General features: G+C 38.1%; 52 protein-coding genes (2 of these 52 cut by a window edge). 24 read left to right on the top strand and 28 right to left on the bottom strand.

Translation table 11 applies throughout. The features are described 5' to 3' along the window. The 6 genes from KIM67_RS13255 to KIM67_RS13230 form a co-directional block, all read left to right on the top strand. Window positions 1-1,049, top strand: partial view of a leucine-rich repeat domain-containing protein gene (locus KIM67_RS13255; RefSeq protein WP_213832038.1) — the 3' portion only. It extends 451 nt beyond the left edge of the window; 1,049 of the gene's 1,500 nt are visible here — the last part of the coding sequence; its start codon lies beyond the left edge, outside the window; it ends in the stop codon at window positions 1,047-1,049. A 35-nt stretch (window positions 1,050-1,084) separates the two neighbouring features. Next, entirely contained in the window at window positions 1,085-2,386 is a 1,302-nt protein-coding gene (locus tag KIM67_RS13250) for a DUF5018 domain-containing protein (RefSeq protein ID WP_213832037.1), read from the top strand. Window positions 2,387-2,419: 33 nt separating this feature from the next. Next, window positions 2,420-4,144 carry a DUF5018 domain-containing protein gene (locus KIM67_RS13245; protein ID WP_213832036.1) on the top strand — a complete coding sequence of 575 codons (1,725 nt, stop codon included), beginning with the start codon at window positions 2,420-2,422 and terminating at the stop codon, window positions 4,142-4,144. Between the two features lie 52 nt (window positions 4,145-4,196). Next, window positions 4,197-5,771, top strand: a complete 1,575-nt coding sequence (locus tag KIM67_RS13240) for a leucine-rich repeat domain-containing protein (RefSeq protein ID WP_213832035.1) — start codon at window positions 4,197-4,199, stop codon at window positions 5,769-5,771. Window positions 5,772-5,925: 154 nt separating this feature from the next. Further along, a complete protein-coding gene (locus tag KIM67_RS13235) occupies window positions 5,926-7,020 on the top strand; it encodes a hypothetical protein (RefSeq protein ID WP_213832034.1) in 1,095 nt (364 codons plus the stop codon). A gap of 395 nt (window positions 7,021-7,415) precedes the next feature. Further along, complete coding sequence (locus tag KIM67_RS13230) at window positions 7,416-8,129, top strand: SDR family oxidoreductase (protein ID WP_213832033.1); 714 nt, start codon at window positions 7,416-7,418, stop codon at window positions 8,127-8,129. Here the strand turns inward: KIM67_RS13230 and KIM67_RS13225 are convergent. The 4 genes from KIM67_RS13225 to KIM67_RS13210 form a co-directional block, all read right to left on the bottom strand. Continuing rightward, window positions 8,124-10,850, bottom strand: coding sequence for a PD-(D/E)XK nuclease family protein (locus KIM67_RS13225; RefSeq protein WP_213832032.1), 2,727 nt, complete (start codon window positions 10,848-10,850; stop codon window positions 8,124-8,126). The two genes, KIM67_RS13230 and KIM67_RS13225, sit on opposite strands and share 6 nt — an antisense overlap. A 68-nt stretch (window positions 10,851-10,918) precedes the next feature. Continuing rightward, a complete protein-coding gene (locus KIM67_RS13220; RefSeq protein ID WP_213832031.1) occupies window positions 10,919-12,277 on the bottom strand; it encodes an OmpA family protein in 1,359 nt (452 codons plus the stop codon). Window positions 12,278-12,390: 113 nt separating this feature from the next. Further along, a complete protein-coding gene (gene kbl / locus KIM67_RS13215; protein ID WP_213832030.1) occupies window positions 12,391-13,584 on the bottom strand; it encodes a glycine C-acetyltransferase in 1,194 nt (397 codons plus the stop codon). Window positions 13,585-13,593: 9 nt separating this feature from the next. Then, window positions 13,594-16,716, bottom strand: a complete 3,123-nt coding sequence (locus tag KIM67_RS13210) for an exodeoxyribonuclease V subunit beta (protein ID WP_213832029.1) — start codon at window positions 16,714-16,716, stop codon at window positions 13,594-13,596. Window positions 16,717-16,831: 115 nt separating this feature from the next. On the opposite strand from KIM67_RS13210, the gene KIM67_RS13205 reads away from it, so the two are divergent. After that, window positions 16,832-17,440, top strand: coding sequence for a superoxide dismutase (locus KIM67_RS13205; protein WP_213832028.1), 609 nt, complete (start codon window positions 16,832-16,834; stop codon window positions 17,438-17,440). A 663-nt stretch (window positions 17,441-18,103) separates the two neighbouring features. On the opposite strand, the gene KIM67_RS13200 is transcribed toward KIM67_RS13205, so the two are convergent. The 4 genes from KIM67_RS13200 to purN form a co-directional block, all read right to left on the bottom strand. Beyond that, window positions 18,104-20,002 (bottom strand): amidophosphoribosyltransferase, encoded by a 1,899-nt coding sequence (locus tag KIM67_RS13200; RefSeq protein ID WP_213832027.1) that lies wholly within the window; start codon window positions 20,000-20,002, stop codon window positions 18,104-18,106. Between the two features lie 47 nt (window positions 20,003-20,049). Then, window positions 20,050-20,976, bottom strand: a complete 927-nt coding sequence (locus KIM67_RS13195; protein WP_213832026.1) for a PfkB family carbohydrate kinase — start codon at window positions 20,974-20,976, stop codon at window positions 20,050-20,052. A gap of 99 nt (window positions 20,977-21,075) precedes the next feature. After that, window positions 21,076-21,711: a viroplasmin family protein gene (locus KIM67_RS13190; RefSeq protein WP_213832025.1), complete on the bottom strand. Its 636-nt coding sequence runs from the start codon at window positions 21,709-21,711 to the stop codon at window positions 21,076-21,078. Continuing rightward, window positions 21,701-22,273, bottom strand: coding sequence for a phosphoribosylglycinamide formyltransferase (purN, locus tag KIM67_RS13185; protein WP_213832024.1), 573 nt, complete (start codon window positions 22,271-22,273; stop codon window positions 21,701-21,703). The genes KIM67_RS13190 and purN overlap by 11 nt, the downstream gene beginning before the upstream one ends. Before the next feature lie 160 nt (window positions 22,274-22,433). Here purN and KIM67_RS13180 point away from each other — a divergent pair, with 160 nt between their 5' ends. The 5 genes from KIM67_RS13180 to pyk all read left to right on the top strand — a co-directional run bounded on the left by KIM67_RS13180 (window position 22,434) and on the right by pyk (window position 26,788). Further along, window positions 22,434-22,667: an acyl carrier protein gene (locus KIM67_RS13180; protein ID WP_010519573.1), complete on the top strand. Its 234-nt coding sequence runs from the start codon at window positions 22,434-22,436 to the stop codon at window positions 22,665-22,667. Window positions 22,668-22,767: 100 nt separating this feature from the next. Beyond that, on the top strand, window positions 22,768-24,018 hold the full coding sequence (fabF, locus tag KIM67_RS13175; RefSeq protein ID WP_213832023.1) for a beta-ketoacyl-ACP synthase II: 1,251 nt from the start codon (window positions 22,768-22,770) through the stop codon (window positions 24,016-24,018). Between the two features lie 10 nt (window positions 24,019-24,028). Beyond that, window positions 24,029-24,772 (top strand): ribonuclease III, encoded by a 744-nt coding sequence (rnc, locus tag KIM67_RS13170; RefSeq protein WP_213832022.1) that lies wholly within the window; start codon window positions 24,029-24,031, stop codon window positions 24,770-24,772. A 106-nt stretch (window positions 24,773-24,878) separates the two neighbouring features. After that, the gene (locus KIM67_RS13165) at window positions 24,879-25,343 is read left to right on the top strand and encodes an IPExxxVDY family protein (RefSeq protein ID WP_213832021.1); all 465 of its coding nucleotides are present in this window, start codon (window positions 24,879-24,881) and stop codon (window positions 25,341-25,343) included. Window positions 25,344-25,345: 2 nt separating this feature from the next. Then, entirely contained in the window at window positions 25,346-26,788 is a 1,443-nt protein-coding gene (gene pyk / locus KIM67_RS13160) for a pyruvate kinase (protein WP_213832020.1), read from the top strand. A gap of 14 nt (window positions 26,789-26,802) precedes the next feature. Here pyk and KIM67_RS13155 read toward each other — a convergent pair whose 3' ends face one another. Next, the gene (locus KIM67_RS13155) at window positions 26,803-27,327 is read right to left on the bottom strand and encodes a PAS domain-containing protein (RefSeq protein ID WP_213832019.1); all 525 of its coding nucleotides are present in this window, start codon (window positions 27,325-27,327) and stop codon (window positions 26,803-26,805) included. Window positions 27,328-27,500: 173 nt separating this feature from the next. Here KIM67_RS13155 and KIM67_RS13150 point away from each other — a divergent pair, with 173 nt between their 5' ends. From KIM67_RS13150 to KIM67_RS13140, 3 genes are all read left to right on the top strand, one after another. Beyond that, on the top strand, window positions 27,501-28,349 hold the full coding sequence (locus tag KIM67_RS13150) for a helix-turn-helix domain-containing protein (RefSeq protein ID WP_213832018.1): 849 nt from the start codon (window positions 27,501-27,503) through the stop codon (window positions 28,347-28,349). 286 nt (window positions 28,350-28,635) lie between these two features. Then, complete coding sequence (locus tag KIM67_RS13145; protein WP_213832017.1) at window positions 28,636-29,184, top strand: carboxymuconolactone decarboxylase family protein; 549 nt, start codon at window positions 28,636-28,638, stop codon at window positions 29,182-29,184. Between the two features lie 33 nt (window positions 29,185-29,217). Then, a complete protein-coding gene (locus tag KIM67_RS13140; protein ID WP_213832016.1) occupies window positions 29,218-29,625 on the top strand; it encodes a plastocyanin/azurin family copper-binding protein in 408 nt (135 codons plus the stop codon). A 151-nt stretch (window positions 29,626-29,776) separates the two neighbouring features. On the opposite strand, the gene KIM67_RS13135 is transcribed toward KIM67_RS13140, so the two are convergent. Then, window positions 29,777-30,355: a TetR/AcrR family transcriptional regulator gene (locus KIM67_RS13135; RefSeq protein WP_213832015.1), complete on the bottom strand. Its 579-nt coding sequence runs from the start codon at window positions 30,353-30,355 to the stop codon at window positions 29,777-29,779. A gap of 189 nt (window positions 30,356-30,544) precedes the next feature. On the opposite strand from KIM67_RS13135, the gene KIM67_RS13130 reads away from it, so the two are divergent. Further along, on the top strand, window positions 30,545-30,997 hold the full coding sequence (locus KIM67_RS13130; protein WP_213832014.1) for a small multi-drug export protein: 453 nt from the start codon (window positions 30,545-30,547) through the stop codon (window positions 30,995-30,997). A 16-nt stretch (window positions 30,998-31,013) separates the two neighbouring features. Here KIM67_RS13130 and dinB read toward each other — a convergent pair whose 3' ends face one another. Beyond that, window positions 31,014-32,123: a DNA polymerase IV gene (gene dinB / locus KIM67_RS13125; protein WP_213832013.1), complete on the bottom strand. Its 1,110-nt coding sequence runs from the start codon at window positions 32,121-32,123 to the stop codon at window positions 31,014-31,016. A 27-nt stretch (window positions 32,124-32,150) separates the two neighbouring features. On the opposite strand from dinB, the gene KIM67_RS13120 reads away from it, so the two are divergent. Then, window positions 32,151-32,630 (top strand): CYTH domain-containing protein, encoded by a 480-nt coding sequence (locus tag KIM67_RS13120; protein ID WP_213832012.1) that lies wholly within the window; start codon window positions 32,151-32,153, stop codon window positions 32,628-32,630. 257 nt (window positions 32,631-32,887) lie between these two features. Next, a complete protein-coding gene (locus KIM67_RS13115; protein WP_213832011.1) occupies window positions 32,888-33,382 on the top strand; it encodes a hypothetical protein in 495 nt (164 codons plus the stop codon). A 335-nt stretch (window positions 33,383-33,717) separates the two neighbouring features. Here the strand turns inward: KIM67_RS13115 and KIM67_RS18815 are convergent, their stop codons facing one another. Both KIM67_RS18815 and KIM67_RS13105 read right to left on the bottom strand, forming a co-directional pair. Continuing rightward, window positions 33,718-33,876, bottom strand: a complete 159-nt coding sequence (locus tag KIM67_RS18815) for an integrase core domain-containing protein (RefSeq protein WP_371815752.1) — start codon at window positions 33,874-33,876, stop codon at window positions 33,718-33,720. 11 nt (window positions 33,877-33,887) lie between these two features. Next, entirely contained in the window at window positions 33,888-34,280 is a 393-nt protein-coding gene (locus KIM67_RS13105; protein ID WP_213832010.1) for a response regulator transcription factor, read from the bottom strand. A gap of 470 nt (window positions 34,281-34,750) precedes the next feature. Here KIM67_RS13105 and KIM67_RS13100 point away from each other — a divergent pair, with 470 nt between their 5' ends. The 6 genes from KIM67_RS13100 to KIM67_RS13075 all read left to right on the top strand — a co-directional run bounded on the left by KIM67_RS13100 (window position 34,751) and on the right by KIM67_RS13075 (window position 40,467). Further along, window positions 34,751-35,551, top strand: a complete 801-nt coding sequence (locus KIM67_RS13100; protein ID WP_213832009.1) for an endonuclease/exonuclease/phosphatase family protein — start codon at window positions 34,751-34,753, stop codon at window positions 35,549-35,551. Between the two features lie 94 nt (window positions 35,552-35,645). Further along, window positions 35,646-36,557: a sugar phosphate isomerase/epimerase gene (locus KIM67_RS13095; RefSeq protein WP_213832008.1), complete on the top strand. Its 912-nt coding sequence runs from the start codon at window positions 35,646-35,648 to the stop codon at window positions 36,555-36,557. A 127-nt stretch (window positions 36,558-36,684) separates the two neighbouring features. After that, a complete protein-coding gene (locus KIM67_RS13090) occupies window positions 36,685-37,605 on the top strand; it encodes an AraC family transcriptional regulator (RefSeq protein ID WP_213832007.1) in 921 nt (306 codons plus the stop codon). 171 nt (window positions 37,606-37,776) lie between these two features. Continuing rightward, window positions 37,777-38,670, top strand: coding sequence for an alpha/beta hydrolase (locus KIM67_RS13085; protein ID WP_213832006.1), 894 nt, complete (start codon window positions 37,777-37,779; stop codon window positions 38,668-38,670). Window positions 38,671-38,940: 270 nt separating this feature from the next. Further along, on the top strand, window positions 38,941-39,513 hold the full coding sequence (locus KIM67_RS13080; protein WP_213832005.1) for a hypothetical protein: 573 nt from the start codon (window positions 38,941-38,943) through the stop codon (window positions 39,511-39,513). Between the two features lie 204 nt (window positions 39,514-39,717). Beyond that, a complete protein-coding gene (locus KIM67_RS13075; RefSeq protein WP_213832004.1) occupies window positions 39,718-40,467 on the top strand; it encodes a YqjF family protein in 750 nt (249 codons plus the stop codon). A 293-nt stretch (window positions 40,468-40,760) separates the two neighbouring features. Here KIM67_RS13075 and KIM67_RS13070 read toward each other — a convergent pair whose 3' ends face one another. The 15 genes from KIM67_RS13070 to KIM67_RS13000 all read right to left on the bottom strand — a co-directional run. Beyond that, window positions 40,761-41,879 carry a permease gene (locus tag KIM67_RS13070; protein WP_213832003.1) on the bottom strand — a complete coding sequence of 373 codons (1,119 nt, stop codon included), beginning with the start codon at window positions 41,877-41,879 and terminating at the stop codon, window positions 40,761-40,763. A 4-nt stretch (window positions 41,880-41,883) separates the two neighbouring features. Continuing rightward, window positions 41,884-43,077 carry a histidinol-phosphate transaminase gene (locus tag KIM67_RS13065; protein WP_213832002.1) on the bottom strand — a complete coding sequence of 398 codons (1,194 nt, stop codon included), beginning with the start codon at window positions 43,075-43,077 and terminating at the stop codon, window positions 41,884-41,886. Window positions 43,078-43,318: 241 nt separating this feature from the next. Continuing rightward, window positions 43,319-44,974 carry a SulP family inorganic anion transporter gene (locus KIM67_RS13060; protein WP_213832001.1) on the bottom strand — a complete coding sequence of 552 codons (1,656 nt, stop codon included), beginning with the start codon at window positions 44,972-44,974 and terminating at the stop codon, window positions 43,319-43,321. A gap of 205 nt (window positions 44,975-45,179) precedes the next feature. After that, window positions 45,180-46,199, bottom strand: a complete 1,020-nt coding sequence (gene pheS / locus KIM67_RS13055; protein ID WP_213832000.1) for a phenylalanine--tRNA ligase subunit alpha — start codon at window positions 46,197-46,199, stop codon at window positions 45,180-45,182. After that, window positions 46,162-46,482, bottom strand: a complete 321-nt coding sequence (locus tag KIM67_RS13050) for a hypothetical protein (RefSeq protein WP_213831999.1) — start codon at window positions 46,480-46,482, stop codon at window positions 46,162-46,164. The genes pheS and KIM67_RS13050 overlap by 38 nt, the downstream gene beginning before the upstream one ends. Before the next feature lie 39 nt (window positions 46,483-46,521). After that, on the bottom strand, window positions 46,522-48,375 hold the full coding sequence (locus KIM67_RS13045) for a SulP family inorganic anion transporter (RefSeq protein ID WP_213831998.1): 1,854 nt from the start codon (window positions 48,373-48,375) through the stop codon (window positions 46,522-46,524). Window positions 48,376-48,490: 115 nt separating this feature from the next. Continuing rightward, window positions 48,491-49,117 carry a carbonic anhydrase family protein gene (locus KIM67_RS13040; RefSeq protein ID WP_213831997.1) on the bottom strand — a complete coding sequence of 209 codons (627 nt, stop codon included), beginning with the start codon at window positions 49,115-49,117 and terminating at the stop codon, window positions 48,491-48,493. Continuing rightward, window positions 49,101-50,708 (bottom strand): SulP family inorganic anion transporter, encoded by a 1,608-nt coding sequence (locus KIM67_RS13035; RefSeq protein ID WP_213831996.1) that lies wholly within the window; start codon window positions 50,706-50,708, stop codon window positions 49,101-49,103. Before KIM67_RS13035 ends, KIM67_RS13040 begins: the two co-directional genes overlap by 17 nt. A gap of 68 nt (window positions 50,709-50,776) precedes the next feature. Beyond that, window positions 50,777-51,085, bottom strand: a complete 309-nt coding sequence (locus KIM67_RS13030; protein WP_213831995.1) for a hypothetical protein — start codon at window positions 51,083-51,085, stop codon at window positions 50,777-50,779. 55 nt (window positions 51,086-51,140) lie between these two features. Continuing rightward, window positions 51,141-51,905 (bottom strand): SH3 domain-containing protein, encoded by a 765-nt coding sequence (locus KIM67_RS13025; protein ID WP_213831994.1) that lies wholly within the window; start codon window positions 51,903-51,905, stop codon window positions 51,141-51,143. Then, entirely contained in the window at window positions 51,902-53,683 is a 1,782-nt protein-coding gene (locus KIM67_RS13020) for a BatD family protein (protein WP_213831993.1), read from the bottom strand. Before KIM67_RS13020 ends, KIM67_RS13025 begins: the two co-directional genes overlap by 4 nt. Continuing rightward, window positions 53,683-54,564, bottom strand: a complete 882-nt coding sequence (locus KIM67_RS13015; RefSeq protein WP_213832054.1) for a tetratricopeptide repeat protein — start codon at window positions 54,562-54,564, stop codon at window positions 53,683-53,685. Before KIM67_RS13015 ends, KIM67_RS13020 begins: the two co-directional genes overlap by 1 nt. After that, a complete protein-coding gene (locus KIM67_RS13010; protein ID WP_213831992.1) occupies window positions 54,557-55,603 on the bottom strand; it encodes a VWA domain-containing protein in 1,047 nt (348 codons plus the stop codon). Before KIM67_RS13010 ends, KIM67_RS13015 begins: the two co-directional genes overlap by 8 nt. Window positions 55,604-55,609: 6 nt before the next feature. Next, window positions 55,610-56,608, bottom strand: a complete 999-nt coding sequence (locus KIM67_RS13005) for a VWA domain-containing protein (protein WP_163417379.1) — start codon at window positions 56,606-56,608, stop codon at window positions 55,610-55,612. Further along, window positions 56,609-57,671 carry the 3' portion of a BatD family protein gene (locus KIM67_RS13000; protein WP_213831991.1) on the bottom strand. 611 nt of this gene lie beyond the right edge of the window, so 1,063 of the gene's 1,674 nt are visible here — the last part of the coding sequence; its start codon lies off the right edge, out of view; the stop codon is at window positions 56,609-56,611.

Raw genomic sequence — 57,671 nt, 5'->3', positions numbered from 1 at the left:
TCGATGAAGAGGACAAGACCATCACAATCGTGATATCTTCCGAGACCGATGTAACAGCATTGAAGCCTACCATAACAATATCGGATAATGCCGAGGTGGATCCAGTGGAAAAGGTTGCGACGGACTTTACAAACGATGTAACCTATACCGTAACCGCCGAAGATGGTTCCAAGGTGGAATATACAGCTGCTACCGCACTGACGGAAAGAGAGGCCCTTATGGCATTCGGAAGGGTAAACCCTAATTTAGGGTGGAATTTTGACCCCTCTATAACCAGATGGACAGGTGTTGGATTCAATGATGAAGGAAAGGTACGATCGCTCAGTTTTCCTTATACTTCAAGAAATATAGCGGCCATTCCTCCAGAGATCAAATATCTCCCCAACCTGGAATCTATTTTTATAGTCAATGCCTCTTTGAGCAGTGTGCCCAAAGAGATAGGGGAGTTGAAAAACCTAAAATCCTTAACGATTGCCCAAACTAATATCGATGCGCTCCCAACCGAAATAGGAAACCTAAAAAACTTGACCGAGTTGAGTATTTCGGACAACAAAATAACGGAAATTCCGGTGAGCATTGGTAATCTGACCAATTTGGAAACACTCTTTTTTGGCGGAAACCTGATAACCACTTTCCCCAAAGAAATAGCACAATTAAAAAATCTCTCCTCACTGGGGTTTGGGAATTCCGACATAGAGACTTTCCCAGTAGAAATAACCCAAATGACAAGTTTGACCAGTTTGGGGATCACTAAAAGCAGTATCGAGAGCTTACCAACCGAAATAGGTAATCTTGTCAATTTGACCCGTTTGGACCTAAGGGAGAATAAGATAAAGACAATACCGGCTTCCGTAGGTAGCCTTACCAATCTGGAAGACTTGATTTTGCATTTTAACCAAATTGCGGAGCTGCCCAGAGAAATAGGTAATTTATCGAAACTGGAGACATTTCTTATTCAAGGTAACCCAGTCACCACAATCCCAAAGGAAATCTGTGCTTTGAACATCGAAGATTTCCAGAAAGATGCTAACCAAGTTTGTGAGCAGTGACATGCTCCAATAACAAAAAAAACATATACCTACATATGAAAAGAATCAGTATACTATTTTTAAGCCTGTTCGTACTGGCCGCTTGCAGCAAGGACAATGACAGTGACAACGCAACCGATAAGGATGCCGCAAAGGAAATCACGGCGTTCACTTTTTTGGCGAGCGATAACGAAGCCTTGTCGCAAGACGTAAAGGCCACCATCGACAAAGGTACCAAGACGGTAACGGCAGAAGTTCCAGTGGGCACCGATGTAAAGGCGCTAAAGCCTACCATTGCATTGTCCGAAAAGGCCACAGTGGACCCAAAAGACAAAACGTCTAGGGACTTTAGCGAAGAAGTCACCTACACCGTTACGGCGGAGGATGGCAGTACAAACAAGTACACAGTTACTGTAATTATAGGAAAATCCAGTGCCAAGGCTATCACTGGCTTCAAGTTTTTGGCAGCGGACAACGATGGGCTGTCGAACGACGTGGATGCGGTAGTGGACGAGGAAGCTAAAACAATAAGTGCAACGCTTCCTTTTGGTGTGAATCTATCCGCATTGGTGCCTGCGCTTACCCTATCAGAAGGCGCCAGTAGCGCTCCAGTAAACAAGACAGTCACCGATTTTACTAAAATGGTAACCTTTATGGTCACAGCAGAAGACCAAAGCAATGTGGGGTATACCGTGACTATAACCCTAGAAAAACCTACAGATAGGGAAGTGCTAGTAATGCTGTACAATGCCAATCCAGACAATACCCTTGGCTGGGATTTGGAAGAGGAAAATATTGCGAATTGGACAGGTGTTCAGTTAAGAAACGGGAGTGTATCGGAGCTAAATTTAATTTCCAAGAATATTGAGAATCTAACTAAGAATATTGGAAGCTTGGTAAATCTTGTGCAATTACAATTGAATGGAAACCCATTGAAAGTTGTACCTGCCGAAATCGGAAATTTAACAAAACTCAGGACTTTAGACTTACAAAGGACATCCTTAGAGAACGTTCCAACGTCAATAGGTGATTTAAAGAACCTTACACGTCTTGACTTAGGCTACAACTCCTTGATTGCAATCCCATCTGAAATAGGAGGACTAACAAAAATAGAGGAGTTATATCTATCAAATAATGATTTGGCGACAATTTCATCTGAACTAGGTAAACTTACTACCCTTAAAAAGTTATCCCTGTTTGATAATGATTTGGCGAGCCTCCCTAGATCAATGGGCAACCTTACAAACCTTGTGTCGCTTTTTATACAGAACAATCAAATAACGACCATACCAAAGGAAATCTGTGAGTTGAATATTCCAACATTTTCTACAGACCCAGACGTTACTTGCGAACAATAGAAAACCCCAAAATCATAAAACAAATACCCAAAGATGAAAAAGTTAAACATATTATTTTTAAGCCTGTTCGTACTGGCCGCTTGCAGCAAGGACGATGACAACGACACCGGTGGCGATGCGAAAAAGAGCGATGCCAATGAAATCACCGCCTTTACTTTTTTGGCGAGCGATAACGAAGCCTTATCGCAAGACGTAAAGGCCACCATCGACAAAGATGCCAAGACGGTAACGGCAGAGGTGCCCGTGGATACCGATGTAAGTGCGCTAACGCCAACGATAGAACTGTCCGAAAAGGCAACGGTGGACCCTAAGGACAAAACGGCCAGGGACTTCAGTGAAGCGGTGATGTATACCGTTACGGCCGAGGATGGGACCGAGGCCAAGTATACGGTCACGGTGATCAAGGGCAGGTCGAGTGCGAAGGCCATCACAGGTTTCAGGTTTTTGGCAGCGGACAACGATACACTGTCGGAAGATATCGATGCGACCATTGATGAAGGAGAGAAGACCGTTACTGCTGAAGCTCCTTCGGGCACGGATGTAAGTGCGTTGAGGCCCACCATCACATTTTCGGCACTGGCCAGTGTTACCCCTGAAAACAAGACGGCTGTGGATTTTAGCGATGCCGTGGCGTATACGGTTACGGCTTCGGACGGCAGCGCGCAAAAGTATACGGTCACGGTCAATGTTGAAGGGTCCAGTGCCAAGGCTATAACCTCCTTTACATTTTTGGCAGCGGACAACGATGCGCTGTCCACGGATGTTGGGGCGACGATAGATGAGGAAGAAAAGACGATCACTGCAGAGGTTCCCGCGGGCACCGATGTAAGGGTATTGCAACCTACCGTTGTGGTATCTGCCAATGCCACGGTAAATCCTGTAAGCAAAGAGACCGTGGATTTCAGTGAAGCTGTGGAATATGTGGTAACGGCCGCAGATGACAGTGAACAGAAGTATACGGTTACCGTAACGAAGGCGCTAACGGACAGGGAAATCCTTATTGCCCTGTACAATGCAAATCGTTTGAACACTACAAGCTGGGACATTGAAGAGGAAGATCTCTCTAAATGGGAAGGGATAACGGTCGTTAACGGTAGGGTCACTGAGATAAGTGTTGTCTTGAAACGAATAAGTGCTATTCCGGAATCGATTGCCGGGCTTACCGAACTGGAGAAACTGTCCCTTATAAATAATGGTATCCGTACACTTCCTGCAGGTATTGGAAAGTTGGCCAAACTAAAGGTTCTGGATTTAAGCCTAAACCAGATTTCCGAATTGCCCCAGGAAATGGAAAATCTAAAGGGTAGTCTCGAGAGTTTTTATTTTAACAACAACCGAATAGGAACATATCCCAATGTAATATCTGAGCTCACTAATTTAAAGATATTGTTCTTGGGAGCGAACAACCTTACCGAGCTTCCCCCAGGGATAGGGAACCTAACCAATCTTGAACAGCTTGATATTGATGAAAACAGTTTGAACGCCCTTCCTGCAGCAATAGGGAATCTATCCAATTTAGAGATACTCGATGCACATGATAATGCGTTGACGACCCTTCCTGCAACAATAGGAATGCTTAAGAAGCTTGAACAACTGGAGATTTTTTGGAATAATTTTTCAAGCTTTCCAGAGGAAATGGCCGGTCTAGAAAGTCTGGATAGGATTCGTATTGATCGTGATGATGAAGAACTGTTTTCGCAAGCTTTCATTGAACTTATAAGGCGAAACGAGGTAAATGTATTTCTATTGGACAATTAATCTTCAAAGTTCTTTGAGTAATAAATAACATAATTAGAATAATATCATCAAAATGAAAAGAATTAGTATACTATTTATAAGCCTGTTCGTACTGGTCTCATGTAGCAAGGACGACGATAACAATGGAACCGATAGAGAAACAGAAAAAAGTGATGCCAAGGAGATTACTTCTTTCAAATTTTTGGCGAGCGACAATGATGGATTAACGGAGGATGTTACCGCTACCATAGACAAAGATGCCAAAACCATTACGGCCACCGTTCCATTTGGTGTGAATGTAAAAGTATTAAAACCGACGATTACAATATCAGAAAAAGCGATAGTAAATCCAAAGGAAAAGGTGGTCACAGATTTTACCGATTCTGTAATATACAAGGTTACGGCCGAGGATGATAGCGAGGTTAGCTATACGGTCTCATTATCTAATGATTCCCCTACGGAAAGACAGATACTTGTTAAACTGTACAATGCCAATCCGGACAATACCCTGAGCTGGGATATAGAGGAGGATGACATTTCTAATTGGCAGGGTGTTTATGTTGAAAATGGAGTAGTAACAGGACTAAGTTTTGAAGAGAGTGGCTTGGTAGTTTTACCCAATGAAATAGGTAACCTTATCAACCTTACAAATCTGTATTTATCAAATAATCTGATAACAAACTTACCGTCAGAAATTGGAAAACTAATAAATTTAGAAACCCTTGATCTAGAACGAAATTCGTTAGAGAGCATTCCTTCAGAATTGGGAAATCTGGTAAAACTCAATACACTTTATTTGGGCTACAATTCCCTGATAAGTATTCCAGAAACGATAGGTAGCCTTTCCAATCTTGAAGACTTTGGTCTACAAAGTAATTCGATGACCAGTGTTCCTCCGGTAATAGGCAGTATGACCAATCTTAGAGCTCTTTCATTGTCTGGTCTTGACTTAAAAAGCTTACCAAATGAAATTGGAAATCTTGTTAACCTGGAAATACTTAATTTGGAATTCAACGCTATGACCAGCGTTCCTCCAGTTTTAAGTAAGCTCACCAAGCTCTTCCGACTTAATTTAAGAAGCAACGCCCTAACGGATTTAACTGGAATAGGTAGCCTTACCGCCAATCTTAGAGAGCTTTACTTATATGATAACCCGTTAACCAGTCTACCAGCAGAGATTGGGAATTTATCAAACCTTCGGCTGCTTTATTTGCACTTGTGTTCCCTAACAAGTATTCCGGCAGAACTCGGGGGCCTAACAAACCTTCAAGACCTTTGGTTGCATGATAACCCCCTGATGAACCTCCCTCCTGAAATAGGGAATCTCTCAAATCTTCGTAAGCTTTATTTGCACGATGCTTCTTTGACAAGTCTGCCAGTAGAACTCGGTAACCTTGCAAACCTTCAAGAACTTAGGTTGTACAATAATTCGTTGGTCAGTATTCCAAAGGAATTATCCAATCTTCAAAACCTTCAGACATTGTCTTTGTACAATAATTCGCTAACAAGTATACCTGTCGAACTGTCCAATCTTCAAAACCTTAAGATTTTGGCCCTGCAAAACAATTCTTTAACGAGTATCCCTAAGGAGGTTTGCGATATGGATTTAGAGACTTTCATAAAAGACGATTCTGCTATTTGCGAATAAAAATCATATTACCCATAACAATATCCAAATAGAAACTATTAAACTTTTTTCAATATATCAAATAAACGAAAGCATACTGTTTCTGGATTTTTTGTATCGACCTCTGCAGTAAAGATTGGTTGAAATTGAAATCCAAACAATTAAAACCAATATTATGATGTCAAATAACATACAGATTCTAGTGATTTTTTTTATCACCTTATTTAGCATGAATATTTCTGCGCAAGAAGAAAACACAGAGGGCAAATCAAAAAGTGAGATATATTTGGAAAAAAAAAGGAAAGCGAAAGAAGAAGCAAAGCGAAAAAGATGGGAAGAAGAGGGCCTTTTATATGAAAAGGACGGAGTTTCCTATCTTAAGTACAACTGGAGGGAAGATCTTCCGCAGCAGGAGATTACCAGCGAAATGCACCGAAAAAACATTGGTAAGATTCTGTTTTCCAATGAGAAAATCCAGTTTGGTAGCGAAAACCCTTCAAAAATAAAAACAAAACTCACTTCGGGAGACCATATCTATGGCAGAATGTACTTGCTGAGCTCCATTCCCAATGATACGGTCTATGTAAGCGATGACCCTAAAAATAGTCCCAGAGAGGTCACCAGAGGCAATAAGTACCGTTCGGCCATGGCAGAGTATTTATTGTATATTAATGGAGAGTTGTCCAACTGGAGAATACAGAACGTAACGTTTGATGATGAAAATTTGCACCATACTACAAGACAGGTATGGTTGGCCCCTAAACCTGAAGATGAACCAGTTTCTGACTATTGGTTTGAAGAATTGGATAAATTACCCGATGGGGAACATAAAATAAGAATAGAATACGTACCCTTTGGGAAATCTATAATAAGACCGCTTGCGGCCGGGGAGTTCACTTTGGTGAAAAGTGCGGACAACATGTTATCTACAGGGGCTACATTCTCTAGTCTAGAAGAAGGCAGGAGAGACGCTACTTTGGCAAGCAAGGCCTTGGAGATTATGAAGAAGACCTATAAGGAAAAGAGATGGGACGGTACCGTAAAAAAGGTAAAGTTTAGAACGGATTGGGTGGCCTCTTATGTGGGCCCATATAGCAATAGATCTAAGATTAGGGAAATTCGCCTATATGCGTATGTTACGCATCCAAATGGAAATTGTATGGTGGAAGAATTTACTATTGCACAGAGCCATAATGGTAACGCTTTTAGTGGCCCTTATTTTTACAGGCGAGTGATTCCAAGTAGTAAAAAGCGAGTGGATTGTGATTAACTGTTTTGGTTAAAACTTAGGAATACTTTTTATGATGATTTTGTTGTTGGATTACCACCTTACTTCAAAAACTTGATTTTTTGACAAGTATCCATTGAAAATCGGGAAGTATTTTTATAGAAATTTGGATAATGTTTATTTTACTAAAAAAGGGTATTTAGTAAGTAATTCAACTTTCCATAATTGTCTTTAAAAAGCACTAGAATTGGTCAACAGACAACCATGACCTATTGACCAGTTTTCATAAGGTCAGTGTAATTTGATAGTGAGGTTTAGATTTTTTTGTTTAGCATGTTGATTCAATACTGTGTTTAAAGGAGACCACTCAAATTTGAGTGGTTTCTGCTTTTTTAAAGATAGATTTCCCGAATTTTGTATTCTAAACAAATAGGATTATGGACTTAAAAGGAAAAGTAGCTTATATAACTGGAGGAACTAAAGGAATAGGATATGGTGTGGCACAAATGCTATTGAAGCAAGGAATGAAAGTGGCCATAAGTGGAAGAACCCAAAAAGGTGTGGAAGAAGCTGTGCAAAGTTTGACGGACAAGGACAACGTTTTAGGGGTTTGTTCCGACGTTTCCAAACTAGAGGATGAGGTCAAAGCAATTGAAAAGATCATGAAAAGATGGGGGAAGTTGGATTTGGTTCTTGCCAATGCGGGAGTCGGTCATTTTTCGCCTGTTGATGAAATGAAAGAAAGCGAATGGCACCAGATGATAAATACAAACCTCAACGGTGTTTTCCATACGTTAAAAGCTTCTGTTGAAGCTTTAAAACAATCTGAAGGATACTATATGACCTTGGCCAGTTTAGCAGGAACCAATTTCTTTGCACAAGGTGCTGGCTACAGTGCAACTAAATTTGGTGTGGTCGGCTTTACCCAAGCTGTTATGTTGGACCTGAGAAAATACAATATTAAGGTCACAACCATTATGCCCGGGTCGGTAGCTTCTGAGTTTAACGGAAATGAACCCTCTGAAAAGGATGCTTGGAAAATACAGGCAGAAGATATAGGTAAATTGGTAGTGGATTTGTTATTGATGCACCCCAGAACGTTACCCAGCAAAATAGAGGTCAGACCAACGAGGCCAGATTTAAAGTCATGATACTTTTTCGGAAAAAGGGATGGCCGGGTCGCAGATTTCGCAAATGAGTCTTTCCAGATAAGCTTCAAAAGTTTTTAAAACTTCTTTTGTGATGCTATTTCCGTCACCATAGAAAGGTAAAAAACCTTGATTTAAATTCTTAAATGAGTAGATACCAGCCTGCAATGATTCAGGATTATTTTGTTTGGAATACATAAACGCATAGCAAAGTAGTTGAAACGCTTTACTTTTATCATAATTGGTGATGAGTTCTTCCCAATCTTTGATTTTTACGTTTCTGGGCTCGACCCTTCCGGTTTTATAATCAACTATTCGTAAAATACCATCTACTTCATCAATCCTATCCAGGGTGCCTTTTAATTTAACGGGAAAATCAATTGCTTTGAAATTTAGCTCCATTGAAAACTTTTGCTCTAGACCTAAAATTCTAATTTCATGTCTTTTTAATTGTGTAATTTCCTTATCAACAAAAGTATTCAGGTACTTTACAATGACCTTAAAAACTAAAAGAAATTTCCCTTTAGCGATGTCTATTCCCGGTAAGTTTTTATTAAAGTGCGCTTTTACAATTTCTTCCACTTTTTCACGTATAGGCGAAAAGTCTTCCTTAGTCAGTACTTTCCCAATAAATGGTTGATAGAGTTCTTCCAAACTATCGTGAACAACGGTGCCAAAGGTATTCGCTGCCATCGTTTCCTGTACCTTTTCCACATCATTTATCTTAAGAATATTTCTTTTATAGAATTCTATGGGATTTTTGATATAGTTGGTAAGCGAAGTGGGAGAAAAACCGTTATCAGCAAAAGTTTTGATGTCATTATACAATAACGGGCTTTTAATGATCTTGGGGGCATATAGCAAAGGAATATCTACTTGTGGAGATGCAATGTTATGTGTGCTATAGGGAGTGAGTTTTTCGTCCGTTAATAATTGGGAAATCAACCTGCTTTTTTCTCCACCTTCCAAAACATCGGGCTCTGTATTATAGATAATGTGAATATTTTTGGCCCGTTGTAGCAGGCGGTAAAAATGATAAGTATATATGGCATCTTTTTCCTTGTACGTGGGCAAACCATATTCTCTTTTTACATCAAACGGTATAAAAGAGTTGTTGGATTTACCAGATGGCAGAATGCCTTCATTGACGGAAGTAATAATGACAGTTTCAAAATCTAGGTTTCTACTTTCCAACATTCCCATTATTTGCAAACCGGAGAGCGGTTCTCCAATAAAATCCAATGTCTCTATGGAAGCGAGTTGTAAAAAAAAACTTCGTATCGCCCTTAAGTTGGCTATAAAGCCAACAGTAGAAATATGTTGTTTAAGCTGATTAAAAATATTGTAAAATCTATAGAGATACTCTAGCTCTTTAGTATTCTCTTCGCTTTCATAAATCTCTTTCAATGTTTGGATAAGATGTAGGCAGCCATCGACCCAGTCCAAGGGAGACATTAATTTGTGTGGAAAGGTAACGCCTATAAGCTGTTGGGATTCATGGTAATTGGAAAGATTGTTCTTGTGGAGGTAAAGCCAGTTGTTTGCTTTTATATCCTTAGTTATAGCTTCAGCTAAATCTCTTTTTTCAGATGCTGAAATGGTTTGAAAATAGGGGTTAGAAGTAAACTTGAGCACATCTTTATAGAACCAGCCTCTTTCGGTTTTACCAATATTTAATTCGAGCAACGAAACGAAGAAGGAGTACAACAGTGTTTTTTCAAGTGGCAGCCCCATAGTTATGTTTACTTCATTTATTCCTTGGGGAATTGCTTGCAGAACTGGATTTAATAGAGATTCATCTGCAAGAATAAGAGCAGTGTTTTTTAGGCCAATCGGAGATTTAGTATGGAGATCCTTTAATAGGTTACCAACATACTTAGCTTGTGAAACACTTTTTGGAACACCGGTAATCGAAATGGACTTGGGCGAGGTAAAAATATCGTGGATACCAGATAGCTCTCTTGATTCATAGTATGGCCATTTTTTTTGATAGTCCCTAATAAAAAGTCCTGCATCATGAATTGGATCATCTAGAAAATAAGAATCGATGTCCCAGTATATCTTATTGTTGGAATGTTCAAGAAAATGTTGGACAATAATAGACTCGGCAGTATTTAAAGCGTTAAAACCTATAAATATGATTGGGTTTTTCTTCCTGGATTGGGAGTAATCGTCAAGGTTTTCAACGGCTTTTCGATACACCAGACCTTGACACCCTTTGTTTTGTGATAAAAGTGAAGCGGTAAAGGAGTTGTATAGCATTTCAAGATTGTCCCACTGTTCCATATAGTTTTGGACAAGCTCAGTCTTATCGCTTTTTAGTGACCAATGGGTCAACTCTTTAATAGCTGATAGGTAATTGAGAATATCTTTAGCTGGAATAAGATATCTGTCTATCTCATTAAAATCTTGTAGTAGTGTTTGTCCCCATTTTAAAAAAGCATTAAAATCATCGTGGACTTTTATTTTGGAATTCTTGTACGTAGTATAAAGTTCTAGCAATAGATCTATTGGAGAAACTGTAGCTACACCAGAAATTTGGGACACGAAATCTTCAATCGATAGAATTTCGGGGGTAAAGATATTTTGCGTGATAATCGAAGATATATACTTTTTCAAAAAAGTCCCAGAGCGCTTACTGGGAAGTATAAAAGTACAGGATTCCACTACTACTCCTTTTTTCTGAAGGTCATATAGAACATGTTCAAGAAAGCTTTGATGCATATGCTAAAATAAAAAAGGCTCTGCATATGCAGAGCCTTTTCAAATAGAAAACTAAAGTTTTCCTATAATTACTTTACCAAGTTGATTTCAACTCTTCTGTTTTGAGTTCTACCAGCTCTAGTATTGTTAGTAGCAATAGGCTTGTCTTCACCGTATCCGATTGCAGTCAATCTATCAGAACCGATACCTTTGTCAATCAAGAAATCTCTCACAGAGTTAGCTCTCTTCTCAGAAAGAGACTGGTTCAATTTAGCGCTACCTACACTATCAGTGTGACCTTCAACGGTAAACTTAGCGTTAGGATACTCGTTCAAGATTTGGATGATATCAACCATTACTGAAGTAGACTCAGCTTTGATGGAAGCTTTACCAGTATCGAACAAGATAGTTCTAGCGTAGTCGTTCAATTGCTTTTGAACTTCTTCAGTAACTTCTGGGCAACCGTTGTTTGCAACAGTACCAGCTACATCTGGACATTGATCATCTTTATCCAATACGCTGTCACCATCTTTATCTGGCCATGGGCATCCTTTGTTTTCAGCAGGGCCAGCTTCGCTAGGACAAGCATCATCTTTATCGGCAACACCATCACCATCAGCATCTGGACAACCAGCTAAAGACTCAAGACCAGCTTCGTTAGGACAAGCATCATCTTTATCGGCAACACCGTCACCATCAGTATCAGGACAACCGTTCATTTCTTTAGAACCAGCTTCGTTAGGACAGCTATCTTTGCTATCTTCGATTCCGTCACCATCAGCATCTGGACAACCATTGAAAGCTTCTAGACCAGCAACTTCTGGACAAGCATCGTCTTTGTCGTATATTCCATCGCCATCTGTATCAGTTCCACCAAATTTGATGCTAATACCTGCCATGTGCTGAAAATGCTTAACCAAGTAATCTTCGAAAGCGTGCTTGTATTGTGTTTGTAATGTCAGACCAATATTTTCTGAAAACCATACATTAACACCAATACCACCATTAGCAGTACCAGCACCAATTTCGTCTACCCAAGTATAACCACCACCTATCTCAACGAAAGGATCAATAGTTGTATTCTTAAGGAAGTTGTATTTGATTGTACCATCTATAGCGTAATGTGAAAGGTCATCAACTGATTGGTCACCTAATTTTTCGATTCTGTTCAAAGAACCTCTTGCACCAACAGAGAAACCATCACCTACGTACTTGGAAACAGATACAAAGGAAACAGATGGCAAGATGTTCCAGTGGTCAGAAACGTTAAAGTATTCATCAAACAAGGTTGTGCTTGAGAAAGGATTGTTCTCGTCATTAGTTGGGTAAACGTCAATAGCGTTCACTCCGAAACTAATCTGCCATGGATTGTTCTCGTCTTGCGCTTGTATGTTGTTAGCTCCTATAAAAACTAGGGCAACAACTAATAATTTGCTAAGATGTTTCATGCTCAAAATTTTAAGTTTAAGTGTTTATCAGCTGCAAATGTAAGTTGTTAAGAACTATTAACAAAATCAATTTTTCTTTTTTTTTAACGTAATACATAGAAGAATTGTCGCACTTAAACGATTTTCAGAGTCTTGCCTACCTTTATAAATGCATTTATCGCTTGGTCCAAATGATGCTTTTCGTGCGCTGCTGATAACTGTACCCTTATTCTCGCTTTGCCTTTTGGCACAACGGGAAAGAAGAAACCGATAACATATATATTTTCTTCTAATAGCATGTCCGCCATTTTTTGAGAGAGCTTGGCGTCGTATAGCATAACCGGGACTATCGCAGAATCGCCATCAATGATATCAAAACCAGCCTTTTTCATACCTTTTTTAAAGTATGATGTGTTTTCTTCGAGCTTATCCCTTAAAGAAGTATCGTTTTCCAACATATCAAATACTTTAATTGAAGCCCCAACAATAGCAGGAGCCAAGGAGTTGGAAAAGAGATATGGGCGCGATCTTTGGCGCAATAGTTCGATAATTTCTTTTTTACCTGTGGTATAACCGCCCATAGCACCTCCCAACGCCTTGCCCAATGTTCCGGTGATGATATCTATCCTGTCCATGACACCCTTATCTTCTAGGGTACCCCTTCCTGTTTTTCCAATAAATCCTGCGGAATGGCATTCATCTATCATTACCATGGCATCATAGGCATCTGCCAAATCACAAATTTTATCGAGGGGGGCTAAAAGCCCGTCCATGGAAAAAACACCATCCGTAACAATGATTGTAAACCTGGCCCCATCTTCTTTGCTTTGTTTCAGTTGAGCCTCTAAATCGGCCATATCGTTATTGGCGTACCTGTAGCGTTTTGCCTTACAAAGACGAACACCATCAATAATGGATGCATGGTTCAGGGAATCCGATATTATGGCATCTTCTGCCGTTAACAAAGGTTCAAATACGCCACCGTTAGCATCAAAAGCAGCCGCATAAAGTATGGTATCTTCAGTGTCATAAAAACCAGCAATCTTCTCTTCCAGTTCTTTGTGGATATCCTGAGTTCCACAAATGAACCTGACAGAGGACATTCCAAACCCATGGGAATCCAGTGTGTCTTTTGCGGCTTGTACCACCTCTGGGTGCGATGAAAGCCCCAAATAATTATTTGCGCAAAAGTTAATGACTTCTTGTCCTGTCGATATTTTTATAACTGCATCTTGCGGAGAGGTTATGATGCGTTCTTTTTTGAAGAGTCCTGCTTCTTTTATAGCTTCCAATTCATTGGTAAGGTGTTCTTTTATCTTTCCGTACATAGTTTTTAATTAAAGGAAAATAGGATTTATTTTTTGGTCAATATAGACAATTATAGCATGTTTAATTTCAAAATTCATGTCTTTTAATACTTGGGCATATTCTAAAATTTGCTGTTCGTGCGAAATAGAGGGCTTTCCCGTTTTGTAGTCCATAATAACTACAGTATTTCCTTTTACCGCAAGACGATCTGGTCGGAAGGAATTTCCAGAAACAGTTAGTATTTCTTGCTCGTTCAGGATTTCGTAATTATTGGAAAAGTAGCTTTTTAGCTCTGGGTGGTTTACAACAGCTAAAATCTTTTGTTCTAGGGAATCTTCAAATTCTTTTTGAAGATGTCCCCATTCTTTTAGTTCCTTGATTACGTTTTCAATATCATCTGAAGTTTTAATGTTGCCGAGCGCATAATGAACCAAATTGCCCATTTCGATAGCGGTTCTTTTTTGATCATCCCATAACTGACCGGATTTGGTTGAAACGGTAAAGCCTTCGTCCCTTTTGTTTCTTGTGATATATGGGATATATTGATTCTCTTCCAACGTTTCAGAATTGACAGTATCATTTTTTAATATGCTTCCAAAGGAATAACGTGTTTCTTCTTCTTTATAAAGGCCTTGCTCTTGTAAATAATAAAGGAATACATCCGAATAGGAATTGGCCTCAGCCAAAACGCTATTTTTTTTACCTTCTTCAGAAATAATGAACAGCCCCTTTTTGGCACGGGTCAAAGCTACGTACAAGACATTGATGGCATCCAAGGTTGTTTTTTTGGATTCATCCAAATAGATTTCTGCGGCAACCTCATTATAATGTAGCATTTCTTGATTGGTATTCACCAAGAACTCTGGCAACCTTAGGTTTTCTTCAACAGCTGTCGTGGGAACCCAAGATTTCTTCTTTTTTCTTTTATCATCGATTATAGCATTGGCAAAAGGAAAAATCACAATTGGAAATTCCAGACCCTTAGCTTTGTGAATCGTCATGATCCTAATGGCATTTATAGTATCTGGAGCGGCTATGGAGAGCGTATTCTTTTTTTGTTCCCAATGCTTTAGAAAAGAATGAATATCAGGACCAGCCTTTTTCTCTACAAGTAATACTTCATCCATTAAAAAGGTAAGATAAGCAGCATCGGTTTTGGAGAGGTCAAATTGAACGATGGCATTTTCCAAAATATTGAAAACAGACAGCCCCTTTAATTTTGAGATATGAAATCCATAGTTTTTTGAAAGCAATAGTTGTGGGTCATTAATGGCTTGGGCTATAAAATCATGTCTAGTATCTTCAGAAGGAGCCAAGAACATCAAAACCTCATAAACCGCATCTTTATCATGAACATTATCGATCAGTTTCAACAATGATATCAAGAAATTTACCTTATGGTTTTTACCCAGCAGCAAAGAGTCCGATGAAATTACGGGAACCCTGTTCTGAAGTAAGAAATCAGCGAGTAACATTCCTTTGGAATTGTCACGCACTAGAATACAAATATCTGAATAGCGGTAGGCATATGATGTTGCTTGGTCAATTGCGTTTAAGACCTCGGTGCAATAGGCTTCTTCATTTTTTTGTAAAGTATCCCCTTGTACGAATGACAATTGTACAAAACCACCCGATTCGCTATTTGGTTTTTGATTACTGCCTTCTAAGAATAGTGTTCTGTAATCCTCATTTTTAAATAAAGGCGCAATGGAAGCGAAAAAAGTGTTATTGAATTGGACAATCTCCTTGTGGCTTCTCCAATTGGTATCTAGGGTCTTTACCGTTGGATTCAGTACAAAAGGATTGTTTTGGATCATTAATAGATTTAAAAACTGTTCGGCCCTACCGCCCCTCCATCTGTAAATAGCCTGTTTTACATCACCAACAAGAAATAAAGAGCCGCGTTCTCTTTTTTCGTCTTCGCTTTCAAGGGCATTACTTATTAAAGGAATTAGATTGTTCCATTGCATTTGCGAAGTGTCCTGAAACTCATCAATAAAATAATGGCGGTACTTTTCTCCCAATCTTTCATATATAAAAGGTACAGGTTGATTTTTGATTTCTTTGGAAAGCAGGGAATTTAAAGATGAAATGGGGATAATATCCTTTTCAAGCTCTATGTTTTTAATCTCTTTGGCTATCTCATTGATTAGGGCCAATGGAACGATATTGCCGTAGATATTTTTAAAATAATTGAGTTGATATAGTACTTTTTTAATTGTTGAAAATTGGTTGAGCACGATTGCCACGAGCTTGGTGGAATCCCGTTTATCCGCTGCCTTTAGAATTTTACCATCAATTAGGTTTTGTTCCAGTTTGTTGCCGTAGAGCGCCTTAACATTGAATTCTTTATTCTGAATTTTTTTAAAATGGTTTGGAAGGGTCTGTCTTGGAAAATCGGAAACATCAAATCCAAGATTTTCAATTTCAAAAAATGTTTGCTCCGCTTCTTCAATAGCTTTTTTCTCGAGAAGTTTAATTTCGTTTGTAATCTTAACTTGTATCTGTTTAAAATCCCCTAAAGATTTGGACTCCAATTTTTCAAGATAAGAAGCGTGATTTTCTTGAAAAAGTAGCTTCCCAATTTCTACAAGGTCATAAGAAATATTCCAGCTCTTATCATCATCAATTTTTTCAAGGGCAAAAGCAACAAGTGCATCGGTAAGAGCTTTATCACTACCAGAGCGTTCCAGCAAATGACCAACAGCTTCTTCCAAAAGCTGTTCTGTGTCCAGTTCTACCTCAAAGTTTTGAGAAAGTTGAAGATCTCTGGCAAATGTTTTTATGATTTTGTGGTTAAACTTATCTATGGTGGAGATTTCGAAAAAAGAATAGTTGTGCAGAATTCTTTTAAGTATACTTTTTGATTTTGATTGCAACTGTTGTGCGCTCAAAGAAAGGTCTTGACAGAGTTCATGAAATAACGAGCTTTGATCAGCGGAATTTTTAATAGAACCAAAACTGTATAAGCTCTCAAGAATTCTGGTTTTCATTTCCTCCACGGCCTTGTTCGTAAAGGTTATGGCCAATATTTGCCTAAACTTGGTTGGGGAGTCATTGGAGAACAATAACTTAAGATATTCTTTGGTCAAGGTATATGTTTTACCAGAACCAGCGGATGCATTGTATATTTTAAAGTTGGAAGTCCCCAATTTTTTTCTTGCAAATTACGGATTACCTCACTTAACTTAACAAGGAATTAAACGAATATATCTCTTAAAACCGTATTTTTACAAGAATCATTAATAACTTAAAAACAAAATAATTATGGCTTTTGAATTACCAAAATTACCTTATGCGTATGATGCTCTAGAGCCTCATATTGACGCAAGAACAATGGAAATTCACCACACGAAGCACCATAATGGCTATACCACTAAATTAAATGGTGCAATTGCGGGTACGGATTTAGAAGGAAAAGAGATTCTTGATATTTTATCCAACCTTGACATGTCCAATGGAGCAGTTAGAAACAATGGTGGAGGATTTTACAACCACAGTCTCTTTTGGGAAGTAATGTCACCAGATGGAGGCGGTCAGCCAAGCGGTGATTTAGCTGCGGCAATCGATGAAGCTTTTGGCTCTTTTGATAACTTCAAAGAGGAGTTTAGCACTGCAGCTGGAACTAGATTTGGGTCTGGATGGGCATGGCTTTGTGTACACGAAGGTGGTAAACTTACAATCTGTTCAACGCCAAACCAAGATAACCCAATAATGCCCGAAACGGGTTGTGGGGGAAATCCTATTATGGGATTGGATGTTTGGGAACATGCCTATTACTTAAACTATCAAAACAAGAGACCGGATTATGTTTCTGCATTTTTCAATGTTATCAATTGGGATAAGGTTTCCGAGAACTATCAAGCTGGGAAATAAGTAAATAGCATTTTTTAGATGTAAAAAGGCCCTGTACAATTTTGTACAGGGCCTTTGTATTTCATGAAAAGTCAAAAATAGAAAAGGGTGAGGAAGCCCTCACCCTTTTCGTCCCAAATCTTACCATAAACTTAACCTACTTATGCTATGGCAAAACTAAAATACTGGTATTGTGAGAAATAACAAAAGTTTTTGTGGAATTTTTTGATTTTTCAAATTTCTTAAAGTGGCCGCAGCCCGCTTAAAATCTGTTAAATCGTTGGGCTTCAAATATAAAGAGGGCGAAGTCTCCTTCGCCCTCTTTCCCCAAATCTTACCATGAACTTAACCTACTTATGCTATGGTTCTCCAAAAATAGGGCAAGCTTATCCTTTGAGTAAAAGCTTTTAGATGAAACCCTAATTATTTGGTTGAATTACTATGGGTGTCGTTGGCGGGTACTATTGATGAGGAAAAAGATTACGAGCGTAAAGTTGAACTGTGTAAAATAAAAAAGGTGGAATAGCTTCCACCTTTTTTGCCCCAAATCTTACCATGAACTTAACCTACTTATGCTATGGCTTTGCTAAAGTAGTTTTGACTTTATCCTATCGTACAAAAACCCGCCAATCTACTCGTTTCATCGATGAAATGCACATATTTTGCTAAACAGGAAAAAACGAATTAATAAGCTCTTTGATTCTTCCCCTCATAGAAATTAATGAAAGCCCTGTTTACGACCCTGTTGCCGCCTGGAGTGGGATAATTACCTGTAAAATACCAATCCCCTAAATTTTTTGGACAGGCCCTATGTAAATCTTCAATAGTTTGGTATATAATGTCAACTTCCGCATTAATATCATCTGGGCTCAGTATCTCAGCGGTTTTCTTTGAGATTTGCTGTGCCGTAAAAGGCGCGTAGAACTCCTTTACATAGTTTACCACCTCTTTGTCCTTTGAGCTTGTTTGTGCGAGACACTTTTCATAAATCTCTTTTATGATATGGGTTGTCCCATTTTCTTTATGTAGCGCATGTGCCGCTTTAAAAGCAACAAAATCTTCCAATTTGGCCATATCGATACCATAACAATCTGGATATCTAATTTGAGGTGCTGATGAAACCACGATTATTTTCTTGGGGGATAATCGGTCTAGAATCTTAAGAATACTCTTTTTTAGCGTTGTGCCCCTAACGATACTATCATCTATAATGACAAGGTTGTCGTTCTTTTTTACAGAACCATAAGAAACATCATAAACATGGGTTACTAAATCATCCCTACTGCTATCTTGGGTAATAAAAGTTCTCAGCTTTGCATCTTTGATGGCCACCTTTTCTATTCTTGGCCTAACATCTAAAATCTCATGGAGTTCATCCCCCGTAATTTTTGTGCCCAGTGCCAATATTTGTTCTTCTTTTCTTTTATTGAGATAATTTTGGGCCTCTTTCACCATTCCATAGAACGAAGTTTCTGCGGTGTTGGGGATGTATGAAAATACGGTGTTGACCAAGTCATTATCAATGGATTTTAAAATCTGGGGGAATACCAATTTTCCCAGCATTTTTCGTTCTTGATAGATTTCTTTATCACTTCCCCTAGAAAAGTAAATGCGTTCAAAAGAACAGGCTTTTCTTTCCGTAGGCTCCAATATTTCTTCAAGATGGACGGATCCATTCTTTTTTATAATGACAGCATGTCCAGGATCTAGCTCTTTTACACTTTCGTAAGGAACATTAAAGACAGTCTGAATGACAGGTCGCTCCGATGCAACGGCCACAATCTCGTCGTCCTTATAATAGTAGCCAGGGCGTATTCCGGCAGGATCTCTAAATACAAAAGCATCACCATGTCCTAAAAGACCTGCCATGGCATAACCGCCGTCCCAATTTTTGGAAGCTTTCCTCAAGATTTTGGCAACATTTAAGCGCTCCGCTATTAAGGGCGAAGCCTCTCTTTTGTTAAAGCCTTCTTTTTTTATCTGTTTATATAGTTTCGCTACGGCATCATCTAGAAAATGTCCAATTTTTTCCATAACCGTTACCGTATCTGCCATTTCTTTGGGATGCTGCCCAAGCGTAACCAAATTATTGAACAGTTCATCTACATTGGTCATATTAAAATTTCCAGCAACAATAAGATTACGGTGCATCCAATTGTTCTGCCTTAGAAAAGGATGAACACTTTCTATACTATTCTTACCAAAAGTTCCATAGCGAACGTGACCCATCAATAGCTCTCCTATATATGGAATATGTTTTTTTTGAAGGTCAACGTCATTCTCATATTCGGGATATTCTGCAAATGCGGTATTTATCCTATTATTTATTTGGGCAAAAATATCTTGAATGGGCTGCTGTTGTGCGGAACGTACGCGACTCATGTAACGTTCTCCCGCATCCATATCCAACTTTATACTTGCAAAACCAGCTCCGTCCTGACCTCTATTGTGCTGTTTTTCCATCATTAGGTACATCTTGTTGACGCCGTAGAAAGCAGTACCGTATTTTTCTTTGTAGTACTCAAGAGGTTTAAGCAAACGGATCAGTGATATTCCGCATTCGTGCTTAATAGGATCACTCATAATATCTTAAAAATAAAAAAGCCCTGAAAATTTTTCAGGGCAGGTATTTATGTTAATTCAATATTGAACTGTGTCAACTCCTTAAATTGTAATAATCGATTATCAACCTCATGCTTTTGCAGGTTGACCAACCTTTCTGTTCCAAACTTTTCTACGCAAAATGAAGCTAGATTGGAACCATGTATTATTGCGTTTTTCATGCTTTCAAAAGAAATATTCTTTGCTTCGGCCAAAAAACCTGCAAAACCACCGGCAAATGTATCTCCTGCACCGGTTGGGTCAAAAACTTCCTCTAAGGGCAAGGCCGGCGCAAAGAAAATTTGTTGCTCATTAAATAAAAGAGCCCCATGTTCCCCTTTTTTTATGACCACATATTTAGGTCCCATATCTTGTATCTTGGCAGCAGCTTTGACCAAAGAATATTCTCCTGTCAACTGGCGTGCCTCTTCATCATTTATGGTGATTACATCAATATGCTGAATAACATCCTTTAACTCGTCCAAGGTATTGTCCATCCAAAAATTCATGGTATCCAAAACTATAAGCTTTGGTCGCTCTTCCATTTGATTGATTACACTCATCTGGATAGAAGGATGAAGGTTCCCCAACATGACTACATCGGCATTCTTAAAATTATCTGGAACGATTGGATTAAAATCGGCCAGTACGTTCAACTCTGTGACCAAAGTATCCCTAGAATTTAGATCGTTATGATATTTACCTTTCCAGAAGAAAGTCTTACCACCTTTAACAATTTCAATTCCTGAAACGTCAACCCTGTGTTCTTCCAATATATTTAAATAGGATTGAGGAAAATCTTCGCCAACAACAGAAACTATGGCAGAGTTTACCTTAAACTGGGAAGCAGCCAAGGAAATAAATGGCGCAGACCCCCCAACAATACTGTCGGCCTTTCCAAAAGGGGTCTCTATACTATCTATATTTACAGACCCAACAATCAAAAGTTTACCCATCAATCTTAAAATTTGCTGCAAATATACACTTTAGCGATACCATTCATAACTACATGTGCCGTATTTAGATAAAAGATGAAGAATTGATAATCGACTGCCCTATTTTCTTCCAAAATCAGCAGGAATTTCCCCCCAAGCTTTCGTTTCCCATTTTACAATGGGAGTGTTATAGCGATTTTCACGTAGCCATTTTTCCGCACGGTCTATAAGTTCGAACACAACTTTGTTTTTGACATTTTTCTTTAGCTTGGTACCACATTTCTTTTTTCCGACCCAACCTATGGCAATTCTGGAATCGGAGTAGAGTATACGCGAGCTTTTATTGTTTTTTAAAAATGCTAGACCGTGCACTAGGGCCAAGAATTCTCCAATGTTGTTTGTTCCCTGTTCAAAAGGGCCTTGTTTGAACAACACTTTTTTTGATTTGGTGTCGACACCTTGGTATTCCATTTTACCCGGATTTCCGCTGGATGCTGCATCAACAGAAATGGAATCATAGTTGGGCTCTCCAATTTTTAAGAGATCTTCTGCAGAAAGCTCTTTTTTGGTCTTGGATTTTCCTTTGTATTCCAAATAATTACTGTTGAAAGCCTTTTTCGCTTCTGCAAATTCTTGGAAAGATTTGTATTGAGCTCCTTTAAAGCCTTCGATCTGTGCTTTGCAATCCGCCCATTTTTCATAAATGCCCGGTCTTTTGCCTTTCCAGACTACGTAAAATTTTGGTTTATTGGCCATCTTGAAGCAGTTTTTCTATGATTTTTGGGAAATGTTCGTATTCAAGTTGGTGAACCTTGCTAGCTATGTCATCAACACTATCCGAAGGGAGGACATTGGTCTTTGCCTGAAAAATAGTTGTTCCCTCATCATAGTTTTCATTTACATAATGGATGGTAATACCAGTTTCAGGCTCGGAATGCTCCTTTACCGCCTCATGTACCTTTGTTCCATACATGCCCTTTCCACCATATTTTGGTAATAGGGCTGGGTGAATATTAATGATGGTATTGGGAAAAGTATCAACGAAAGAAAAAGGAATTTTCCATAAAAACCCGGCTAAAACTATCAAATCTGGATGTAGACTTTTTAGTAGCCTAATGACACTATCCGAACGAGAGAAGGCTTGCCTGTTAAAAAAAAAAGCAGGAACTCCAAGCCGTTCGCAGCGTTCCAAGACTTTTGCCGCTTTGTTATTGGTCAAAACAGCAGATACCTCTATTGAATCATTTTCTTTAAAGTATTGAATAATGTTTTCCGCATTGGAACCACTGCCAGAGGCTAGGATTATGACTCGCTTCATACTAAGAATGCTACTATATTTTCTGTTTATTCTGAAAGGCTAAAGTAGTATACTCGCATGTAAGATGTTTGATTTGAGACACATTTTATCGACAAATGGTGTATTTAATCTAAAGTTTTATATTTTTGCCAACGATTAAATTTTTAAAACCGATATAATTATGTCAGACATTGCATCAAGAGTAAAGGCTATCATCGTTGATAAACTAGGTGTAGATGAGAATGAAGTTGTCCCAGAAGCTAGCTTTACCAATGATTTAGGAGCGGATTCCTTGGACACTGTTGAACTTATCATGGAATTTGAGAAAGAATTTGATATTCAGATTCCAGACGATCAAGCAGAGAACATTGCAACTGTTGGTCAAGCCATTAGCTATATAGAAGAAGCGAAGTAATTTTATGATATCTTACTAAAGATTATAAATTATCCATGTGATAACTATCACATGGATAATTTTTTTTTAATTTAGGTTCCAAAGGATAAAACATAGTTCAATGCAGTTAAAGCGAGTAGTAGTTACTGGAATGGGTGCGCTAACACCTATAGGTAACAATTTAGGGGCTTATTGGGAAGGACTAAAAAATGGTAAGAGCGGTTGTGCGCCCATTACTTATTTTGACACCGAAAAGTTTAAGACCAAATTTGCCTGTGAACTTAAAGACTATAACCCTGGAGACTTCTTTGACAGAAAAGAAGCAAGAAAGTTGGACAAGTTTGCCCAATATGCTTTGGTTTCTTCAGACGAGGCCATTGCAGACTCTGGATTAAATCTAGATGAGATAAACAAGCTACGGGTAGGTGTTATTTGGGGAGCAGGAATTGGAGGCTTGGAAACCTTTCAGCAAGAAGTTTTAAACTTTGCCGATGGAGATGGAACTCCAAGGTTTAACCCATTCTTTATTCCTAAAATGATTGCAGATATTGCACCAGCCAATATTTCCATAAAACATGGATTTATGGGACCAAACTATACGACGGTTTCTGCCTGTGCGTCTTCGGCAAATGCTATGTTCGATGCTTTAAATTCCATACGCTTAGGATATTGCGATGTAATTGTTACAGGAGGAAGCGAAGCAGCGGTCACCATAGCAGGAATGGGAGGTTTCAATGCCATGCATGCGTTATCTACGAGAAATGAAAGTCCGGAAACAGCTTCAAGACCTTTTGATGGAACCAGAGATGGTTTTGTGCTTGGTGAGGGTGCTGGCGCATTGATTTTAGAGGAGTATGAGCATGCCAAGGCAAGAGGAGCAAAAATATATGCAGAGGTTTTAGGAGGCGGATTATCCAGTGATGCCCATCACATGACCGCACCACATCCTGAAGGCATTGGTGTTGTTGAGGTAATGAAGAATTGCTTGGAAAATGCAGGACTCAAACCAGAAGATGTAGACCATATAAACACACATGGAACTTCTACGCCTCTAGGAGATGTTGCGGAACTTAAGGCAATTTCTAAAGTTTTTGGAGATCACGCTAAGAACATCAATATCAATTCGACCAAATCCATGACAGGACACTTATTGGGTGCTGCAGGAGCAATAGAATCTATAGCATCTATTTTGGCTATGGAACATGGGATAGTTCCACCCACGATCAACCACAGTACTGTTGATGAAACTATAGATCCATCCTTCAATTTAACACTAAACAAGGCACAAAAAAGGGAAGTTAATGTAGCCATGAGCAATACTTTTGGTTTTGGCGGACATAACGCCTGTGTTTTATTTAAAAAAATAGGGTAGTTTTATACAGATGAAATTTACTTCCAAAATATTTAATTCCCCTCCTAAAAAGGACGGGGAATTTTTTTTGGGAATGAAAAAAATCTTGGGATTCAAGCCTAAGCGTCTCAGTATTTATAAAAAAGCGTTTTTGCACCGTTCTGTAAACAAAAGGGACTCGGACGGTAACCCCATGAATTATGAACGGCTGGAATTTTTGGGCGATTCCATGTTGGGAACAATTATTTCGAAACACCTGTATAAAGAAGTGCCGGAAGGAGATGAGGGATATCTGACCAAGATGCGCTCTAAAATTGTAAGTAGAAAACATTTAAACGAGTTGGGAAAGGATCTTGAGCTTTTGAACTATGTTGAGAGCCGTATACCCAAATCCCATTTTGGTGAAAATATTCATGGTAACGTTTTTGAGGCCTTGGTAGGAGCAATATACTTGGATAAAGGCTATCCATATTGCGAGAAATTTATTCGGGAAAAGGTAATACGGCCCTATGTCGATATTGAACAACTAGAAGGTAAAGTCATCAGTTACAAAAGCTTGGTGATAGAATGGTGCCAAAAACAGAAAAAAACATTCAATTACGATGTCTATGAAGACACCGGTAATGATGAGCTAAAACATTTTGCCGTTAAGCTAAGCATAGGAGAGAAAATAATGGCCAAAGCTAGGGCTACCTCTAAAAAAAAGGCAGAAGAAAAGGCATCCAAAAGAGCATATTTTGCATTACAGAGCAGAATTGAAAATCAGCAACTTTAAATAAAGGTAAACTCTAACGTTTTCGTAAAGCTTCATAATGCATTGTCCTAATTTCAACTAGGCTGGCAAATGTATTAAGAGTATATTTACAGTTAGTGTTAACGTCATGTCTACTACGCATAAAATATCAGCGGACTTTTATGATGACAGCTTTAAGCTCATCGCAATACATAGTAGTTTAGAAGATTATGCTATGACCTATGTGTTGAATTCCGTATGCCAACTGTACTTAAAAAGAATGAAAACGGATTTGAATTTTGAACAAAGCCTTTCGTTCGCTGCATTTGAATGGGACGATGAAGTAAATGATAGATATTGGAGCCTTATTTCCAATAAATGCAAAGTTGAGGTAACCATGCCTTCCGAGGGTTTCTTTGAAAACAATACTTCCTTTAAAACAGGATATTTGATAAGGGAACGAAGAGAAGTTGATTATTTTTTGAAAGTCGACACCGAGAACCAATTGATGTTAGAGCAACACGTAAAATTGATTAATAAAATACCTAAGGTTATTACCGCATATTCGGTAGAAACAACAACCTTAAAATCAAAAAGAAACTTAATCTTTTAGAAATGCCAACTAGAAAGAAGACAAAAATTGTAGCGACTTTAGGTCCAGCCACCAGTAAGAGAGAAGTCCTTAAAGAAATGATGCTGAAAGGGGTAGATGTGTTCAGGATAAATTTTTCGCATGCTTCCTATGATGATGTTACAGAGCGTGTTCAAATGATACGTGATCTCAATGCGGAACTTGAAGTCAATACTTCCATACTTGCTGATTTACAAGGACCGAAACTAAGGGTAGGCGTTATGGGAGGCGAAGCCGTAGTAGCTCCTGGAGATGAAATTACTTTTGCCACTGGCGAACCTTTTGAAGGAAGTGCAGAGCGGGTCTATATGAATTACCAAAGCTTCCCCCAAGATGTAAAACCGGGAGAGCGTATTTTATTGGATGATGGAAAGCTCATTTTTGAGGTAAAATCAACAAATGGTAAAGATGAAGTAACGGCTACTGTAGTGCAAGGTGGTCCTTTAAAATCCAAGAAGGGAGTTAACCTGCCCAATACCGCAATATCATTACCAGCGTTAACGGAAAAAGATATCAAAGATGCTATCTATGCCGTAGGACTGGAAGTGGATTGGATAGCATTATCCTTTGTGAGACATAGTCAAGATCTCTTGGATCTACAGAATCTGATCAATAAGCATTCTGAGCACAAGATTCCCATCATTGCTAAAATAGAGAAGCCTGAAGCAGTGGACAATATTGATAAAATTGTAGCGTACTGCGACGGTTTAATGGTTGCCCGGGGAGATTTAGGAGTAGAGGTTCCTGCGCATGAAGTGCCACTTATTCAGAAAAAGCTAGTATTACGTGCCAAGAAAGCACGAATTCCGGTCATCATTGCTACACAGATGATGGAAACCATGATTACAAGTTTAACCCCAACAAGAGCAGAAGTAAACGATGTTGCCAATTCTGTAATGGACGGGGCAGATGCAGTAATGCTCTCTGGAGAAACTTCTGTGGGGAATTATCCTATTCAGGTCATAGAAAAAATGACCAGTATTTTGGTTAGTGTGGAAAGTTCAAATCTTATTAATGTTCCGCAAACACCACCTCATATTCGCACAAAAAGGTACATTACCAAATCTGTATGCTATCACGCCGCAACAATGGCGAATGAAATACAGGCACAAGCCATTTCAACATTGACGAATAGTGGATATACGGCGTTTCAAATATCTGCATGGAGGCCAAGTGCCCATATCCTTGTATTTACGTCCAACAAAAGGATTCTGACCCAGTTAAACTTACTTTGGGGAGTAAAATCCTTTTACTACGACAAGTATGTATCTACTGATGAAACCATAGAAGATGTAAACCAAATTGCTTGTAAGAAAGGGTTTTTAGATGTAGGGGACATGCTCATTAGCCTTGCGGCCATGCCCATAAAAGATAAAGGTATGGTGAACACATTGCGCGTTACCGAAATTGAAACATGTAGCTTCTAAGTTTTGGATAAAAACTAGGCAGCTACTTCTTTTTCGAATGCAATAAAGTTGACAACCTTTCCGCTTAGGTCAAAAACTGGAGACCCTTTGATCCAGCATTTATAGATTGTACCGTTCTTTCTGTAGTTGGTGATAACCGCCTCAAATCCTCTTTTCTCTTTTATGGCCTCTGAAACCTTTTTAGTAGTTTCTTTGCATGTAGCTTCACCTTGGAACATTTTTGGTTTTTGTCCAATGACCTCACTTGGCTGATAACCGTTCATGGTATACATATTTTGGGAGGCATAAACAATGTTCAATTGGGTATCCGTTACGACAACTACATGCTCTTTATCCAAAATTTCGTTTCGGAATGGCACATCGTTTCTCCATTTTGAGGTCTTTGCCAAATCACCAAGACTTTTTACATCTTGGAGGTTTTTGCAGACCTTACTAAAATGTTGCGCATATATATCTAGAGAACTTATTGGATAGCTTATTATTTCTTTGTCACGATAAAAATTATTTATCGCTTCATCATAAAATCTTGTCTTTTCCATACTCAATACTATTAAAAGTTTTACAGGCAATAAAATCTGACCGAAACATTAACACTCTTGTTTAATAAATAGCTTAGAATGTGTTTTAAAAAAGATGTAAGTATGAACAAGAATTGCGGACTAATTCCCAAAAATAGGTGGGGTACACCTATAAATCAAAGGATTACAGTTGAATGAAATACGAATATAAGGACTCAAAATTAGGCGCTATTTTAGGATTGACAAGTGATATTAAAAACGATTATCAACGTTTCTCATCGACCTTAAATACCATTAAATTTTTATGGAATAGAAACAACGAAGCACTACTAATTGATGTCGATAATATGGAAATTCGGCTATTGCCAAACCAAATAGTTACCGTTACGTATTTACAAAAGGTATCTTTTTCCAAAACCAAGTTACCACTAGCATCCATTCTTTTTAATAGAGAATTTTATTGCATCGCCGATCATGACAGTGAAGTCTCTTGTAATGGAATCCTTTTTTTTGGAACCCAGGACTTGCCCATAATCTCAATTGAAGGCGATCAGCTAAGAAAGTTCAATATTTGGTATGATGTTTTTGTTGATGAGTTTACCACTCCAGATACCATTCAGGGAGATATGCTTCAAATGCTCTTGAAGCGATTGATTATCATGAGCACACGCTTGGCCAAAGAACAACTTATCGTAAAAACGCTGGATAATGACCAAATAGACACGATACGGAAATTCAATTTTTTGGTCGATATACATTACAAGACCAAGCGCAAGGTGAGCGATTATGCCGAAATGCTCTTTAAATCGCCAAAAACATTATCGAATCTATTTTCAATCTACAATCAAAAATCTCCACAGCAGATTATTTTACAACGTTTGGTTTTAGAAGCTAAGCGCCTTATCCACTTTACGGACAAACAAAATCAGGAGATTGCATATGATCTAGGGTTCAATGACCCGGCACATTTCAGTCGTTTCTTTAAGAAAATGACCCAGATGACACCTTCCGAGTATAGAGAAAACCTGACTTTGACCGCCTAAAGGAAATTTGGGCAAGTAGTCGGGAAATCGCTGCTAACACCTCCTTTCTTTTTAGCTACATCTTTGTCCTATAATTAAAGAAGTAGTAAAATGAAAGCAACAGAAAAATCAATATTCAATCTCATAGCGATTTTTTCAAATCACAAAAAACAGGTAATGTCACCTGTTATATCTGCTGCACATTGCGAGCAGAAACACCACCACGATTTTTATTGTGATGCGGAAAAGCCGTTCATCACAAATTCTTAAACCATATCTAATAATCTTTTAAATAAAATTGAAAATTATGAGCACATTTAATGTTCCTCGAAAAGAAGAAGTAAACAGCACCAATCAAGCAATTTTTGATAGCTTGGAAGAAGCTCTGGGTTTTGTCCCTAATCTATATGCGACCTACGCCCACTCAAACAATGCATTGCAGAATTACCTAAACTTTGCCAATGCAAAAACATCCTTAAAAGCAAAGGAAAAAGAGGTAGTTAATTTGGCCGTGAGCCAAGTCAATAACTGTATCTATTGTTTGTCGGCACATACTGCAATAGGTAAGATGAACGGTTTTACCGAAGATCAAATCTTAGAATTGAGAGCAGGAAAAGCATCTTTTGATAACAGGTTGGATGCGCTGGCACGATTGGCAAGAAACATTACGGAAAATAGAGGGGCAACGGACAACGATGTACTGAACAACTTCTTTGAAGCTGGCTGGACCAAGGAGAACTTGATAGATACCATAGTTCTTGTAGGAGACAAAACCATATCAAACTATGTACACAGTACAACTAAAGTACCCGTTGACTTTCCAGTGGCAAAACCTCTAGAAGCTGTAGAAGCATAATTAATAAACCATAATAAATTAAAAATTACAAAAATGAAAAAAGTAGTAGCAATTTTAGTATTGGCCGTAGGAACTGTATTTACAGTTAGTGCCCAGGACAAGATGATGAAGGATAAAATGATGAAAGATGCTCCAGTAAAAACCATTGCATTGGAACAAACTTCTGGTGAGTTTACTCAAAAACAGATAACGGTATCCGAAGGAACCTATGTTTTTGATATTGCAAACAATGACGTAGGGCATGATGTGGGCTTTGTTCTGGTAAAAAAGGGAAAGGATATCAGTAAACCTGAAAACCACATTAAGACGGCATATGTTACCCAGCCTGTTAAAACAGGTGCGTCGCAAACGTCAAAACCCACGAAGTTAAGTAAAGGTGAGTATGTATACTTCTGTCCTTTAAACCCAACAGCAACGGACAACACTTTAATAGTAAAGTAGTATCTAAAATAACTTAGGATAACGCCTGAAGAGCAAATGTAATTGTCATATTGAGCTTGTCGAAATACCTTGTGTGTTGGTCATCAACAATCGGTTTCGACAAGTTCGACCAGACAACTTAAAACGAAAGCTCTTTAGGCGTTTTTTTGTTTTAAACCAATTGAAAATTGCTAAAAATAGAGGGCGCTATGTTTCTGGACATAAAAATGGGCCAATCATTTTTAAATAGATGACTTTCTGTGATGGCACTTTCGTATAATAAGTAAAGTCCACCAGATATTTTTTCGGTTTCGGCCTTTGATACGTTGATAACGTTATCCTTTACAACATCACCTAAATACGACAATAATTCTGTCTTTTGTTTTTGGATTGCGTTAAATATGTTTTTTTGATTTGGTGAAAGTTCACCCAAGGTTTTCAAGCCCCAACATCCATAAAAGTCTCCTTCCCGGTACATATCTATCAAGAAATCAAAAATGGCTAACAATTGGTTTTTCCCTTTCTTCCTTTTTGCTACATAGTCTTTCAATGATACTAGAAAGGTATCATGGCGTTGTTGTAAGTAAGCCAGGCAAATAGCTTCTTTAGACCTAAAATGGCTGTACAATGTTGCTTTTGCAATACCACATTTGGCTATGATTTCATTAACGCCTGAACTATTGTATCCGTTGGTATAAAAGAGCTCACCAGCAACTGTAATGATTTTTTGATGGATTGGGTTTTTTTCCATAGAGTAAATATACGAAAAGACTGGTCTGTCTGTTTGTTCTTTATGCAAAATGTACTTTTGACGTCTTTGCAGAAGCGTGTAAACTCGTTGTAGAGTGAGATTTTAGTGCTAAGTTTTAATCTTTTTTTAGCGTTTAAAATTCATGGATTAAAGCATTTCCTGACTAATTTTGCATTTCAAAAAAAATCTATGATCATAGATTTAATCACTGCTATGCTTTGGAGTTTGTCCCCCTTTGGAGAAGCCAAGGTGGGAATACCCTATGGTATTATGAAAGGGTTGAACAGCTATGTGGTTTTTATTGCCTGTTTTTTGGCGAATATAGCAGTGTTCCCGATAATGATGTTCTTTTTGGAACACATCAACCGTTATTTGACCCGATGGCGTTTTTACAAGAAATCTGCACTATTTGTTGCTCGGAGAGCAAAAACAGGTTCTGGTACCAAGATTCAAAAATTCGGATTTCTGGGATTGGTTTTTTTCGTAATGATTCCCCTACCAGGTACAGGAGTGTATGCGGGAAGTATAGCTTCGTATCTTTTTAAGATTGAAAAGAAAAAGGCATTCTTTGCCAATGCCATAGGTATTTTTCTCTCATCCGTGATTATTTGGACATTGACAGTTTCTGTAGAAGGGCTATAATTTGACCTTTTACGTCTTAAAAATCGAACTTGAGTTGCACGGATACGGATTCCTTCTCCTTCTCAGGTTGCTCTTTCCTCTTTTTTTCCGTATTCAGATTTGCCAGTGAAATCCCCAATAGGCGAACCGAATTTTCCAATGTGGATTGATATAACAACTCTTTGGCAGTTTCAAGAATCAGCCCTTTATTGGCGACATAATACGGAAGTGTTTTGCTCCGGGTTTGAAGCGTAAAATCGCTATACTTAATTTTTAAAGTAACGGTTTTTCCAGCAATTTTGGATTTTTGAAGGCGTCTCTCAAGTTCAGCAGCAATGTTCTCCAAGCGTTCCAGCATAAAAATTTCACTACTTAGATTTTCGCTAAATGTGCGTTCGGCGCCAACGGATTTTGGAATACGGTGTGGTTTTACCTCACTGTTATGGATGCCTCGTACTACGTAATAATAGTACTTTCCGCTTTTCCCAAAATTGTTGTCCAAGAACTCCAAGGATCGTTGCTTTAGGTCCTGTCCCGTAAAAATGCCCAGTTTATACATTTTTTCTGCGGTCACTTTTCCCACCCCATAGAATTTTCGGATATCCAAACCTTCCAAGAACTGGATTACTTCTTCAGGGTTTACGGTTTTCTGGCCGTTGGGCTTGTTGTAATCACTAGCGACTTTTGCAATGAATTTATTTATGGAGATTCCAGCAGAAGCGGTGAGTCCGGTTTTCCCCAAGATTTTTTTGCGAATTTCCTTTGCAATGAGTGTTGCGGAGGGATTCCCTTTTTTGTTTTGGGTAACATCAAGATAAGCTTCGTCCAAAGAAAGCGGCTCTACTAAATCGGTATACTCAAAAAAAATACTCCGTACCTGTTGCGAAACCTCTTTGTAACGATCAAAACGGGGCTTTACAAAAATTAAATCTGGACAATTGCGCTGGGCAATATAGCCGCTCATGGCACTGCGAACGCCAAATTTTCTGGCTTCGTAGCTTGCCGCCGATACCACGCCTCGTTTAGAACCTCCACCAACGGCGACAGGCTTTCCTTTTAGCTCGGGATTGTCGTGCTGTTCCACGGAAGCGTAGAATGCATCCATATCCACATGAATGATTTTTCGTAAGGGAAAATCAAAGTCCATACTCAAATTTAGGGTATATTTAGTTGTATGGAACACTTAGAAATAGAACGTAAGTTTTTGGTTAAGTCAAGCGCATATAAAAATGAGGCGGTTTCAGAGACCCGAATTGTACAGGGATTTTTGAATACGGACCCTATGCGTACCGTTCGTGTTCGGATAAAGGGAAATAAAGGGTTTTTGACCGTCAAGGGCGAAAGCAACCGATCGGGCACAACGCGGTTTGAGTGGGAAACAGAAATCACTATGTCCGAAGCCAGCAATCTAATTGATCTCTGCGAAGAAGTTATCCTCGAAAAAACCCGATTTGAAGTGCCTTTTGAAGGATATATTTTTGAAGTAGATGAGTTTTTAGGGGAAAACAAAGGTCTGGTACTGGCCGAAGTGGAGCTACAACATGAAGACGAGGTTTTTTCCAAGCCCATTTGGATTGGACAAGAAGTTACGGGAGAAATTAAATATTACAATTCGCAATTGTCAAAGCACCCTTTTAAGATATGGAATGATTGAAAAAATAACCGAGGTGGTCATATATTTTAGTCCAAGATTACATGATGCCCATCAAGGTTGAATTATATCCTGAAAATTTTTAATGAGTTTAAACCGTAGTCCTCATTAACGTCCCATTTAGTCATAAAATCAAGAATAGGTATGATATTGCCAACAGGTGAATTTCCATTGGAAAAGTATTACATTTAGGTATGGAAAGATGGTTATATGGTGTGTTCCGTATATGTACATAAGTTAGCTGCAAGCTGAGCAAAAAAATGGAAGAAGAAAAATCAAAAAACAAAATACTAATAAAACTTATATTATTGGTAGTTCTTATTTGGGGACTATCTGCTATTTTGATTATGACTTTTCTATCCGAATGGTCGGACAGAGGGACTTTTGGGGACTTGTTTGGAGCTGTAAATGCATTGTTTTCTGCTCTTGCCTTTGCAGTTTTAATCTATACTATTATCCTACAACGGGAGGAAATAAAACAAAATAGAGAAGAAATTGTACTGAATAGAAAAGAACTTGAGAAAAGTTCAAAATTGCAACGAAAAGCGCAAGACGTGTTGATTAAACAAGTTGAACAAACTCATCTGAGCGCAAAAATGAATGCTATGCGAACTCTCGTTGACTATTATAATAATCAGATTTCGAATCCAAAGAGTACTGAAGAAGTGATTGAACGTGCCAAGCAAAAAAGAAAGCAAATTATAGTTCAGATTGACCAGTTAATTGACGGGCTGAATGACTCTGATGTGGAATAAAGCCAGCAGCTAACACGGTGTATAAAACATAACTAATAATTGCTTAATCCAAAGGCTTGTGTGTATTTATGAAGACCGCCAAATTTTTAATTTGGCTTTTTAAAAGAGAAAAATTAAAAACAAAATATAAAAATTCGGCTCTGTGTTTATCCAAAAAGTTAGTGTCTTTTTACACGCTACGTTTCATACACAAGACCGTTATGGGCAAGTTAAAAAAAACTATATATTGAGATTAATACTTTTGATTATACTTGTTTTCGTTGGATTCTTCAGCATAAAACAATTTTGGTTTATCGGAGATTATTGTATTGGAATGGAGAATATGTAAGTACCCCTTAATTAGCTACGGTTGGGTTTGTACAATTTAGTTCATTTTTAGATATGGAAAAGCTAGCTTTTCCATAGTTAGTTAAAAAATCTTTGGGCGTTAGGTTTTGTAATGCTTCATGCGGTCTTTTTTCATTGTAGTGATCTCTCCATTGGTCGGAGAGGATCCTTACTTGGCTCAGCGAATCGAACAGATAGGCATTGAGTGCCGTCTTGACAATGCCCGAATCCTTGCCAAAAGTTCTTTGAACTTAAAAGGTTTCACCAAGTAATCATCTGCTCCTGAATCCAATCCCTTGACCACATTTTCGGTTGTTCCAAGGGCGGTGAGCATTATGATCGGCAGATTTTCATAGTCTAGTTCCCTAATTTTTTTAGCGACCAGCCTCCCATCCATACCGGGCAGGACAACATCAAGTATAACAAGGTCTATTCGTTTCTGTTTTAACAGTTCTAAGCCTTGTGCACCTTCATAAGCCAAAAAAACTTCATAGCCCACTTCATTTAATCCTTTTTTAATAAAGGCAGCTACGTTCTGCTCGTCTTCTATGACCAATATGCGTTTTGCCATTAAGGAATACCATATAGGATATTATAACTAAAAATAAAGATAATCATATAGTGTTCAGAAGAAGTTGTAAAAGATATTAGAATGGGATTAGAATTATCTAAGTTTTGAAAAAAAATTCAACTGATTGAACGAATTATGGATTTTGTTCTGTTATAAAGTCAACATTCAATGAAGCATTTGATTTAGCATATGTGCAGATTTAAGGTATTTTTGGAGGATTATATGGTAGCGGAGTAGCACGAATCTATGAGTACAAAAACGGAGAACGGACTATAAACGAAATATTAGGAAGTTGGATAAGCTGAAAAAAGGACACGACAATAATGGCTAAAATTCCTAATTAGAATTTCAAGACTTTTTGCTAAGTTTATGTTTATGGTGGAATGATACTTGTGTGCGATTCTGTAACAAAATCATAGCCGAGACCGTCATGGCTCGTTAAAAAAAACGGGATTAAAAAAATATGGGATATGAAAATAATGTGTCTTAACGGATGGGGCGGAAAACTGTATGATAAGTTACTTCCATATTTGATAGAAGAAAATCCAGACGTTCTTTGTTTGCAAGAAGTTGTACATACACCAGAAACGGATAAAGGCTGGTTAATGTACAAAGACAGAGACCACATTCTTCCTCAGCGGGCCAACTTTTTTCAAGATGTTCAAACTGCATTGCCTGACCATATTGGAATTTTTTGTCCTGCATCCCAAGGAATACTTTGGGATGAGGAAATCAAAATTCCTTCCCAATGGGGACTTGCAACATTTGTACGAAAATCATATCCGATAATCGGACAAATACAAACATTCGTGCATAAATCATATGCACCTTATGATTATGGTGAACATCCACGCTCTCGGAGTGCACACGCTATTAAAGTATTCGATTATAAAGAAGACAGATCTGTTGTTGTAGCCCATATGCACGGGTTAAGAGACTTGAACGGGAAAATGGACACGCCCGAGAGAATGGTACAGGCACATAAATTAATATCTCTTGCGAATGAGCTTACTGAGCAGAATGATTCTCTTGTAGTATGCGGAGACTTCAATGTAGAACCAAATAGTGAGACCTTAAAAATTTTATCCAAAGCTGGACTAACTGAATTAGTAACCACACGGACATCAAAGGGCACTCGAAATTCTCAATATAAAAAGGAAAGTAGATATGCGGATTATATGCTGGTCAATGAACGTATCAATGTTTTGGGTTTCAACGTAATTTTTGAGCCTGAAGTTTCGGACCATTGCCCACTAGTTCTGACTATCTAAATAAATGGAAAACAAAAAATGCATCAAAACGACCGTTTATACCAAATCGTTGTAGCGCATTGTAACAGAAATAAGACATTAAGAATTCAACAATATGAAGACTTTTTTTGGACCAACTCTTTCGCTGTTTTTTGTAGTATTTCTTTTTGCTTGCACGAGAAAAACCAAAGACCTTATCAAAGTTGATGAGGTATCGCCTTGGTGTATCATAGATTTTGACTCTTTAGATAGGACGCCAAAACAGCGGATTGCCATGTTAAAACAAATGGGATTTACAAAATATGGCTTTAATAAGGGAAAAGGAGACCTGAGCAAAATGAAGGATGAATTCAAACTTGCTAGGGAGAATAATATTGAGATAACCTCGATTTTTCTTTGGTTAAATGCCAAAAGAGATAGTGTGGGCAAGTTGAGTCCAATGAATCAAGAATTACTGACTAATTTAGCTGAAACAGATAGTAAGCCCATCATATGGCTAAGCTTTAGCAATAATTTTTTTGAGGAGCTTAATCAAGAGCAATCCGTAGAGTTATCTATTGAAATGATAGCGTTTGTAAAGTTAAAAGCTGATGAATTGGGTTGTAAATTGGCTCTGTACAATCATCATGGTTGGTTTGGAAATCCCCATAATCAAGTAGAGATTTTGGAAAGGTTGAACCAGGACTCAATCACTATGGTGTATAACTTTCATCATGCCCATGAGTATGTTGATGAATTCCCTGTAATCGTAAAAAAGATATTACCGTATTTATCCTATGTCAATTTAAATGGAGTAAGAAAGGAAGGGCCTCAAATTTTGCCAATAGGTCAGGGTGATCACGAATTTGGAATGATCAGGCAATTATTGGATGAAGGATTTAATGGACCTTGGGGCATTTTAGGGCATATTAAAACTGAAGATGTGGAAAAAGTTTTAAATCGAAATATGGATGGATTAAAATTAATAAATTCAAAACTGAATAAGCTGGAAGAAAATAAAACAACCCACAATAATGTACAAATGTAATTACGGTGGATTCAGGGGTGTCCAAATCCACTCGGAATTGCTAGTGTTAGTGCGCTAAACCGAAAAATAACGAATATCAATCTTTACCTGACGGTTATACGTGACCGTTGTATACCATGAGTAAAAAATGCAAAACTTCAAAACAATAAAGGAATACTCTGAAGCAACCGGAATACCGACAGCTAAACATGGGCACTTTGTTGTAAGAAGCTTTCAAGACAATATGCCAACAGTTGTTCATAAAATGCCTGCTTTTAGACATGCCTTCTATGCAATTGCTTTAAAAATGAATGGTGATGGCAAGGCATTGTCGAGCCACTATTCAGAATTTCCAGAAGGTTCGGTTGTTTTTTTCAACTCGCCCTTTCAGATTTTGTCTTGGGATATTGCGCCAAATTGGGAAGGTTATTATGTTTTGATGACTCGGGATTTTATTGCTCAACATCATGTTTTTAAAAACTTCCTCGAAACATTCCCTTTCCTAAAGATTGACAAAGCAATTCCTTTTGAAGTTAACGAACAGGAAACAAAAACACTATTGAACATTTATCAAATGATCAATGAAGAATATCACAGTGATAAAACTGACAAATTTGACTTCATAAGTAATTATGTTCTTTTGCTCTTAAACCATGTTAAAAGATATTTCAACAAAGAAACATCCACAGAAAAAGCCAATCAAATCATAAGAACGGCAAATTTGAAACTATTAAGCCGTTATCAAGAATTAATCGAGATGCATTTTCGAGAAAATAACGATTGGGATTATTCTAAAAATTTACACTCACCAAGTTTCTATGCAGAAATATTGAACATACATCCAAATTATTTAAACGCTATTGTAAAGAGTAATTTGGGTATAACCGCATTACAATATATCCATAAACATCTCTTGCATCTAGCAAAATCTTACTTAACCCAGACAAAGTTAAGTGTAAAAGAAATTGCTTACCAGCTCCAGTTTGATTCACCAAACAATTTCAACAACTTCTTCAAAAAACATACTCAAAATACCCCTGGCAAATACCGTAAATCTGCTCATGTTTGAAATTCATACTTCTTGATTTGTTTTCATAAATAAGTCAGATACTTCTTGTTTACATCTTTGTATCAACAAAAAACACACGATATGAAGAATTCAATAATCATCTTAATAAGTCTATTAGCAACGACCTTAAACGCACAAGAAAAAAAATTACAAACATCTAAAAATTATACCATGAAAAAAGTAACATTTAAAAGCGGAGGTTTAGACCTTGTGGGTAACCTTTATTTACCAGCCAATTATGAAGAAGGTAAACAATATCCTGCTATTCCGATTCTAGGACCTATGACCTATGCTAAGGAGCAAGCGCCAACCGAATACGCAAAACGCTTTGCGGAAAGGGAGTATATAGCGTTAGCCTTCGATCCAAGATACAGAGGCGAAAGTGCAGGAGCGCCACGAGAACTGGAAGACCCAATTGCCAAAGTTGAAGATGCAAAGGCTGCGGCAGAATATCTTGCTTCGCTTTCAATGGTTAATGAGGAGCAAATCTTTGGATTTGCTGTGTGCCAAGGGAGCTCAGAAATGCTCAGAGCGGTATCAGAAGATGATGTATTCAAAGGGCTAGTGACTGTTGCAGGACATTATCGAGATCGAGAAGGAGATGTTCAGTGGATGGGAACGGAAGAAGCATTGGAAGAACGAATTGCAGCAGGAAAAGTAGCACTCAATATCTTTAAACAAACTGGAGAAGTAGTCAATGTTCCAGCTGTTGACCAAACCAGAATGGATGTGGGCATGCCCGGGAAGTTCGTTTGGGATTGGTATCACACATGGTCTGACAGAGGCATTTGGACAAATAATTATCCGAAAATGAGTGACGCATTACTTTTTGAATACGAATCTCTAACTGCTGCCCAAAAATTGGACAAACCCTATTTGATGATACATAGCGACAATAGCTTCTTACCTGATGCTGCTAAAAGACAATTTGAAGCTGTACCAGCAACCAAGAAAAAACTACAGTGGGAAGGAGAAACTGGACACCTGCAATACTATGATGATCCAGAAGTTTTGGACAGAACAGCAAATCAAGCTATTGAATGGTACAACTCAATATTTGAATAGAAAGTACAAGAATTGTTCTTTTAATCAACATTGTAACGGAAACATATAAGATGTATAAAGCAACAACGGTTTGGGTGAAAACCCAGACCGTTTTGCGTTTATTTATGTATTTTAACAAACCGAGAATAGATTGCCTATAATTGGCCACTTTGCTTATACAAGACCATTATCTTCATTATGAAAAAATCGTTCCTACTTTTCATCTTTGTACTGATAATATCACAATTGTCTGCTCAAGACACATTGGTTTTTTCTCAAGAAAATTCGTTAATGTTTAGCAATAAATATTATTTGTATCCAAAGTCAAAAACATTTGAGCATAAATTCAAAACTGATGATGGACAAATTTGGTATGGAAAAGGAGCTTATAAAATTGATGGCGGGAAATTGTTTTTAAGTTTTGGAGATTCTGAGAAAGAGATTAAGATAGAAAACAGAATTACCAAAATATATGACCAATCAAAAAAAACCGATACATTGATTGTTAAGTTTAACGATTTAAAACAAAACCAAATATCTGGATATATTAAGTTTAAAGAAGAATACTTTTATGCCAATTTTGATAATGGAACGATAAAAATACCTAAAAGCAAATTTAAAAAAGTTGATGATCCAACTGTCGAAACTTTTATTCAAGGTTCGCTTGTAAATATTGAACTAACAAAACTAGCGGAGTTAAAATATCTTAAAATTACTGCATCGGATATGTATAGTTACTATCATTTTGAATCTAACTTTAAACGAATTTTGAAATTTAGTAACAACGAAATCATATCAGCTGACTTTTATAATACTACCAATAAGCGAAAAGTAAAATTTGTTGCAGAAAATAACAAAGGCTAACAATGGTGTATAATAATACATAATAGGGTTTTACGCTGAGCGGAAGATCTGTCTGTGATTTACAATGTCGCCAAATATGAAGGTTGGCGTTTGGGAAGAATAATAAGAGAAAAGGAGTTATATTTTGCCTAGTGTCAATCTGAAACACATTGCATATTAACAACCAATGTTTCTTATGCTAGACCATTGTAGCCAATTTGAGAAATGACAATCCGAGAAATATTAAATACCACAAATCACAGACCATGGGAAATTCCGACCGATAGTTGGAAATTTTATCAAGAATGGAACAATGCAATATTTCTTCATTATCAAGTTGACTTGACCGAATTGGAAAAATTCGTGCCCAAAGAATTGGAAATCGACCTTTTTAACGGCGAACCTTGGATTTCAGTTGTTGCCTTTACCATGGAAAAGATAAGACCAAAAAACCTACCTTACTTTTCGCCAATATCAGATTTTGACGAAATAAATATTCGGACCTATGTTAAGTCAAATACTAAAACCGGAGTTTACTTTTTAAGCATCGAAGGGGGTAAAAGGTTATCTTGTAAAGTCGCAAAAGGAATTTCAGAACTTCCTTATAGATTTTCAAAAATTAAAAGGACCAACAAGAGATATCAATCCCAAAATTTAGAATTTAATGATAAACTTGACATTGAATTTACAATTGGAAAAGAACTGACCAAAAAAACAGAATTGGACAAATGGTTAACGGAAAGATATGCTCTTTTTCAAGATACTGACGAGTCAATTAACGAATATGAAATCCATCATTTGGAATGGTCAATTAATGAGATCGATTTAGGGAAATTAGATTTAAGTTATCCAAGATTTGAAAAGTTAATAAATGAAGGACCAAGTAAAATCCATTACTCTAAAGGAGTGAAAGTATTGGCTTGGGGGAAAATTAAAAACAAAAAAACTGCTTGCAATAATGGCAACAATTTATAACCGCCATTCAATCAATCATTTCGATTAAAAAACACGTTGGATTGTAGCAATTGGAGCAATTGTACTTAAATATGCTCAATGGGAAGATTGACCCTGAACATGGCAATATTGTAGATTTGAATAGATAAAATTCATAACGGGCACCATCTCCATAAGTTTACTTAAATTCTTCTAGCAGCAATCAGGTTTGCGAAAGGCGAGTACGATAAAGTACTTGAAAAGTCAACTTTAAGAATGATAGTTGGACGTTGCAAACACAAACAGAACTTCGTGCATTTTAGATAAAACCACCACTATATGTTTTCTGTTACGCTAGGTTTTAATTTTTGCTCCAAAAGCCTTTTATTGATGGTATTGAATAATGGAAAGATTATCCCAGTCCCAAACAACAGCCCTGCCAATACGAAGATATTGGGTGTCGATGCTAAAAAAGAACCGCTGTTAAGCACACCAAGAATAAGTAGGGTTGAAAGCGGAAAGGATAGTGCCAAAATAGTGATGGCGTAATTATTATGAAATGTTTTTTTCTTTTCTGGTATTTCATTTTCATTGCTATCTACCGCTGCAATATGGGCATATGGCCAAAAACTGCAAGCACTTAGACCGAAAGAAAGCAATAATAGGATTTCGTTGGTGACCTGTATCTCTGAAATCGATACAAACAGTCCTACTATCAACACGACCAAGCCGGCACGTAAACAAAGCAATGAAAAAATTTGAAAAAACTGTTTTCTTTTAATTTTTACGGCTAACCCTATAAAAAGAAGAACCAATGGGGTCATAATAAGACTTAGTTTTTTCAATGTTTCGCTCAAGAAAAAGGGGAGTGTATCCATGGTAAAGCCAAAACCTAGTAGAAACAATGCCGCTATGATGAACAAATTTACAGGTTCTGTAACCATGGCTTTTAGCATGGGCTTTAATTTAGAGAATTTGGCCTTGGTTTTTTTTGATTGCAAGGTATAGTGCCAATTCATAGCTATGAGGTATAAAAATACCAGTACAAATACCTTGTTCCCTAAATCTGCCATAGCGGCTTTAGCTAAATAATCCTTCCCCAAAAATTCCAGCACAAAGGGAAAGCAGGATAGGCCGGGTGCCAAGGAGGGCATTAATAATTTTGCGGTACGAAACTCGGAGGTGTTCTTCAAAATGCCCAGAATTGGGAGCAAGAAAGGCATAACGATGAACAAAAGCAGGTTGAGCCCTAGGGCGAGCAGAGGCAATAACAACAATTGAAGTTCAATTTTTACACCCAATAAGGCAATAAAAATTGTTGCTGGCAGTGCCAAGTTCAAAATGATTTTCTTTATACCAGAAATCTCGTCCTTAGACTGGAATTTAACTTTAAGTAAAACCCCGATAAGGATAAAAAATAGAAAAACGACTGTTTTTTGAAGGCTAATATCCATGGAATTAGACCAAAACCTTTCCTAACGCTTGTGTAAATAGCTTCATTTCTTCCATAGTGCCCATACTTACCCTACACCAATCTTTGCCCATAAAATTAAAAGCACGTACCCCAACCTTTAAATCGGTCATTTTTTCAAGAAATACTTTTCCTTCCATCTCTATTGGAAAAATCATGAAACTGGTATAGGACGGAACATATTCAAACCCCATTTGGTCAAGGCTTTGGTATACATATTCTCTGCACTCGGCATTTAGCTTTCTGGAACTATCCAAAAATTTCGAATCATCCATGGCACCCATCGCAGCAAAAACCGAAGGATAGGAAATACCCATTCCCGCACGGGTGATTTTTTGGAGTTTGTTCAATCGCTCTTCTTGGGCTATAGCGTACCCTACGCGAAGTCCGGCCATGCCATGGATTTTTGAAAAGGTTCTGGCAATGATGACATCCTTGCCTTCGCTTATTAGGGAAACCATGCTCTTTTTCATACCGTCATCCAAAAAGCCAAGATAAGCTTCGTCAATAAAAACAGGTACTTTTTCGGATACCCTAGCGCAAAAACCCACTAAATCTTCATGTTGCGTTATCGTTCCAGTAGGATTGTTGGGGTTACAGATATAGACCAATTTTGTGTCGTCATCAATTGCTTTTTCCATAGCATCCAAATCATGGGACCAATCGTCTTTCAATGGCACTGGTTTCCATGTTCCGCCCGCTGCTTCGGCAACACGGATCAACGACATATAAGCTGGGTCGGCCGAAACAACATTCCCTCCATTCATAAAAAGTACCATGGCCGTTTTTTCCAATAAATCCGAAGAGCCAGGACCCATCATAACGTTTTTACGCTCCACACCTTCAAACTCGGCAATCTTGTCCATGAGTTGAAACAGTTCTTTCCAGGCATAGCGGTTACCACCGGCTGCCGAATTTTTCAATGCTTCCAATGCCATGGGAGAAGGTCCATATGGATTCTCGTTTGCGTTTAGTTTTGCGGCTAGAACAGGAAACTCTCTTAGATTTTTAGGAAGATATTCTTTAAAGAACGGACTATAAATTGCATCACCATTTGCATCCAGCTGAAGCGGTAGTTCCGAATTTTTGGAAAACCCTAAATACGGGGCGGCAAGTACTCCTCCAGCGGTAAGAACTCCAGTTTTTATCCAATTTCTTCTGTTGATTTTTCTAGTTTCCATGAGCAATTTTAATTTGAGTTAGCTATTGTCACTAAATTAAAATCAGGTAAAGAAAAAACCTATCGTAATACGATAAAAATCAATGGGTTAAAATATGTAAAATTGAATTTGTCCCTGTGGAAATTATCAATTTGTTATTCTTATAATTAGAACAAGTACAAAATTTACAGTATTTGTATGGATTTAAATAAAAATATAGGAAAATTGTTGTTTTTATCCATGATCTCAATAAAATCCGAACTTATTGTTCCAATTCTTTGGAAATCCAATCAAAACTTTCTTCAATATTTGGGAATACTTGTTCTTCAGGAACCAAATCTGGGATGATACCAACAGAGGTCAATATATCTTTGGGTTGTTCCTTCAGTCCAGTAATAACAACCTTCATTCCTTTAAGGGTCAAATCCAAAACAGCATTTTCCAAAGCATACACCCCGGATTGATCCACATGTGGTACCCTATCCATTCGGAAAATCAAAACTTTTATTTCATTGCCAACGGTTTTGACCTGCTCTTGAAAGTGGGAAGTAAAACCAAAGAACAAAGGACCGTACAAATGTTTGATATAGATTTGCTCACTAAGTTTTTGGGATAAATTGGTTTCATCTTCCCATGGTTTTTCCCCATCAAAACCAGCCAATGTTCCTACTTGCATACCTTTTTCACCAATATCACTTGCTCTTTTCATAAATAACAAAGCGGCGAGCGTTACGCCAATACCTACAGCTTGTATTAGACTGCCAAACGTGGTCCAAAGTAATACGATGATGAGAACAACAGCATCAGCCTTGGGAATGATTCTTAAATGTTTTAATCCTTTTTTGTCAATAATCTTAAAACCGATAGGAATCAGAATACCAGCTAACACGGCCAACGGAATAAATGCTGCAAGCGAGCTAAGGCCTAAAAGAACAGTTAGTAAAAATGCTCCATGTAAAGCCCCAGAGAGCCTGGTACGACCGCCATTATTAATGTTGACAACCGTACCTTTTGTTGCCCCTGCACCAGGTATTCCACCAATGAGTGCAGCAGCCATGTTTCCAATACCTTGACCAATCAATTCCCGATTGCTATTATGTTTTGTTTTGGTCATGTTATCTGCTATTACAGATGTTAACAAGGAATCTATTGAGCCCAAAACGGCCAATACCATTCCATATTCCAAAACCATAAAATAGGCACTACTGTCTATGCTAAATAAACCTTCCAATTGCAATGCTGGCAAACCAGATGGAATTTCACCAATGATAGGCACATCCCATTTAATGAAATAAGCAAAAATGGACACTCCGATCAGTGCAACCAATGCACTTGGAATAGCCTTTGTGATTTTTGGAAAAATATAATAGATGAGCACCGTCAGTCCTCCCAAGGCCAATGCTTGCCAGTTGAACTCTGCAAACATTCTGGGCAAATCAATAATAACCTTGATCGTGGACTTTGGTGAACCCAATCCAACAAATGGGAAGATTTGTAAAATGATGATAATCAACCCTACACCGCTCATAAAACCTGATATCACAGGATAAGGAAAATATTTGATGTAACCAGCAATATTGATCAGTCCAAAAATAATTTGTAAAGCACCTCCAACTAAAAAGCTCAACAGAATAATGCCCATGGCATCTTGTAAGCTTCCTGCAACTTCGATTGCATTGGCAACCAATGCAGCGGATACTACTGTCATTGGACCTGTTGGGCCACTTGCTTGGGTAGCGGTACCCCCAAAGAGAGCTGCTAAAATGCCAACAGCTATTGCTCCATATAACCCGGCTATGGCCCCTAATCCAGATTGTACTCCAAATGCAAGTGCCAAGGGCAATGCAACAACACCTGCTACGAGCCCTCCCGTAACATCACCTTTAAGATATTTTGAATTGTAAATTGATTTGATCATGGTTACAAAGTTGAGTCCTAAAAATAGGAAGTAAAAAGGTCTCTTTCAAAGAAATTGTTTTCTTTAAGGCACTTGTTTAGAATAAAATATGCGTTTAGGTATTGTTGTTACAATGACTTTTCTTTTATTACCATGGTTTTCATGCTAAATAAAATAGTACTGTTCGAAAAATCTAGAGAGGAAGCGACCCTAAATGAAATAAGGTTTATAAAGAACTCTTGAACTGCTCTAAGAACCTAATATCGTTCTCACTCAACAAGCGGATATCAGAAATTTGATGGAGTAACAATGCAATACGGTCAATACCCATACCAAATGCGAAACCGGAATAGACTTCTGGGTCAATATCACAATTCTGTAATACATTTGGGTCGACCATTCCGCAACCCATTATTTCCAACCATCCGGTACCCTTGGTCATTTTATAATCAGTTTCTGTTTCAAGGCCCCAATAGACATCAACTTCCGCACTGGGTTCTGTAAATGGAAAATAGGAGGGGCGCAAACGAATTTTTGACTTTCCGAACATCTCAGAAGTAAAATATTGGAGTGTTTGTTTTAAATCTGCGAACGAAACGTCCTTATCTACATACAAACCTTCAACTTGATGAAAAAAACAATGCGAACGTGCCGAAATTGCCTCGTTGCGATAAACTCTTCCAGGGGAAATCGTTCGAATAGGGGGCTTATTGTTTTCCATATACCTAACCTGAACGGATGAGGTATGGGTGCGCAATAAAATATCTGGATCGGTCTGAATGAAAAACGTATCCTGCATATCCCGGGCAGGATGATATTCCGGTAAGTTCAATGCAGTGAAATTATGCCAATCATCCTCAATTTCAGGACCTTCGGAGACATTAAAACCTATCCGTGAAAAAATATCGATAATTTGATTTTTTACTATTGATATTGGGTGTCTTGCACCAATTTCGATAGGTTCCCCAGGTCTTGTCAAGTCCCCAAACTTGCCATTTATTTCGGCACTGTTTTCGAGTGCTGTTTTTAGGGAATTTACCTTTTCTGTAGCTGTCCCTTTGAGTTGATTGATAACTTGACCGAATTCTTTTTTTTGTTCGTTTGGAACATTTTTAAATTCAGCAAAGAATGTATTCAAGAGTCCTTTTTTTCCTAAATATTTAATTCGGAAAGCTTCTATTTCATCTTTTGAGGTCGAAGTGAATTGCTCAACTTCGCTCAAGTGTTCTTTTATTGTCTCGATCATGGTTGTCGCTCGTAGCGGACAAATTTAGCAAATTGTCCTTGAATATATAGGCAATGAGGCAATGAACTGCTACGCCTCCAAAAAAGTGCCATAACCAGTGCGTTCCCATTTCAAAAACAGATTGTTTTAAATCGATACTTCTAAAGAAAACTGCGATATCAAATACTAAAATGATAAGAAAAACAGCATTGCTCAATGTATTGAAAGGTTTTATAATAAACTTTTCTGCTAGGGTCTCCTTGTAAATTGGACCCAAATCGTTTGGAAAATTTTGTGCTAGCATAGAAAACTAGGACCAGCACGTATTGAAGCTATTATTTGGTTAAGGATTCTTAATGTTTCTTTCTATCCAGTTAATACAGCTCTTGAAATCGTTAAAAATATGTTCTCTTGCAATTAGATCTGGAATAATATCTATACGCTCCATCATATATTTTGGTTGTTCAAGAATAGCTACCAAGAGTACCTCTACATTGTTGTTCTTTAAATCCTGCAGCACATCTTCCATGGCATAAAGACCGGACTGATCTAGATATTGCATACGCCCCAATCGTATAATTACGGTTGTTGCGGTATATGGGATTTGTTGTGCCAGTTGTTGGAACTCGCTCGTTGAACCAAAGAATAGAGGTCCTTTGACATGTTTGATAAAAACTTCTTTAGCTAAATCCTTTGGAAAATCTTTCTCGTCTGCCCATGCTTTTTCGCTGGAAAGCGCTTTTACATCTGATCTTTGCGCAGTTAGATCTCCCATTTTTTTCATGAACATCAATGAGGCGAAGACCAATCCAATTCCCACGGCATATACTAAATTCCAAACAGAAGAAAGTACCATAACAGATAGCATGATAATGACTTCCGAACTAAGTTTTATAGGCCCTAACTTAATGTCCTTTGGAAGGTAGGGAATAGCTTTCAACCCTTTATAGTCCATAACACCAATACCTACGGTGACCAAAATACCAGCTAGCACAGCCGCTGGAATCTGGGATGCGACCGGTCCTAATGCCAGAAAAATCATCAATAAAAGTATCCCTGAAATCATACCTGAAAGTTTGGTTTTCCCTCCAGAATTTATGTTCACAACGGTTCTTATGGTGGCTCCAGCGCCAGGTATTCCTCCAAATAAAGCGGCTACGCTATTACCTATACCTTGCCCAACCAATTCTTTATTTGGTTTGTGCTTGGTCTGGGTCATGTTATCGGCAACAACAGAAGTCAACAAAGAATCAATGGCGCCAAGCAGGGCTAAAGTCAAGGCCGTAAATATATATGGGGAGATGGAACTAATTTTAAATGCGGTGAAAATTTCGAGGTTTGGTAAAGGTAAACCACTTGGGATTTGTTCAATGGGCCTATAGGCCAAATCAAAGCCGTAGGCTATGCCCGATACCAGTATCAGTGCAACTAACGTACTGGGAACAGCCGTAGTTACCCGTTTAAAGCCATAAATTATAAAAATAGTTGCCAAGGCCAACCCAAGTTCCAGCCAATTGATGTTTTTTAATGCTCTTGGTAATACTTTAAATGTTCCAACAACTCCAGAAGCATCTTTGGCCGCCAAGGTTTTGGCTTCTTTTTGCCTATCGGCGGGGGTTATTTCATCGGCTCTTTTTATGGTCTCTTCAAAATCCTCCAAGACCAATATACCTTCCCCTGCTTCATCTTTTAATATATTTTCAAGTATTTCCTCCTCTGCATCTGGCATAAACCGATTTACATACTCAGAATCCTCTTTGGGATAATAACCAATGGCAGGCAAGATCTGTGTCACTAAAATAATAACCCCTATGGCTGTCATAAATCCTGAAACTACAGGATAAGGGATGTATTTTATGTATTTTCCAAGCCCTAGTAATCCCAATCCAATTTGCATTATTCCCGCCAAAAGAAAAATAGTAAGTATTGCTGGAAGTGCTTTATTGATATCACCATCATTTATTGCAACTATACCAGCGATGACTACCATGCTTACTGCTGTCATGGGAGCGGTGGGGCCAGATATTTGAGTATTTGTTCCTCCAAAAAGCGCAGCAAAAAAGCTAATGAAAATTGCGCCGTAAAGTCCTGCACTGGGGCCAAGACCAGAACTAACACCAAATGCGAGTGCCAAGGGGAGTGCTACAATACCAGCTGTAATACCGCCAAATAAATCTCCTCTAAAGTGCTTGAACATGGTCTGCGCTTAGGTTATACCGTATGAATGTCAAGATAGCAAATTTGAGATACTAAAAAAGGCCAATAATGTGTTAAACACTGGCCTTTTAAAAATATTTTTTATGAAATCGATACTACAAATAGCGGACTTCCCCATTCGAAACATTGTACATGCCCCCAACAATGATTATTTCTCCATTTTCTTCCATTTCTTTGAGAACGGGACTTTGACGTCTTATGTTACCAATGGTCAGGCTTACATTTTTTTCAGCTACGGAATTCACAAAATCGATATTTTTAGAATTGCGCTGCGTTTGATCTTTGGGTTCGGCAACACCATCGACCGCAGGTTTTATTTTGTTTAGGAGCACTGTAAGATTGCCCATTCTTGCATCGTCACAGGCACCTTTTACTGCACCGCAGCTTGTATGTCCCAATACCACTATGATTTTGGTTCCTGCCAGTTTACAGGCAAATTCCATGCTCCCGAGAATATCTTCGTTCACAATATTACCGGCCACACGGGCGCTAAATATATCACCTATACCTTGGTCAAAAATCAGTTCAGATGAAACTCGTGAATCTATACAACTCAAAATTGTTGCGAATGGATATTGTCCCAGGGAGGTTTCGACCACTTGAGTCAATAAATCCCTTTTTACCTGACTTTTTTCAACAAAGCGTTTATTGCCTTCTTTTAAAAGTTCCCAAGCCATGCTAGGGTTAAGAGCAGCTTGGGTTTGTTTAGTTTGCGTAATCATTTTCTATATTTTTTTGTGATTCCTTGTCCAATTTGAAAAACTGAATATAGCTTTCTGGATTTTCTACTTCTCCTCTTTCGGAAATTAGTTTTATCTCTATGTGTTTATTTTTGGCTTTTTCTGAGAAATCTTCCAAGATCTCAATAATATCGTTATCTAAATAGCGAGTTTTTCTAACGTCCAATTCAAGATATGAATTTTCAGGAAGACTATCCAATTCCTTCAAGATGGCACCTTTGTTAAAAAATGTTACTTCTTCTGCTAAGGTCATTTTAATTTTATGGGCACCGTTGCTTTTATCCTCAATATGGAGAAAGTGGGAATTTTGATAGCTCTTTATCAAAATAACTATGATACCTACTCCTAAACCAAGACCAATACCTACCAATAAATCCGTGAATACGATTCCGACTACGGTGACTACGAAGGGAACAAATTGTTTCCAGCCCAGATGGTACATTTTTTTAAAAAGACCTGGTTTGGCCAATTTATATCCAACAATGAACAAAATGGCCGCTAACACGGATAAAGGAATCATATTGAGTAATTTCGGAATAAGTACTACCGAAATGAGCAGAAAAAATCCATGGATAATTGCCGAGGCTTTGGTTCTACCACCGGATTGAATATTTGCAGAACTTCTTACTATTACTTGGGTTACAGGTAGACCACCAAGTAAACCCGAAACACTATTTCCTATTCCTTGTGCCAATAGTTCTCTATTCGTTGGAGTAGTTCTTTTATAAGGATCTAACTTATCCGTAGCTTCCACACATAACAATGTCTCTAAACTGGCTACCAGAGCGATAGTAAACGCCGTAATCCAAATTTCCGGATTACCGATTACACCAAAGTTTGGAAACCGTAAAAGGTTTTTAAAAGAGTCTATACTCTCGGGAATGGGAACACTTACCAAATGTTCACTTGAGATTGCCAGTTGCTCGTTATTTTTAGTGAAAACAAAATATAATATACCTACAACGACTGCTACCAAAGGTCCTTGAATTAGTTTGAAGACCTTGGACTTCTTGCTCAATACTTGATCCCATAATATCAAAATAGCTAGTGCAATTACAGCTATAAGGGTAGCACCGGGACTTATAAAGTTTATAGCATTCAGAATTTCGCTGAACGTATTTTCTCCATCCACTTGAAAAAACGAAAAATCTCCTTCGGGGTCTTCATCATAGCCAAAAAAGTGAGGAATCTGTTTTAGAATTATAATTATACCTATACCGGTCAACATTCCCTTGATAACAGATGAAGGAAAATAATAAGCGATAACACCTGCCTTTAAAATGCTAAAAATAATTTGAATGATACCACCAAGTACTACAGCGACCAGAAAATTTTCAAAACCTCCCAGGGTACCTATCGCGGTTAAAACTATTGCGGCAAGACCGGCTGCAGGACCACTCACCCCAATTTGCGAATTACTGAGTGCACCAACCAATATACCGCCAACAATTCCTGCGATGAGGCCAGAAAATAAAGGTGCACCACTAGCCAGTGCAATACCAAGGCAAAGGGGAAGAGCAACAAAGAATACGACAATACTTGCCGGCAGGTCATTTTTTATATACTTGAACATATTATTAAACTGGATTGGTCTTCAAAATAAATAATCTTTGAAGAGGATTAGAAACTAAAAAAACAATTTTAACTAAAATTCCTAGGAGGTGGAACTACAATATCAGCATTAAAATTGGAAGCTGGAAAGGTATATCCAATGTGATTTAGATTTTTATTCTGAAGGAGAATAAAATGGGGTGACACATACTTGGGCAAGAACAAATCTTTTTCATCAAACTTCTTCTCAGACTCTTTTTCATGATTCTTTTCTTCTTCATTAGTATCTGCAAGAACAACAATATCATGTTTTTGGCTAAGCAAGGGCATAATGGACGGGGCCAAAATGGAGAATATCAGCAATAGCGCAATACAAGGAAATGAAATTGTTCTTAACACTGGGTTGCTTTTTACATGAATAATAGTAAAACTATTAATTTTTGTCGAACCTTGGCTAAAAATCTTTTAATAATCTTAGATTTTCACTCGTCAACCAGCCGGTTTGCCCATCTGCAAGCCTTATTTTTTTCCAATCTTCGAGTTCATCTAAAACATTGACTTTAGTTCCTTCATGTAGTGTAAATACAACTTCACTGTTGGTATTGGGCTCCGAAGTTATCTTGACTTCCGAACTGAAGATGATGGCAGGGTTATCCTTTTTAAAATCCTGATACTGGAGATATGCTATCAAGATGCTAAAAAAACCAAGAATCAAGGAGATGACACTAGTAATGAAAGCAATTCGTTTTTGAGTGGCAAAGCGCAAGAAAAAATATGCTAAATAAGCTAAAACAAATAGGAAAATCAAAGCAACTGCTAAATAGGACCACTGATCAAAGGATAGCATGTTAACAACATTGGAATACAACGCAGCAATATCTGTTTTGGGAATTTCCTCGACAGCGTCCAACCTCATGTTTTCCGCATAAGCAAGATTGTTAAGAATTTCGCTATCGTTTGGTTTCAACAAAAGCGCCTTTTCATAATAATAGATGCTGGGGCCAATGGCATTTAGTTTGTAGTGGCAATTGCCCAAATTAAAATAGAGTGAGGCAGAGTGTTCCCCGTTTTCTAATATTTGCTCATAATTTTCTATCGCCCGTGTATATTCCCCTTTGTTATAGTGTTCCGTAGCTCTTGTAAAACGGGCCTCGTTTTGGGATACTCCGAGGTAAACCGAAAATAGACAGATTAGTATGGCCAACTTTTTTATGCTCATAATTGTTTGTCCAATTTAGAGATTACTTCGCTTGCACTATCGTAATCATGCTTCATTTGAACATCGGAGAAGGGACTATAGCGAGCCATTTCACAATTTTTGAGTAAACTTATGAATCCATCAATATCAACAGTGTCCACTTTCTTTTCGGTCAAGATAGCCGTGATTTTTTCTTTGCTGAACTCCGTAGTTTCAATTTTTAATTTTGCCTTAAGGTAGTTGTGAAGGCCTTTTTCCAAAGCTACATAAAATGCTTCCTTGTTGCCAAGTTCCTTTTTAGCGGTAGAAAGGTATTTTCTGGCAAGTTTATTGGCCTTCTTTATTTTGTTGCCTACGACATCACTTGCAATTGCCTCTTTTTTCTTAAAGGAGAACACGGCAATGGGAATCAATACTAACGGCAAGAACAATAGAAGATAAAAATTGTTGGAACCAAAGAAATAACTGGTTCCTATTTTACTAAGATTAGGATTCAATTTTATAAAATGAAATTGCTTTCCTGTGGCAACCACAAATTGTTTATTGCTAGATGAAGCAGTTGTGTTTGAAGAAGAATTTACAGGACCCTCCAGCACTTCAATGTTTATTTCCTCGGAATTTAAAGTAACGTACTTCGCTGTCTTTGGATTAAAGTAGCTAAAGGAAATACTGGGTATCGGGTATTTTCCTCTGAATGAAGGAACTATGGTGTAATTATCGGCCACTTTTCCTTCCATTCCAGAAATCAGGGTACGTACGTTTTCATCGTACTCAGGTTCGTAAACTTCAAGTGCGCTTGGTAGTTCGGGTTCTGGCAATTGAAATAATTTTAAGTTTCCTTTCCCGGATACTTCTACTTTTGCCTGTAACGATTCTGATGCATTCAATCGTTTCTTGCTCGATGTTACCGAAAATTTAAAGTCTCCAACAGCACCACCAAAATTAGCCGGTTTCCCCGCTTCTGGCAATGCTTTTACGTTTAATGTGCGTCTGCCTGCCGATACAGTTTTGCTCGTTTGTGTGTAAATACGTCCACCAAAGAAATCCCTTCTGTTCGTTGGAACATCCACAAAAATCTCAAGTGAAAGTGGTTCTATTTCCAAGCTTCCAAATTTTTGGGGATAGAGCACGACTCTTTTAAGGACAACATAGCGATAAGGCTTTCCCTTATACGTGCCATTCTGGGCACTATGTTTTGTTACTGGGATATCTTGGCTCCAGAAATTGTTGTACTTAGGGTTATCCAAAGGGCGATAGTTTGTAACACTTATGTTTGGACTTACATATAGTTTGTATACAACGGTTACCGCTTCGTTCAGGTATGGATTCCCCTTGGACACTTCTGCAACAAGATGCAGGTTTTCATCTGCTACGTCGTCCACGGTTTTCTGGTCGCTTGGCTTATCGACAGCTGCAGTGACTTCAACTGTTTTTGAAAGCGTTTTATACGTTTCTCCACTAATTTCTATAGTGGCCTGTTTTATCGTAAACTTTCCTCTTGCCGTAGGAACCAGTATGTAGGAATAGGATTTTGAATAACTACGTTTACCGTTTATCCAAGAGGAGCTTATGGATTGTGAAGGCCCCATAACCACTTTAAAGCCTTCAAAAGAGGGAGGATTAAAATTATCCCCGTCCTTGTTCATGGTAAAGTCTACCCGTAATCGTTCATTTATACCCAGTTTTTCCTTGCTGAGCTTTACCTCAAAAGTAACCTCGTTTTCTTGAGCATAGGAATAGAACCCCGTAAACAGGGAGATATTCAAAAGGATAATAAAACAGTACCATGTCTTAATCATCACCAATCCTTCTCATTTTTGATTTTCTTGCCCTTCACTTTTTTTGCCTCCATTTTTTCTTGTACTTTCTTTTCCTCGTTCTGCATGGCTTCTAGCAGATTCTTAATCTGTTGCTTAGAAAGTTGATTGGGTCTTGGTTGTTGTTTTTGTTCTTGGGGTTGGTCGCCTTCATTTGGCTTTTTCTTTTGCTCTTCTTTCTTATCTCCTTCACCTTCTTTATTCTCTTCGGGCTTGTTTTCCCCTTTATCTCCTTCATCGCCATCATCTTTGTTCTCATCCTCATTCTGTTCCCCTTCATTCTCCTTATCGTTCTCTCCCTTATCGTCCTGATCCTGATTTTTGTCTTTCTGGTCTTCCTCGTTCTTTTTGTCCTTATTGTCTTGGTTTTGGTCGTTCTTTTGTTCGTCCTGTTGTTTTTTTAGCATTTCTTTAGCTAAGGCCAGATTATAACGGGTCTCCTCATCTGTCGGATTATTTCTAAGGGCTTCCTTGTAGGCTTCTACAGCCTTTTGATATTCCTTGTTCTTCATGAACACATTGCCCATATTGTGATAGGATTTGTGTTTTTCTGGTTTGGATTCTGCTGTCTCGCCCGCCTGTTTAAACCTACCAAAAGCCTCTTGAAAGTTTTCTCTATTATAGTAGGCATTGCCAAGATTAAAAGGCGCAACGGCATTTTCACCGCTTTTAGAAATTGCTTTCCTGTAGTCTGCTTCAGCAGTTATAAAATCATTTTCTGTAAGTTCCTTATTTGCTTCCCAAGTAAGGTTTTTTGAAGCTGTAAGCGATTTTTCAGCCTCTTTCTCTGCTATATCGTCCTGCGCTTTTAAGGTTATCGTTATCAAAAGAAACAGGCTTACTATTAATCTTATCTTATACATCATCATGTTCATTAAAAAGATTTAGTTTTTTCAACCATTTTGTTTTTCTGTCCAAAAGGAAGATATCCAAAAATAAAAATAATAGACCTATACCCAAGAACCATTGAAACTGGTCTTTGTATTCTGCAAACTGTTTGGCCTCAAATTCTTTTTTGTCCATTTGGTCCAATTGTTCTTTGATTAAATCCACGGCATCTTCTGTATTGGAACCATCTATATATTCACCATTTCCTTGATCGGCTATTTCCGATAAAATTGTCTCGTTCAGTTTTGTGATGACAACTTCCCCTTGCGAATCCTTTTTCAAACTTTCGACAACTCCTTTTCGTTTGATGGGTATTGGGGCACCTTTTGGTTTTCCGACACCTATGGTGAAAATGCGGATACCGCTTTCTGAAGCGGACTCCACAGCATCCAAAGTCGTACTTTCTGAATGATCTTCTCCATCGGAAACAATAAATAAGACCCTATTGGTTTGCTCGGAATCATCATAATAGGTACTTGCCAAATCTATTGCAGCGTTTATTGCCGTTCCTTGCGAAGACAGCATATCGGTATTCATACTCTGCAAAAACATTTTTGCCGCTCCATAATCCGTTGTTATAGGCAATTGTGGGTAGGCTTGTCCGGCATAGGCTATAATTCCAATACGGTCGCTAGCCAACTGATTGATGATTTCAGAAATGAGCCTTTTTGCTTTTTCCAATCGGTTTGGCGCAATATCTTCGGCCAACATACTTTTAGAAACATCCAAGGCAAAAACAATGTCCACACCTTCACGTTTTACGGTCTCCAGTTTTGTGCCAATTTTAGGGTTTACAAGTGCAATAATTAGAAAAGTAAGGCCCAATGAAAGAAAAATAAGTTTTAAGGCCGATTTTAATTTTGATTTATTCGGGGCCAATCGTTTTAACAACTTTTGATCTGCAAATTGACGTTGCGTCCTTTTTTTCCAGATTTGAAGAAAGAAGAACGCAAGAACTATCACTGGAACAATGGCCAGTAAGTAGAAATATATTTTTTCGTCGAGCTGAATCATTCTTTTCTAAATAAAACTTTTAAAAATTGAGTTTCGTAATGCCCATTCCAATAATAGCAAAGCTCCTGCCAATAATATTAATGGTCTAAATTTTTCTTCGTATTTGTAATATTTGAACTCCTCTATTTCGGTTTTTTCCAGTTTATTGATTTCGTCGTAAATGGCTTCCAACTTTTCGTTGTCGGTTGCCCTAAAATACTTTCCACCTGTAGCAGTAGCGATTTCCTGTAATAATTTTTCATCTATTTCCACTTGGCGCATTCCGTACCTAAAAGTTCCATCTGCATTATAGGCAATTGGAGACAGTGCATTACCATTGGTGCCAAGTCCTATGGTGTAGGTCTTTATACCAAATTCAATGGCCAGGTCTGCAGCAGTGTTCGGTTCAATAAAGCCAGAATTATTGACTCCGTCTGTTAAGAGAATAATAACTTTGCTTATCGCCTTACTTTCCTTTAATCGGTTTACCGAAGTTGCCAATCCCATGCCTATAGCGGTACCATCTTCGAGCTCTCCATAGGTAATTTCCTTTAGGGCACGCAGAACAATGGATTTGTCACTTGTAATAGGGGTCTTGGTATAACTTTCACCGGCATAACCCACCAAACCGATACGGTCGTTGGGGCGCTGTTTGATAAATTCTCCTGCAACTTCTTTTAGTGCAGATAGTCTGTTCGGTTTTAAATCGCGGGCCAACATACTTGACGATACATCTATCGCCATAACAATGTCTATTCCCTTGGTTGTCTTGGTTCTGGTAGAAATATCCTCGGTCTGCGGTCTTGCCAATGCCATTACAATAGCTGCAAGTGCTAAAAGACGAAGTACAAAAAGTACAGGCCTTAACTTTGAAACCAAATTATCAACGGTGAATCCTTTTATACTGGAAATTTTTAAGGATGCGACCTGGTCTTTGCGTTTAAAAAAATACCATAGCAAAGCCACTGGAAGCAAAAGTAGCAACCAAAAAAATTCCGGATTTGCAAATTCTATATTTTTAAACATTTATGTCTGTGTTTTTACGTCCACGGCACTCAATATTCTATCAACTATTTGCTCGGCATAGTCATCACCATCTTCCCAAGTAATGATAATCTGCTGCATAAATCCTTTACCTCCAAAGGATAGAATAGTGTATTTGGCTTTTTTTGATTCGTCACCGTCTGGATTTTTAAAATTGCCGGTACCAAATGTCTTTATACCCTGTATTCCAGATTTTGTGGCAAATTCTTCTTGTTTGGTAATAATATTCTTGACCCCAAGACTTTCAAATGTTCCCAAGGTAGCACCAATGGCTGCTTCAAAATCAGGGTCTGTTTGTTCTTTGTAGGTGATAGAACTCGTTGTGACCGAGAAGATGCCTACATAACTTCCATATGAAAAAGTCTGCAGTTCTTTAATAAGCTCTTGGGTTTCTGGAGGTAGTTCTATTTCTTTTCGAAGGAGGACCTCGGGCGTTTCTATGTCTATAGGAGGAAAGCCGTATGAACTTGAGACCCATTCCCCTTCCAATAGTTCTTTTGTAGGGTAACCAAAAACCGTATCCCTAACTTCTTTTACTCCAAAAAAGACCAGTGAGAAAACAATACTAAAAACTATAATTCCAGCAAAAATTGCCGCTACCCAATAGATTTTCTTGCGTTGTTTTTTCTTTTCGAGCTCTTCCAAGTACTCCTCGTTCTTGAGCAATTCTTCCTCTGTGGGTTCCGGTAGCGCCTCACGGGTTTTTACGACGATTTGCTCTACAGCTTTTCTATCCTGTTCGGCTATTGAGGTTGAGGGTTTGGACTTGGCAAATTTTACCAAATCGGCGGTTTGTAATATGTTTTGAAATTGCTTTAGGGTCTCATCGTCCAATTTTAGTTCACCTGCATCTTTGAGCATTTCCAGTTTTGCCATTAACTGTCCTGTAGTACTTTCTAAAGCGGATATATTTACGTCTTCTTCCAAGTAGGAGCGGACGATATCCGTAAGTTCTGAATAATATTTTTTATACTCGTCCTGAATAAGGTATCTCGAATTTTCAAGTTTTTTAAGTTCAAGAAGGGCACGATCATAAGGTGGCAAC

The organism is Flagellimonas sp. 389 (assembly GCF_018449435.1).
Classification (GTDB): domain Bacteria; phylum Bacteroidota; class Bacteroidia; order Flavobacteriales; family Flavobacteriaceae; genus Flagellimonas.
This window is presented reverse-complemented; position numbering and strand designations above follow the sequence as displayed.

Excerpts from the sequence above, each read along its gene's own strand:
- KIM67_RS13195 (WP_213832026.1), bottom strand. The coding sequence starts at position 20,976 with ATGGGTAAACTTTTGATTGTTGGGTCTGTAAATATAGATAGTATAGAG.
- fabF (WP_213832023.1), top strand. The coding sequence starts at position 22,768 with ATGCAGTTAAAGCGAGTAGTAGTTACTGGAATGGGTGCGCTAACACCT.
- KIM67_RS13140 (WP_213832016.1), top strand. The coding sequence starts at position 29,218 with ATGAAAAAAGTAGTAGCAATTTTAGTATTGGCCGTAGGAACTGTATTT.
- KIM67_RS13190 (WP_213832025.1), bottom strand. The coding sequence starts at position 21,711 with ATGGCCAATAAACCAAAATTTTACGTAGTCTGGAAAGGCAAAAGACCG.
- pheS (WP_213832000.1), bottom strand. The coding sequence starts at position 46,199 with ATGATCGAGACAATAAAAGAACACTTGAGCGAAGTTGAGCAATTCACT.
- KIM67_RS13020 (WP_213831993.1), bottom strand. The coding sequence starts at position 53,683 with ATGATTAAGACATGGTACTGTTTTATTATCCTTTTGAATATCTCCCTG.
- KIM67_RS13115 (WP_213832011.1), top strand. The coding sequence starts at position 32,888 with ATGGAAGAAGAAAAATCAAAAAACAAAATACTAATAAAACTTATATTA.
- KIM67_RS13040 (WP_213831997.1), bottom strand. The coding sequence starts at position 49,117 with ATGATTACGCAAACTAAACAAACCCAAGCTGCTCTTAACCCTAGCATG.
- KIM67_RS13085 (WP_213832006.1), top strand. The coding sequence starts at position 37,777 with ATGAAAAAAGTAACATTTAAAAGCGGAGGTTTAGACCTTGTGGGTAAC.
- KIM67_RS13180 (WP_010519573.1), top strand. The coding sequence starts at position 22,434 with ATGTCAGACATTGCATCAAGAGTAAAGGCTATCATCGTTGATAAACTA.
- purN (WP_213832024.1), bottom strand. The coding sequence starts at position 22,273 with ATGAAGCGAGTCATAATCCTAGCCTCTGGCAGTGGTTCCAATGCGGAA.
- KIM67_RS13010 (WP_213831992.1), bottom strand. The coding sequence starts at position 55,603 with ATGATTCAGCTCGACGAAAAAATATATTTCTACTTACTGGCCATTGTT.
- dinB (WP_213832013.1), bottom strand. The coding sequence starts at position 32,123 with ATGGACTTTGATTTTCCCTTACGAAAAATCATTCATGTGGATATGGAT.
- KIM67_RS13005 (WP_163417379.1), bottom strand. The coding sequence starts at position 56,608 with ATGTTTAAAAATATAGAATTTGCAAATCCGGAATTTTTTTGGTTGCTA.
- KIM67_RS13145 (WP_213832017.1), top strand. The coding sequence starts at position 28,636 with ATGAGCACATTTAATGTTCCTCGAAAAGAAGAAGTAAACAGCACCAAT.
- KIM67_RS13120 (WP_213832012.1), top strand. The coding sequence starts at position 32,151 with ATGGAACACTTAGAAATAGAACGTAAGTTTTTGGTTAAGTCAAGCGCA.
- KIM67_RS13080 (WP_213832005.1), top strand. The coding sequence starts at position 38,941 with ATGTTTAGCAATAAATATTATTTGTATCCAAAGTCAAAAACATTTGAG.
- KIM67_RS13200 (WP_213832027.1), bottom strand. The coding sequence starts at position 20,002 with ATGAGTGATCCTATTAAGCACGAATGCGGAATATCACTGATCCGTTTG.
- KIM67_RS13155 (WP_213832019.1), bottom strand. The coding sequence starts at position 27,327 with ATGGAAAAGACAAGATTTTATGATGAAGCGATAAATAATTTTTATCGT.
- KIM67_RS13225 (WP_213832032.1), bottom strand. The coding sequence starts at position 10,850 with ATGCATCAAAGCTTTCTTGAACATGTTCTATATGACCTTCAGAAAAAA.
- KIM67_RS13105 (WP_213832010.1), bottom strand. The coding sequence starts at position 34,280 with ATGGCAAAACGCATATTGGTCATAGAAGACGAGCAGAACGTAGCTGCC.
- KIM67_RS13230 (WP_213832033.1), top strand. The coding sequence starts at position 7,416 with ATGGACTTAAAAGGAAAAGTAGCTTATATAACTGGAGGAACTAAAGGA.
- KIM67_RS13075 (WP_213832004.1), top strand. The coding sequence starts at position 39,718 with ATGACAATCCGAGAAATATTAAATACCACAAATCACAGACCATGGGAA.
- KIM67_RS13250 (WP_213832037.1), top strand. The coding sequence starts at position 1,085 with ATGAAAAGAATCAGTATACTATTTTTAAGCCTGTTCGTACTGGCCGCT.
- KIM67_RS13070 (WP_213832003.1), bottom strand. The coding sequence starts at position 41,879 with ATGGATATTAGCCTTCAAAAAACAGTCGTTTTTCTATTTTTTATCCTT.
- KIM67_RS13015 (WP_213832054.1), bottom strand. The coding sequence starts at position 54,564 with ATGTATAAGATAAGATTAATAGTAAGCCTGTTTCTTTTGATAACGATA.
- KIM67_RS13035 (WP_213831996.1), bottom strand. The coding sequence starts at position 50,708 with ATGTTCAAGTATATAAAAAATGACCTGCCGGCAAGTATTGTCGTATTC.
- KIM67_RS13045 (WP_213831998.1), bottom strand. The coding sequence starts at position 48,375 with ATGTTCAAGCACTTTAGAGGAGATTTATTTGGCGGTATTACAGCTGGT.
- KIM67_RS13025 (WP_213831994.1), bottom strand. The coding sequence starts at position 51,905 with ATGAGCATAAAAAAGTTGGCCATACTAATCTGTCTATTTTCGGTTTAC.
- KIM67_RS13235 (WP_213832034.1), top strand. The coding sequence starts at position 5,926 with ATGATGTCAAATAACATACAGATTCTAGTGATTTTTTTTATCACCTTA.
- KIM67_RS13150 (WP_213832018.1), top strand. The coding sequence starts at position 27,501 with ATGAAATACGAATATAAGGACTCAAAATTAGGCGCTATTTTAGGATTG.
- KIM67_RS13130 (WP_213832014.1), top strand. The coding sequence starts at position 30,545 with ATGATCATAGATTTAATCACTGCTATGCTTTGGAGTTTGTCCCCCTTT.
- KIM67_RS13100 (WP_213832009.1), top strand. The coding sequence starts at position 34,751 with ATGAAAATAATGTGTCTTAACGGATGGGGCGGAAAACTGTATGATAAG.
- KIM67_RS13240 (WP_213832035.1), top strand. The coding sequence starts at position 4,197 with ATGAAAAGAATTAGTATACTATTTATAAGCCTGTTCGTACTGGTCTCA.
- kbl (WP_213832030.1), bottom strand. The coding sequence starts at position 13,584 with ATGTACGGAAAGATAAAAGAACACCTTACCAATGAATTGGAAGCTATA.
- KIM67_RS13220 (WP_213832031.1), bottom strand. The coding sequence starts at position 12,277 with ATGAAACATCTTAGCAAATTATTAGTTGTTGCCCTAGTTTTTATAGGA.
- rnc (WP_213832022.1), top strand. The coding sequence starts at position 24,029 with ATGAAATTTACTTCCAAAATATTTAATTCCCCTCCTAAAAAGGACGGG.
- pyk (WP_213832020.1), top strand. The coding sequence starts at position 25,346 with ATGCCAACTAGAAAGAAGACAAAAATTGTAGCGACTTTAGGTCCAGCC.
- KIM67_RS13165 (WP_213832021.1), top strand. The coding sequence starts at position 24,879 with ATGTCTACTACGCATAAAATATCAGCGGACTTTTATGATGACAGCTTT.
- KIM67_RS13135 (WP_213832015.1), bottom strand. The coding sequence starts at position 30,355 with ATGGAAAAAAACCCAATCCATCAAAAAATCATTACAGTTGCTGGTGAG.
- KIM67_RS13065 (WP_213832002.1), bottom strand. The coding sequence starts at position 43,077 with ATGGAAACTAGAAAAATCAACAGAAGAAATTGGATAAAAACTGGAGTT.
- KIM67_RS13060 (WP_213832001.1), bottom strand. The coding sequence starts at position 44,974 with ATGATCAAATCAATTTACAATTCAAAATATCTTAAAGGTGATGTTACG.
- KIM67_RS13090 (WP_213832007.1), top strand. The coding sequence starts at position 36,685 with ATGCAAAACTTCAAAACAATAAAGGAATACTCTGAAGCAACCGGAATA.
- KIM67_RS13095 (WP_213832008.1), top strand. The coding sequence starts at position 35,646 with ATGAAGACTTTTTTTGGACCAACTCTTTCGCTGTTTTTTGTAGTATTT.
- KIM67_RS13205 (WP_213832028.1), top strand. The coding sequence starts at position 16,832 with ATGGCTTTTGAATTACCAAAATTACCTTATGCGTATGATGCTCTAGAG.
- KIM67_RS13050 (WP_213831999.1), bottom strand. The coding sequence starts at position 46,482 with ATGCTAGCACAAAATTTTCCAAACGATTTGGGTCCAATTTACAAGGAG.
- KIM67_RS13245 (WP_213832036.1), top strand. The coding sequence starts at position 2,420 with ATGAAAAAGTTAAACATATTATTTTTAAGCCTGTTCGTACTGGCCGCT.